We start from the raw sequence: 57671 nt of genomic DNA, 5'->3' as shown, positions 1-57671 counted from the left end.
ACGATCGGGAATGGGGCGTGCCGGAAACGGATGGCAAAAAACTCTTTGAGATGATCTGCCTGGAGGGCCAGCAGGCGGGGCTGTCGTGGATTACGGTACTGAAGAAACGCGAAAACTACCGCAACGCCTTCCACCAGTTCGATCCTGTTGCCGTCGCCGCCATGACCGATGAGGACGTGGAACGACTGGTGCAGGACGCGGGCATCATCCGCCATCGCGGTAAGATCCAGGCCATCATCGGTAACGCACGCGCTTATCTGGCAATGGAACAAAACGGTGAATCGTTCTCAGAGTTTGTCTGGACGTTTGTGAACAACGATCCGCAGGTCACCCAGGCCGCCACGCTTGCGGAAATCCCGGCCTCCACCCCGGCCTCGGATGCACTCTCGAAAGCCCTGAAAAAACGCGGCTTTAAGTTTGTCGGTTCCACCATCTGCTACGCCTTTATGCAGGCCTGTGGCCTGGTCAACGACCATGTTACCGGCTGCTTCTGTCATCCGGGAGGCCATCATGATCCGCAAATGGCAAAGTGAGAATACCGCGCCGCTTCTGAGCCTGTGGCTTGAAAGCACCACGGAAGCGCATCCGTTTATCGAGCCGGGTTACTGGAAAGAGAACGAGGCCATGGTGCGGGACGTTTACCTTCCGTCGGCGGAAACCTGGGTCTGGGAAGAGGATGGCGAACCTTGCGGATTTATCAGCGTGATGCAGTCTCAGTTTGTCGGCGCGCTGTTTGTCGCACCGTCATGCATAGGGAAAGGCATCGGGCGCGCGCTGCTGAACCATGTTCAACAGCGCTTCCCGCATTTAACGCTGGAGGTATATCAGAAAAATGTGCGGGCGGTGAATTTCTACCATGCTCAGGGCTTTCGCATTGAAGACAGCGCCTGGCAGGATGATACCCAGCACCCGACATGGATCATGAGCTGGCAGGCGGATCAAACGCCGTTAAGGTAAGCTCGGGTCCCTGATATTTCTCTACCCAGGCCAGCGCCGTGTTCCCTGCGCAGCCATTCCCCAGTTTCGAGCTGGGGAGATCTTTGGTCAGCACGTTAACCGCCCCGTTTTTACAGATCCCTCCCTCGTCGGGCTCAAGGTCGGGCCATGCGCCCTGATGAATGCAGATCACGCCCGGTTTAATCCCGTCGCTCACCACTGCCCCTGCCAGCACCTGCCCGCGCGAGTTCCAGACGCGCACCACGTCGCCGTCCGCGATCCCGCGGGCTTTCGCATCAAGGGTATTCAGCGTGATCGGCTCTCGCCCGGCGACCGCATACTGCTCGCGCAGGGAGGTATAGTTAAGCTGGCTGTGCAGACGGTGAGCGGGATGCGCAGACAACACCTGCAGCTGTTCCGGCTGGGCGTTGCCGTGCCACTCGTCCGGCTCGAGCCACATAGGGTGTGGCGGGCAGTCGGCATAGCCAAAGCTGGAGATACGCTCGCTATAGATCACGATCTTTCCACTCTCGGTTTTCAGCGGGTGGCTCTCCGGGTCGCGGCGGAAATCGGCAAAACGGACAAACTTCGCGTTCTGTTCGCTCTCCGGCATCTCGACGAGCTGGTTCGCCTCCCAGAATTCAGCAAATGGCGGAAGCGTCACGCCCTGCGCCGCGCCGCGCTGTCCGGCAATCTGGTAGAAGCTCTCCAGCCATTGCAGATCGCTTTTCCCCTCGGTAAAACGCTCGCGGCCGCCCGTTTCCCACAGTTCGCTCAGTTCAGCAAACACCTCAAAATCATCACGTGCTTCATATCGCGGGGCCACTACGCGCTTCATCGGAACCATATGCTGGTTGCTGTAGTCACCGGTCATGGTGAGATCGTTACGCTCAAACGAGGTGGTCGCCGGCAGCACGATATCTGCATGCTTAGCCGAACCGGTCCAGAAGCACTCGGAAATCACCACCAGCTCCGGCTTTTGCCAGGCGCGGATCAGGCGGTTGGTATCCTGATGGTGCGTGAAGTTCGACCCGCCTGCCCACCAGACAAATTTAATGTCCGGGAAATGGCGGTCCAGACCGTTGTGCTGATAAAAACCACCGGGGTTTTCAAGGGCTTCAACAATACGCGCCACCGGGATTTTATCCACGGCATCCACGCCGCCCTGCACCGAGCCCTGCAGAGACGCCAGCACCGCCGCTTTACGCGTGGGGTTGCCGCCGTTAGCAAAGTGATAGGAGAGACCAAAACCACCGCCCGGCGTGCCGATCTGCCCAAGCATCGCGGCAAGGGTCACCAGCATCCATTGTTTTTGCTCGCCAAACTGCTGGCGCTGCATTCCCCAGCCGGACATTAACATCGTGGTATTTTTATGGAACAACGCCACCAGTTCGCGGATTTTCTCCGCAGGAACGCCACAAATATTTGCCGCCCACTCTGCCGTTTTCGCAATCCCATCGGATTGACCCGTCAGGTAGTCGGCGAATTTATCGAAACCGGTGGTACAGCGCGTCAGGAATTCAACATCGTGCCAGCCGTTCTCCACCAGCGTATGGGCGATACCCAGCATCATTGCCACGTCGGTGCCCATATGCGGGGCAACCCACTCGGCGCTGTCGCCAAAGAAATCCATGGTTTCAGAACGCATCGGGTCAATGCAGATGATGCGCTTGCCGCTTTTGCGCAGCGCGTCGAAATACCCAATGCCCTGCTCGTCGCTGGCATTCCATGCAATTTTCAGCGTGTTAAGGGGGTTAGCGCTCCACAGCACGACCACATCGGTATGCTCCAGCACCAGCGGCCAGCTGGTCTGCTGCTGGTACACTTCGTTCCCGCCCACGACGTACGGCATGATCGCCTGCGCCGCGCCGGTGGAGTAATCCCCCAGATGACCGGTATAGCCTCCCGCCAGGCTCATGTAGCGCTGCAGCAGCGTCGAGGCTTTGTGCAGCACGCCGTTTGAACGCCAGCCGTAGGACCCGGCGAAAATGGACGACGGACCGTAGCTGTTGCGGATACGCTTGTGCTGGGCGTGGATCAGCGCCAGCGCGTCATCCCAGCTCACGCGAACAAACTCATCCTGACCGCGAATACCCTGCGGCTTGTCCGGCGAGGCCAGAAAACCTTTACGCACCATCGGCCAGCGCACGCGCGTTTTGCTGTGCACCTGATCGCGAACGACGGTCTGTAACGAGTTGGGATGTTGGGTTGGCAGTGCCCCGCGGGACGACAGAACATTTTCGCCATCGGTTTCGACCAGCATCGGCCCCCAGTGGGCGGCGGTCAGAATGGTTTTCGTTGAGGTGCTCAAGCGTGCGCTCCTGGTTGCGTGCAGGTTTACGGCCTTCTTTCTGAGGCAGTTTATGGTTTGTCACAAATTTCAGAGTTATACCCGGAATTTTCTCCGTATCTGGACGTCATAATCAACTGCCACGCTCGCCGTGGCAAAGAATAAAAAGGATTAAGGAAAGAAGATGAAAAAACGCGTACTCGTTATTGCCGCTCTGGTGAGCGGTGCCCTGGCTGTTTCTGGCTGCACAACTAACCCTTACACCGGTGAGCGTGAAGCGGGTAAATCCGGCATTGGCGCGGGTATCGGCTCGCTGGTCGGCGCAGGCGTGGGGGCGCTATCCTCCTCCAAGAAAGACCGCGGCAAAGGCGCGCTGATTGGCGCAGCGGCGGGTGCGGCGCTGGGTGGCGGCGTTGGCTATTACATGGACGTGCAGGAAGCGAAGCTGCGCGACAAAATGAAGGGAACCGGCGTGAGCGTGACGCGCAGCGGCGATAACATCATCCTGAATATGCCGAACAACGTGACCTTCGACAGCAGCAGCGCAACGCTGAAACCCGCGGGCGCAAACACCCTGACCGGCGTAGCGATGGTGCTGAAAGAGTACAATAAAACCGCCGTTAACGTGATTGGCTATACCGACAGCACCGGCAGCCAGGATCTGAACATGCGTCTGTCCCAGCAGCGCGCCGATTCCGTGGCCAGCTCGCTGATTACCCAGGGTGTTGAAGCGAACCGTATCCGCACCAGCGGCATGGGCCCTGCCAACCCTATCGCCAGCAACAGCACGGCGGAAGGCAAAGCGCAGAACCGCCGCGTTGAGATTACGTTAAGCCCAATTCAGTAGGTAAAAGCAAAACGGCAACGCTCGTTGCCGTTTTTAGTGGTTGCCCCCTCTCCCGTGGGAGAGGGTTGGGGTGAGGGCACCAGACCGCAACCTCCGGTAAGCGCAGCGCCACCGGGCAAATTACTTGATTCGTCTGATTTTCCCGCTAAGGTATTCTCACTAAATTCAGGGAAATCAGCGATGAGCAAACCAGCCCGGGCCACCATCAGCGACGTGGCGAAAGCCGCCAAAACCGGTAAAACCAGTATTTCACGCTACCTTAACGGCGAGAAACACCTGCTGTCCGACGCATTGCTGGCGCGTATTGAACAGGCCATTGCCGATCTCGACTACCGTCCCAGCCTCATGGCGCGCGGGCTCAAACGCGGCCGCACCCGCCTTATCGGGCTTATCATCGCCGATATCACCAACCCCTATTCCGTTAACGTGCTCAGCGGTATTGAAGCCGCCTGTCGCGAGAAGGGGTTCACGCCGCTGGTCTGTAATACCAACAACGAAGTTGACCAGGAGCTGCATTACCTCGATCTGCTGCGCAGCTATCAGGTCGAAGGGATTGTGGTGAACGCGGTGGGCATGCGGGAAGAGGGTTTAAACCGCCTGCAGCAGTCCTCTCTGCCTATGGTCCTCATCGACCGTAAAATCCCGGAATTTGCCTGCGATGTGGTCGGTCTGGATAACACCCAGGCAGCCACTACCGCCACCGAACATCTGATCGAACAGGGCTTCGAGGCCATTCTGTTTCTGAGTGAACCGTTAGGGATGGTCAATACCCGTCGCGAGCGCCTGAGCGCATTTCGCACCACGCTGGAGCGATATCCCGGCGTGATCGCCGAAAATGCCGAAACGCCGCTTCACGAAGCTGACCAGCTCGATAACACCCTGCGCCAGTTCCACACGCGCCATCGCGGCATGCGCAAAGCCGTTATCTCCGCAAACGGGGCGCTGACGCTTCAGGTCGCCCGCTCGCTCAAGCGCATTGGCCTGCACTGGGGCAGCGATATCGGTCTGCTGGGGTTTGATGAACTGGAGTGGGCGGAGCTGGCAGGCGTCGGCATTACGACCCTCAAACAGCCCACCTGGCAGATTGGCTATGCTGCTGTTGAACAAGTAGTTCGTCGCATTGAAGGCACCAGCGATGCCGTTCGCGAGCAGGTCTTCTCCGGCGAGCTGATCGTTCGCGGCTCCACGGCGCGTTAATTTTCCCTTGTGATACCGATCATAAATTCGACATCCTGACCTTTTCTTTGGAACCGGTTCCATCTAGCGTAATAGTATTGATATGTTGCGATGGAGTCCGAAGATGGGCAGGAAAATTATGGTGGTCACCGCCGCGTACGGTGCGGAACAGGTGCGACAGGCGGGCGGTCAGCGGGCAATGCTTCCCGTGATTGCAGGCGCGGGGGCAGACGGCGTGGAGATCCGCCGGGAATTGTTCAACAGCGAAGAGCTACTGGCGCTGCCTGCGCTGGGAGAATCCATTGAGCTGCTCGGCCTGCTGGCGTGCTACTCCGCCCCCGCCGCCCTGTTTGTGCCTGACGGCACCCTCAACCCGGACCTGACCCGCTATCTCTCTGAGGCCAGCACCCTGAACGCCCTGTGGCTGAAGGTTTCCCTGGGCCATTTCCGCGACGCGCAGCCTCTCGACGCCCTGCGTACCCTGCTGAACGCAAGCGGCATGGCGCTGGTCGTGGAGAACGATCAGACCGACTGCGGACAGCTCGCGCCCATGCAGCGCTTCCAGGCCGCCTGTCGGGAAATGGCCTTACCCGTCACGCTGACCTTCGATATGGGCAACTGGCTGTGGGTTGGCGATTCGCCTGAAGAGGCCGCGCGTCATCTGGCCCCTGCGGTGAGCTATATCCACGTGAAAGCGGCCGTGCCGCACAAAGATAACTTCCGCGCCGTGGCGCCAGACCACGCCGATGCGCGCTGGCTGGATCTTCTCGGCCAGCTGCCTGCCGATGCCCCGCGCGGTATCGAGTTCCCGCTGGAAGGGACGGATTTAACCGCCGTTACCCGCCATTACGTCAACCTGCTGCGCGAGGAGTAAAACATGCACAAGACGCTGGATGTCATCACGATCGGCGAAGCCATGGCGATGTTTGTCGCCACTGAAACGGGCGAATTGAGCGCGGTGGAGCACTTTATCAAACGCGTGGCGGGCGCAGAGCTGAACGTCGCAACCGGCCTGGCGCGTCTCGGCCTGAACGTCGGCTGGGTCAGCCGCGTGGGGGACGACAGCTTTGGCCATTTCGTTCTCGACTCGCTGAAAAAAGAGGGAATTGATGCCGCAGGCGTCACCCTTGATGCACGCTTCCCTACCGGCTTTCAGCTTAAATCTAAGGTCGAAAATGGAACCGATCCCATCGTGGAGTATTTCCGTAAGGGATCGGCCGCAAGCCACCTCTCAGTGGCGGATTACCACGCCGACTATTTCGCCTCCGCGCGCCATCTGCACCTGAGCGGCGTGGCGGCTGCGCTGTCTGCCACCTCGTATGAGCTGCTGGATCACGCGGCAGCCACGCTGAAAGCCAGGGGAAAAACGATCTCTTTCGATCCAAACCTGCGCCCGGTGCTGTGGAAAAGCGAAGCGGAAATGGTCGAGAAGCTCAACCGTCTGGCGTTCCAGGCGGACTGGGTTCTGCCGGGCCTGAAAGAAGGGATGACCCTGACCGCCAAAAGCACGCCGGAAGGGATTGCCGATTTCTACCTGAATAAAGGGGTAAAAGCGGTGGTGCTGAAGACCGGCGCCGATGGCGCATGGTTTAAGACGGCCGACGGCCAACAGGGCGCGGTCGCGGCGGTGAAGGTTGAGAACGTTGTCGACACCGTCGGCGCGGGCGACGGTTTTGCCGTGGGCGTGATTAGCGCCCTGCTGGAAGGCAAAACGCTGCCGCAGGCCGTGGCGCGGGGCAACAAGATTGGCTCGCTGGCCATTCAGGTGCAGGGCGACAGCGAAGGATTACCAACGCGAGCAGAGCTCGGCATTTAAATTCCCTCTCCCTGTGAGAGAGGGCCAGGGTGAGGGCAGCAAGCCACACCAAATAATTAAGCCACCGTGTACCCTACAGACAACGGCGGTAACAACCTCAACAACAGAGGCAAGCCTATGAACAGTTCGACCAATCCAGTAAAACGCTGGTGGTACATCATGCCAATCGTGTTTATCACGTACAGCCTGGCGTACCTTGACCGTGCCAACTTCAGCTTCGCGTCCGCAGCGGGGATCACAGAGGACCTTGGGATCACCAAAGGTATCTCCTCCCTGCTGGGTGCCCTTTTCTTCCTGGGCTACTTCTTCTTCCAGATCCCGGGCGCGATTTATGCAGAACGCCGCAGCGTGCGTAAGCTGATCTTCGTCTGTCTGATCCTGTGGGGCGCCTGCGCGTCACTGACCGGCGTGGTGAACAATATTCCTGCCCTGGCCGCCATTCGCTTTATCCTCGGCGTCGTTGAGGCGGCGGTCATGCCGGCGATGCTGATCTACATCAGCAACTGGTTTACCAAATCTGAACGCTCGCGCGCGAATACCTTCCTGATCCTCGGTAACCCGGTCACGGTGCTGTGGATGTCGGTGGTGTCTGGCTACCTGATCCAGTCCTTCGGCTGGCGCGAAATGTTTATCATTGAAGGGGTGCCGGCGATTATCTGGGCCTTCTGCTGGTGGGTGCTGGTGAAAGATAAACCAGCCCAGGCGAAATGGCTTTCTGAAGATGAGAAAGCGGCGCTGCAGGCGCAGCTGGATAAAGAACAGCAAGGTCTGAAGGCGGTACGCAACTACGGTGAAGCCTTCCGCTCGCGCAACGTGATCCTGCTCTGCGCGCAGTATTTTACCTGGAGCATTGGCGTATACGGTTTTGTGCTGTGGCTGCCGTCGATTATCCGCAGCGGCGGCGAGAACCTCGGCATGGTAGAAGTGGGCTGGCTCTCTTCCGTACCGTATCTGGCCGCGACCATCGCCATGATCGTCGTCTCCTGGGCGTCGGACAAGCTGCAGAACCGAAAATTGTTTGTCTGGCCGCTGCTGCTGATCGCTGCTTTTGCCTTTATCGGCTCGTGGGCCGTGGGTGCAAATCACTTCTGGGCCTCTTATACCCTGCTGGTGGTCGCCGGTGCCGCCATGTATGCCCCGTATGGTCCATTCTTTGCCATCATCCCGGAAATGCTGCCGCGTAACGTCGCGGGTGGCGCGATGGCGCTGATTAACAGCATGGGTGCGCTGGGGTCGTTCTGCGGCTCATGGTTCGTCGGCTACCTGAACGGTGCCACCGGCAGCCCGTCCGCATCGTACATCTTTATGGGGGTGGCGCTTTTCGCCTCCGTGTGGCTTACTCTGATTGTTAAGCCTGCTAATAATCAACAACACCCTGTCGGCGCACGCCACGCCTGAATCCTTAAAAATTAACGGAGATTAGCATGAAGCCGTCCGTCATTTTGTACAAAGCACTGCCGGAAGATCTGCAGAAACGCCTTGAAGAACACTTCACCGTCACGCAGGTGAAGAACCTGAGCCCGGAAACCGTGGCGCAGCACGCCGAAGCGTTCGCCAGCGCCGAAGGCCTGCTGGGTTCAAGCGAGAAAGTGGATATCGCCCTGCTGGAGAAAATGCCGAAGCTTCGTGCTACCTCTACCGTTTCCGTGGGTTACGACAATTTCGATGTGGATGCCCTTAACGCCCGCAAGATCCTGCTGATGCATACGCCACATGCCCTGACGGAAACCGTGGCCGATACGCTGATGGCGCTGGTACTCACCACGGCACGTCGTGTGGTGGAAGTAGCCGAGCGCGTCAAAGCGGGCGAATGGACAAAAAGCATTGGACCGGACTGGTTCGGCGTGGACGTTAACGGCAAAACGCTGGGCATTGTTGGCATGGGGCGTATCGGGCTGGCACTGGCGCAGCGCGCGCATTTTGGTTTTAACATGCCGATTCTGTATAACGCGCGTCGCCATCACGGTGAAGCCGAAGAACGCTTCAACGCCCGCTACTGCGAGCTGGATACCCTGCTGGAGGAAGCCGATTTTGTCTGCCTGGTTCTGCCGCTGACGGACGAAACCCGTCATCTGATAGGTAAAAAGGCGTTTGAAAAAATGAAGAAATCCGCCATTTTCATCAACGCGGGTCGCGGCCCGGTGGTGGATGAGAAGGCGCTGATTGAAGCTCTGCAGAACGGTGAGATCCATGCCGCAGGTCTGGACGTCTTTGAGCAGGAGCCGCTGCCGGTGGATTCCCCGCTGCTGGCAATGCCAAACGTCGTCGCCCTGCCCCACATCGGCTCAGCCACCCATGAGACGCGCTACAACATGGCGGCCACTGCGGTCGATAACCTTATCGCCGCCCTAAGCGGAAAGGTGGAGATAAACTGCGTGAACCCGCAGGTGCAACGATAGAAACGAAAAAACCCGCCAGAAGGCGGGTTTTTGAATTTTGTGCTACTGGGTTGGAAGCTTACAGGCTTACAACGTTACCAGCTGCTGGGCCTTTAGCGCCGCTTTCGATGGTGAAGGAAACTTTCTGACCTTCGTCCAGAGATTTGTAGCCATCGTTCTGGATAGCAGAGAAGTGTACGAACACGTCTTTAGAGCCATCGTCAGGAGTGATGAAGCCGAAACCTTTATCAGCGTTGAACCATTTTACCAGACCAGTCATTTTAGCAGACATAGAAATTACCTTATTAACAAATATATTGAGCCTTCCGGCTTGATGGATTGCGTTACAGATTTTTAAGCGATGAAGGAAGGGTCACAACGAAGGGTATCTATGGATAACAATCTGGACTGCTTTACTAAACTGCTTTAGGTCTGTGTAACAAACCGACGGGGATAGTTATACCGATGTGGTAGAAGAATGACAAGCGTTATTTTCCATAAGCATAAAAAAACCCCGCCGGGAGCGGGGGTTTTTCGGTTTATTCTGTGGCCGTGACGGCGGCACTCCAGGCCTGGCTAAAGGCCTGATGCTGGGAGGCCAGCGGCCCAATCAGCGTATTGTACTGGCTTGCCTGCTGCGAGGTCGGGAACTGAATGCCGTTGGCAACGAAGCTCACCTGAGTATCCTGCTGGGCAATAAAGTCGCCCACCTGAACCAGCTGCTGCGTGAAGATTTGCGCGGCCGGAATCAGCGGTTGCAGAGCTTCAGACGGTTTCGTCACCACTTTCTCATACACTTTGTCGAAGACAGGTTTGAGATCGTCACCCTGCTTCAGCGCAGAACGTGACGCGTCAGCCTGCATTTTCGCATTCTGCAACTGCTGGCTCAGTACGCCAAGCGCACCGTTGGACTGGCGAAGCGGTTCACGCTGCGTCATATAATCCTGCGGAACGCGAATGGCGTTCACGCTATCCACTACCGGGCGGATACCGGAATCCATCGCCTGGCTCACCTGCTGTGAATAACCATAAAGAATGGCATAATCGGACACGAAGGGGCCAAACTGTTTTTTCTGATCCGCAGTCAGCGTCGGCAACCGCTCGCCGCTGCGCATCACTGTATTCTGCAGAAAATCGATAAACGCTTTGCGCTGATCGCCTTCTTTATCAAAACACCCACTCAGGCTAACAACCATCAACAACGCCGCAATAGGCGCAAACCAGCGAGAGCAGGACTTTCCTGTCGCCATTTTATTACTCCTTTCACCCAAAAAAGCGCACACCGGCACACGCGTGCCCGACGCTGACAAGGATAGTCCAGGTCAGCCTTGCAAGATACTCTTTTCATGCAAAACGGCTATTGCCGATTTATTTCTTACCATTTACAAAAAAATACCTGCCGAAGCCGACATATGAGTAATCAGGTAATTAGCATAACTATCCATATCGCTGAATCGGGTAAAGCGATCGTTATCGCACGATTAATCACACCCGTGACGATCCTGGGTTCGTATTAGGGACTATTCTTAACTGGCTCTCTGATGTTCTTGATCACGATGTGAGATTTAAGAGGAGTCCTCAATGGAATATAAAGATCCTGAGTTTGAGCTGCTGAGCAGTCTGGAACAGATCATTTTTAAAGACGTACCGCAGACGATTAGCCTGCAACAAAAATCCAATCCCTTTACAGAATATGAGCAATTGCGCAAAGGGACAGGACTGAAAACCGAAGAATTCGCCAGAGCGATGGGTGTCAGCGTGGCTATGGTGCAGGAGTGGGAGTCAAAACGTGAGAAACCCACCCCAACCGAGTTAAGGCTGATGCGCCTGATTCAGGCCAACCCTGCACTCAGCAAACAGATAGCGTAGTGAAGATTGAATGCCCCCGCCTCTGCGGGGGCTTGTGTTTTAAAGGCTCTCGCAACGCCAGCCCGCCTCTTCCCATACCCACTCATGCGTTAACGTTAAGCCTCTTAAAAAAGCCTCGTCGTGTGATACCACCAGCAGAGCTCCGGGGAAACCGGCCAGCGCCGCTTCAATGGCCTGGACCGAGGCCAAATCCAGATGGTTGGTAGGTTCATCCAGCAGCAGAAGCTGGGTGGCCTCCGCGCGCCACAGCACGCAGGCCAGGGCGGCCTTAAGACGCTCGCCGCCGCTGAGCTCCGCCAGGGGGAGCGTAACTTTGTCGGCACCCAGTTGAAGCTGCGCCAGACGGGTTCGCAATACCCCCTCTTCCAGAGGCGTATGACTTAGGTTGAGATGCGTTATGACCGACTGCGAAAGATCGAGCCGGGACAGATGCTGGTCGAGATAAGCGCAGCTGACGGAAACCCTACAGGTACCCGAACGGGGAGCAATCTCGCCGAGGAGGGTTTTTAACAGCGTCGATTTGCCGCAGCCGTTCGGTCCCTTTAACGCCACGCGCATCGGTCCGTCCATTCGCAAGTTGAGCGGAGGAACAGGCACATGCGGCAGCACCAGATCCTCCAGCACCAGCACCTGCTTCCCCTCCGGAATCTGACTCCCCGGCAGGGTGAACATTACCGGGTTATCTTCCTCAACGCGTTCACGCGCCTTGTGTACCGCGGCGTTCAGGGCTTCATTTTGCTCGCTGTGCTGTTTTTTCCAGGAGCCGATCCGCTCCTTTGCCGCGCCTTTATATTTGACCCGCTCGAACGACGCGATATTCAGGGTATCGACGGTGCGCAATGTCTTTGCCGAACGCCGCTGGCTATCGTCATGCTCTTTTTGCATGCGTACCCGGGTGCGTTTGCGCTCGGTTGCCGCATGTTCCAGCGCCGCGCGGGCCGCCTGCTGTTCGGTATCGCGCTGGGTTTGATAATCCGCATAATTCCCGCCGTAGCTGCGCAGGCCCGAGGCGCTCAGCTCAAGGATACGCGGCACCTGCTCCAGAAGTTCGCGGTCATGGGAGGCTACCAGCACGCCGCCCTGAAAACGGTGGAGCTGGTCGTAGAACCACGCCCGGCCCTGTCGGTCCAGATGGTTAGTGGGCTCGTCCAGCAGCATGAAATCGGCTTCAGCCGTAAACGCCCCGCACAGCAGGGCGCGAATGCGCTCGCCGCCGCTGAGTTCGCCGGCGGGTTTATCCGGATCAAACGGTGGGAGCTGCGCATTGATAAACGCCTCGCTCAGGCGCTCGGCGACATCCCAGCGGCCGTCAAGCAGCTCCAGATCGTCAGGCTGGTAATCGCCGCTGTCGATGCGCTTACGCACCGCAAAAATAGCGTCATACCCGAGCAGTTCAGCAAGCGTCGTCTGCGACGAAATGACGTGCTGCTGCGCCACCCAGGCATGCGAGCCAAAGCGTTCAATATGACCGGAAGCCGGTTCGTCCAGCCCCGCAAGCAGACGCAGCAGACGCGTTTTCCCGCTGCCGTTGCGGCCAACCAGCGCGCACAGGGAGGGTTCCAGCGTGAGATTCAGCGGACCAAAAAGGGTATCGCCCGTCGGAAACTGACAGGTGACCTTATGCAAAATAAAAGAAGGGGACTGCGCAAAATGAGCCATAAGCACTCCTGAATGAAATCAAAACATCCCCTGCCGACGCGGTGGCGTTTAGCAAGGATCGAAATTCATCAGTCGTGTTTGTTCATTTTTGGGGGGCGCTCCAGCGCGAGAAAGTTAACACGTTAAGGATAGCGGTAATGCGTTGACGGTTTCAAGGTTAAATTTTGGTCGAATTGTACTCCCTCTCCCTTTGGGCTGAGGGATCCCCACCAAATATTGTCTGCACTGACGGCCCCCTCTCCCTTGAGGGAGAGGGCTGGGGTGAGGGGAAGCATACGGCTCTGGTGGTCATTCCGTTCACTTTATATTCCTTGCTACTCTGTAACGACAATACCCGTGAACGTGCCAGGGTGGCTCAGTCGCCACCGCCATGGCGTCGCTGTAAAACCTCTACCCGAAGTATGCTTCTCATTACGGTAATTTTGCGAGCCTCTTTCCAGAAATGGTAATATCCTCAGCGACATAGCTCAAAACTGTTGCCGCCTGTTTTGATGAGCAGTAAGTTCTCTTCGCACCTGCAAAATCAGGTGCCGGGATTGGAACCCTGAATCACTTCACTGGCGACACAGGCTCTGTGTCGTACGGCCTGTTGCATCTCAATGGCGGGCCGGACAGGGGCGCAGCAAAGCGCGCTGGTGTCAGTGAGGCCAGTCGTTCCAACCTTGTTCGGTTCCGCCACCAGCGAGCCTGGAACCTCCCGTGGCGGAAGATATACCACTCACTGAGGTTATTTTATGTCATTGACTGACTCTTTAATCACCCTGCACTTCAACCACGCCACCGACTTCACCGAACTGGCGGATAACTGCGAACGTTTTACCGACGCAATTGTAGATTGCGAACAACGTGCCCACAAAATGGCGCTTTACGGCAGACTCTATGCCTGTCTGAATCTTCTGCAACCCACGCTTCTGGAACCTGTTCCGGACGCTTTAAAAGCCAGCCTGACCGTGAAGGAACTCCCGTCACGCGTTCCGGCTTTCGAACCCGAATGCGATCAGCTGGGGCGCTACTGTCAGGAGCTTACGCAGATGCTGATGAACGGCTCACTGCCGCGACAATCTGAAATCGTTATGGAAGATTTGCTGTGCGAGCTGGTCAGCTACTTTGCCGATACGCTGAAGGCACCGCGCTGGCTGCAGACAGACGAAGGCACAATCGCGATCGGCTAAACCTGACGGATGGCGCTGCGCTCATCCGGCCTACAAAAGACCCATAAAAAAACCCGCCGAAGCGGGTTTTTAGCATTTGTAACAGCGGGCCCATTACTGCAGCAGCGAAATATCCGCCACGCGCAGGAACAGCTCGCGCAGTTTATCGAGCATAGAGAGACGGTTAATACGCAGCTCTTTATCTTCTACGTTCACCATCACTTTCTCGAAGAAGGCATCGATCACGTCACGCAGCTCGGCCAGCTCCACCAGCGCTTCCTGGTAGCGACCTTCCGCGAAGTACGGCTCGAGCTTATCGCGCAGCACCACAACCTGCATCGCCAGAGCGATCTCTTCCGGCTCTTTCAGGGTTGCGGCGTTCACGCGCTCGTTCAGCGTCTCGTCGGATTTCGCCAGAATGTTGGATACACGCTTGTTGGCCGCGGCCAGGGCAGATGCCGCTTCCAGGGTACGGAAGTGGGAAACCGCCTTCATACGCGCATCGAAATCAGCCGGACGGGTCGGACGACGCGCCAGCACCGCCTGAATGGTGTCAACGGTGTAACCTTCGTCCTGATACCACGCGCGGAAACGACCGAGCATAAAGTCGATCACATCATCCACAACGTTCGCGTTGGTCAGCTTGTCGCCGTACAGACGCACCGCTTCTTCGGTCAGGGTCTGCAGATCGAGGTTCAGGTTCTTCTCAACGATGATACGCAGCACGCCCAGCGCGGCACGACGCAGCGCAAACGGGTCTTTGTCGCCTTTCGGATGCTGACCGATACCGAAGATACCCGCCAGGGTGTCCATCTTATCGGCAATCGCCACGGCGCAGGCAACCGGGTTGGACGGCAGGTCGTCACCCGCAAAGCGCGGCTGATACTGCTCGTTCAGGGCCACGGCCACATCTTCCGCTTCGCCATCGTGACGCGCGTAGTGCATGCCCATCACGCCCTGGGTGTCGGTAAACTCGAACACCATGTTGGTCATCAGGTCGCACTTGGACAGCAGGCCTGCACGCGTCGCGTGGTTGACGTCGGCACCGATTTCACGGGCAATCCAGCCTGACAGCTCCGCAATGCGGTCGGTCTTGTCGCGCAGCGTGCCCAGCTGCTGCTGGAACAGTACGGTCTGCAGGCGCGGCAGGTTATCTTCCAGACGCTTTTTACGGTCGGTGTTGAAGAAGAACTCCGCATCCGCCAGACGCGGACGAACGACTTTCTCGTTACCGGAGATAATCTGGATCGGATCTTTCGATTCGATGTTTGCCACGAAGATGAAGTTTGGCAGCAGCTTGCCGTCGTTGGCGTAAACCGGGAAGTACTTCTGGTCACCCTTCATGGTGTACACCAGCGCTTCAGCCGGAACGGCCAGGAATTTCTCCTCGAACTTCGCGGTCAGCACAACCGGCCATTCAACCAGAGAGGTCACTTCTTCCAGCAGGCTTTCGCTCAGGTCGGCGTTACCGCCAATCTGGCGCGCCGCTTCTTCAGCGTCCGCTTTGATTTTGGCTTTACGCTGTTCGTAGTCGGCAATGACCTTACCGCGCTCCAGCAGGATCTGCGGATACTGGTCGGCATTGTCGATGGTGAACTCTGGCTCGCCCATAAAGCGGTGGCCGCGGATCACGCGATCGGACGCCACGCCCAGAATGGTCGCCGGGATAACGGTATCGCCCAGCAGCAGGGTCACGGTGTGAACCGGACGCACGAAATGCACGTCGGACGCGCCCCAGCGCATCAGCTTAGGAATCGGCAGCTTTGCCAGAGACGTGGCAATCATGTCCGGCAGCAGCGCTTCCGCGCTTTCGCCTTTCACGTGCGCACGGTACAGCAGCCACTCGCCTTTATCCGTGGTCAGACGCTCGGCCTGATCGACGGTGATGCCGCAACCGCGCGCCCAGCCTTCAGCCGCTTTGCTCGGCTTGCCTTCCGCGTCAAACGCCTGGGCAATCGCCGGGCCACGTTTTTCGACTTCGCGATCCGGCTGAGACGCCGCCAGATTTGCCACTTTCAGCGCCAGACGGCGAGGTGCGGCAAACCACTCAATTTTACCGTGTGCCAGGCCAGCGTTATCCAGCTCGGCGGTTACGTTCGCAGCGAAAGATTCAGCCAGGCTGCGCAGGGCTTTTGGTGGCAGCTCTTCGGTGCCGATTTCCACCAGGAAAGTTTTCTCAGACATGGCCGCCTCTTATTTGTTTCGGTTGCACATCGGGAAGCCAAGGGCTTCACGGGACGCGTAGTAAGCTTCTGCAACGGCTTTGGTCAGGGTACGAATACGCAGAATGTAGCGCTGACGTTCAGTCACGGAGATGGCTTTGCGGGCGTCCAGCAGGTTGAAGCTGTGGGCGGCCTTCAGAATACGCTCGTAGGCAGGCAGCGGCAGCGGAGTCTCCAGCGCCAGCAGCTGCTGCGCTTCTTTCTCGTACTGCTCGAAGCAGGTGAACAGGAAGTCCACGTCCGCGTATTCGAAGTTATAGGTGGATTGCTCCACTTCGTTCTGATGGAACACGTCGCCGTAGGTGGTTTTACCCAGCGGGCCGTCGCTCCAGACCAGGTCGTAAACGCTGTCTACGCCCTGAATGTACATGGCCAGACGTTCCAGACCGTAGGTGATTTCACCGGTGATTGGCTTACATTCCAGACCACCCACCTGCTGGAAGTAAGTGAACTGGGTCACTTCCATGCCGTTCAGCCACACTTCCCAACCCAGACCCCAGGCACCCAGCGTTGGGTTTTCCCAGTTATCTTCCACGAAACGGATGTCGTGGATGGTTGGATCCATACCCAGCTCTTTCAGCGACCCGAGGTACAGTTCCTGAATGTTGTCGGGTGATGGCTTAATCACCACCTGGAACTGATAGTAATGCTGCAGACGGTTCGGGTTCTCACCGTAACGACCATCGGTCGGACGACGGGAAGGTTGCACATACGCGGTCGCCATTGGCTCTGGCCCCAACGCGCGCAGGCTGGTCATCGGGTGTGAAGTGCCGGCGCCGACTTCCATGTCCAAAGGTTGAACAATGGTACAGCCCTGACGAGCCCAGTAATCCTGTAAGGTCAGGATCAGGCCCTGGAAGGTCTTGGTATCAAACTTTTGCATAGTATTTCGTGCTGGATACGTGTGGTTTTAAATGGAAGGGACCAGTATACCCGCTGGCTGCAAGATATACAGTACGAAACGGGGTTGTTTAGGGAAAATTGGGAAATAAGCCTTCCGGCCAGAACGCTGACGGCGTCTGGCTGCTGATTATACGAGCAGGCTAGCGCATGGAGAGATGTAAAAACTGACCATCCGCATCAAACGAGCAGACAAAGCCCTCTTTACGCGCCGTATATCCTCTTAGTTCATAGCTGCCCTGAAAGCGCTCGAATCCGATGATGTTAATTTTCTGAATGTCCGAGTTATAGCGGCGGGCGGCCTTGTCCTTGCAGAGAGACTCCATATTCAACGAACGTTCCGGACTCATTTTACCCTGCTGCGCTTTTTGCACAGGTGCTTCTTGCGGCGCGCTGCATCCCGCCAGGATCACCAGCAGAAAGAGTGACGCCGCACGCTTCATCATCATTTTTATTACCGCCCTGGTCAGTGGCTGTTATTTTTAATATCAACACTTTTATAGATTAAGGTCTGCCATTCTGCGAATCTCACGGTCTCCCGGCAAGCCTGCGCATAAAACTCAGAATTTTCCAAGCGAAGACTTTTGGACAATGGCAGTCACACTCAATTTACAGGGAATACGAGGAACTGATGCAGTCAAAAATTAACTGGATTGATAACCTGCGAGGAATAGCGTGTCTGATGGTGGTCATGATCCACACGACGACCTGGTACGTCACGAATGCCCACAGCATCAGCCCCGTTAACTGGGATATCGCCAATATTCTCAACTCTGCGTCACGCGTCAGCGTGCCGCTATTCTTTATGATTTCCGGCTTTCTCTTTTTTGGCGAACGTAGCGCGCAGCCGCGGCACTTCATCCGCATAGCGGCCTGCCTGGGGTTCTACAGCGCCGTTGCCCTGCTCTATATCACGCTGTTCACCTCCATTAACGCCGGGCTATCGCTGAAATACTTGCTGCAAAAACCGGTGTTCTACCACCTGTGGTTCTTCTTCGCCATTATCGTTATCTATCTGGTCTCCCCGCTCATCCAGGTAAAAAACGTCAGCGGTAAAATGCTTCTGGCCCTGATGGTGGTTATCGGTATTGTCGCCAACCCGAATACGCTCTCACAGAAAATCGACGGATTTGAGTGGTTGCCGGTGAACCTTTATATCAATGGCGATACTTTTTACTACGTGCTTTACGGCATGCTGGGGCGCGCCATCGGGATGATGGACACGCAAAAACGCGGTCTGAACTGGCTCTGCGGGGCGCTGTTTATCGCTGGGGTGGCGGTGATTTCACGCGGGACGCTGCACGAGCTGCAGTGGCGCGGCAATTTTGCCGATACGTGGTATCTCTATTGCGGGCCGATGGTCTTTATCTGTGCCGTTTCGCTGCTCACGCTCGCCAAAAATACCCTGAACGCGCGCGCCCTGCCCATGCTGAGTCTTATCTCGCGGCACTCTCTTGGGATTTACGGTTTTCATGCGCTGGTGATCCACGCGCTGCGCACGAGAGGCGTTGAGCTTAAAAGCTGGCCGGTGCTGGATATCGTCTGGATTTTTGCCGCCACGCTGGCGATCAGCCTGCTGCTGTCGATGCTGCTGCAAAAAATAGACGTTCGCCGCTTCGTCAGTTAACGCTGCGCTGCCGGGCACGATGATACTGGCGCGGGGAGGAAAACCCTGCCGCCAGTGAGGCCTGTTCCACGCCGCGCCCCTGCAATAGCCACTGTTCCGCCACCGCCAGACGCAGCTGCTCCAGATAATCGCGAACGCTAATCCCTAAATGTGACTGGAAAAGCCGGGTGAGATGACGCGGGCTGACGTGCGCCAGTGCGGCAATGTCAGGCAAGCTCCACGCTTTTTGCGGCTCGGCGGTGAGCGCATCCTGCGCCCGATGGATCGCCGGGTGAAGATGATTGCGGTAGCGCAGCCACGGGGATAGCTGGGGATCGTCACCGGAACGGCGGAACCAGACCACCATCTCACGCGCCACGGTCAGCGCCTTTTCGGGGCCGCACAGGCGGTTAATCATGTGCAGCGCCAGATCGATGCCTGACGTGATCCCCGCGCTGGTCCAGATGTTCTCATCCTGCACAAAGATGCGGTTTTCTTTAATCGTCGCCGTGGGGGCCGCGGTGCGTAAACGGCTAATAACGTCATGATGGGTCGTGCACTGCCGGTTGTTCAACAGGCCCGATTTCGCCGCCAGTAAGGCCCCTGAACAGACGCACATCACGGTGATTTCCTGGCGCAGGATCTGCGGCTGCAGGCACATCAGCCAGTGCTGGATCTGCTGCGCCTGTGGCGTTGAGAACTGACTGCGGGAGTCGCTCACACCCGGCAGCACCAGCAGGCTGCCTTCCGGGAGACGCTCCGGCAGCGGCTGAATGCCGCTCATCGTCAGGCCAATGGACGTCGGAACCTCAGATTGCGGGCCAATGTAATGCAGGCGAAACGCGTCGCCTGCCAGCACAAAGGTTTCTGCCGGGCCGGTCATGTCTAATGACAGCACCCCGGGCAACATCACGAACCAGACGTCGATGCTCATTACAGGGACTCCAGCGTCTCCGCTACCGTTTTAATCTCGGCAAAACGCCCGGACAGTACCGTCTCGGTACGATGGCGAATTTCCGCTGCGCTAAGGGTTATCCCCTTGTACGTCATGGGAAACGTCAGCGTTGCCTCACTAACAAAGGTCACAGCATAACCCAGATCGGAAGCCACCCGGGCGGTGGTTTCACAGCATTGCTCAGTACGAATTCCGCAGATAATCACACTGTTGATATCACGCTCGCGCAGCCAGCGGTCAAGCCCGGTATCCGTGAAGGCATTATGGACGTGTTTCTGGAAAACCACATCCGGCTGATGACGTAAAAAGGCCATCGGTTTGACATAGCCGCTTTCCAGAGTGAAAGGACCGTCTTCATCCACGTGAAAAATATCAATGACCGGAATGTTGCGCGCCTGGCAGCCTTCGATCAGCCCCAGCATCGCCTGCTGAAAGGCAGGAATTTCGTCCTCCTGCCAGTAATTGCGGTGATGGAATGACTGCTGAGTATCGATGTTGATTAATGCAATGCGTGACATGATAAATCTCCTCGCCAGTGGGTGTAACACCATACTGGCAAGGAAATGAAGGCACGCACAGACCAAAAAAGGACATCCTCGTGCCTCTCCAGGACAAGCGTATTTACGACATCAGAGGCAGCAGCTGCTGGTAGATTTTGCGGAACACGTCGCGCCTTTCCGCGTACCGCGCATGGCGCGTTGCATCAGGCAAATGCGCCTGTTCAAGCTTCAGCTGCGGCAACAGTTGCGAAAGCAGCTGTTCCGGATGAATGGCTATCTGCGCCAGACGCGCGGCACCGAGCGCGGGCCCGACATCCCCGCCGGTGCGGAAATCCAGCTGCAAACCGCTGATATCCGACAGCATCTGTCGCCAGTAAGGGCTTCGCGCACCGCCGCCAATCAGGGTGACGCTCGTCGGTTTCAGGCCGCAGTCGTGCACCACGTCCATCCCGTCGGCCAGCGCATAGCCCACGCCTTCCAGAACCGCACGCGCCAGTTCTGCCGGGCCATGTTGATGGGTTAAACCAAAGAACACCCCTTTCGCTTCCGGGTTGTTGTGCGGCGTACGCTCGCCGGAAAGATACGGTAAAAACCAGACGGTACCCGCAGCGTCATCCGCCTGCTGGGCTGCGGAAATGAGAGCCGGAACGTCGGCCATGCCGGTGAGTTTTGCCGCCCAGTCCAGGCAGGATGCCGCGCTGAGCATCACCGACATCAAATGCCATTTCCCGGGAAGGGCATGACAGAAACTGTGCACAGCGCTTTCAGGATTACTGCGATACCCGTCGCTGACGGCAAAATAGACGCCAGACGTTCCCAGTGACAGCATCGCCTGGCCCGCCTCAACCATCCCTACACCGACTGCGCCCGCCGCGTTATCGCCGCCCCCGGCTACCACCGGTACGGCAGGCATATTCCAGCGTTCAGCAACGGCTGGCAGCAGTGCGCCTGTCACCTCACAGCCTTCGTACAGCGCGGGCATATGTTCCCGGGTCAAATGGCAGGCATCCAGCATCGCCTCGCTCCAGTCGCGCTTCGCCACGTCGAGCCACATGGTGCCCGCGGCATCCGACATGTCGCTGGCGAAATCGCCCGTCATGCGAAAACGCAGATAGTCTTTCGGCAGCAGGACTTTCGCCACCTGACGGAAAATCTCCGGTTCATGGCGCTGCACCCACAGCAATTTGGGCGCAGTAAAGCCGGGCATCATCAGGTTACCGGTAATCTCGCGGGAATTGGGTACGCGTTCCTCAAGAAGCGCACACTCTTCCGCACAGCGGCCATCGTTCCAGAGGATCGCAGGACGCAACACACGATGCTGGCTATCGAGCAGCGTAGCGCCGTGCATTTGTCCGGCAATCCCCAGCGCTTTCACGTCGCGCAGGCTGTGCTGCTCACCTAAGGCTTTGATTGCGCGATCCGTCGCCTGCCACCACTGTTCCGGATCCTGTTCCGACCACAGCGAATGCGGACGTGAAACCTGCAGCGTTTCCGTCTGCGTTGCTAACACGTCGCCCTGCTCGCTCAACAGGATAGCTTTCACACCCGATGTGCCAAGATCGATCCCGATATACATTACGGTGACTCCTTTAACAGAAATGCCCGGTGGCGCTAACGCTTACCGGGCCTACGTGCATCTTCAGCTCAATCACTTATCAAACAGATAGTGGTTTACGAGATTTTCCAGCAGTTCCTGGTGCCCGCTCTGGTGCTGCGGCGCCAGCTGCTGTTGTTCAGCGTACTTCGCAATTTCCGCCAGCGATAACTGACCTTTCAAGATTTGCTGGCCCAGCTCACTGTTCCAGCCGCTGTAACGCTTCGCTACGCGCTTATCCAGCTCGCCGTCTTCAATCATGCGCGCGGCCACTTTCAGCGCCAGCGCCATGGTGTCCATCGCGCCAATGTGGCCGTAGAACAGATCGTATTTGTCGGTGCTCTGACGACGTACCTTGGCGTCAAAGTTCAGGCCGCCGGTGGTGAAACCGCCCGCTTTGACGATCTCGTACATCACCAGCGCATTCTCTTCCACGCTGTTCGGGAACTGATCGGTGTCCCAGCCCAGCTGTGCATCGCCACGGTTCGCATCGACAGAGCCGAAAATGCCCAGCGCAATGGCAGACGCGATCTCGTGATGGAAAGAGTGGCCCGCCAGCGTGGCGTGGTTGGCTTCAATGTTCACTTTGATCTCTTTTTCCAGACCGAACTGCTTCAGGAAGCCATACACTGTCGCCACGTCGTAGTCATACTGGTGCTTGGTCGGTTCCTGCGGTTTCGGCTCGATCAGCAGCGTGCCGCGGAAGCCGATTTTGTGCTTATGGTCGACAACCATCTGCATAAAGCGGCCAATCTGCTCGCGCTCCTGACGCAGGTCGGTGTTCAGCAGCGTTTCATAACCTTCACGGCCACCCCACAGGACATAGTTCTCGCCACCCAGCTGATGCGTAGCGTTCATTGCCGTCACCACCTGCGTGGCTGCCCAGCTAAACACTTCCGGATCCGGATTGGTTGCCGCGCCCGCGCCGTAGCGTGGGTTGGTGAAGCAGTTTGCCGTGCCCCAGAGCAGCTTCACGCCGCTTTGCTGCTGTTTCGCCGCCAGTACATCCACCATCTGCGCAAAATTGTTCAGATACTCTTTCAGCGACGCCCCTTCCGGCGACACGTCCACGTCATGGAAGCAGTAGTACGGCACGTTCAGCTTGTGGAAGAACTCAAACGCCACATCGGCTTTGCGCTTTGCCAGCTCAATGGCCTCACCCGGCTGCTGCCACGGGCGGTCAAAGGAACCCACGCCGAACATATCGGCGCCGTTCCAGCAGAAGGTATGCCAGTAACAGGCGGCAAAGCGCAGATGATCTTCCATGCGCTTACCCAGCACCAGCTCATCCGGGTTGTAGTGACGAAATGCTAAAGGATTGGTCGTTTTTGGGCCTTCGTAACGAACACGATCGAGTTGGTCGAAATAAGCTTGCATATTGAGCTCCATAATCAGGGTATGCGGCGAGTCGTTGATACAGGAGTAATAGTGAATAGACATTTTGGGTTGCTCAATTACGTTATTTCACACTGCTATTGAGAGAATGCACAACTGTGCGCTGGCTCGCAAAATAATGCGCAGACAAACTATTTTTCGGCGCGTATTCCAGAATCAAATGTAATTAAGACGTTACGTATTTTAAAATCCGATCGCGGTCATAAATTCAGAAATAAACCAAATATCATAATGAGAAGATAAAAATCTGTAATTGCCAGCCCGCCTTTCCGCGTTAAAAATTTGCTGCGTCTCAGCAGTGAATGTTTCTTTTATCTCAGCAACACATACCCCTACAAAAAGGCCTAATAATTATGAAGATAAAGAACCTGACTCTAACGCTCTGCACTACGCTCCTCCTTGCAAGCTTTGCAGGACATGCCAAAGAGGTCAAAATTGGTATGGCGATTGACGACCTCCGCCTGGAGCGCTGGCAAAAAGATCGCGATATTTTTGTGAAGAAAGCAGAATCCCTCGGCGCCAGCGTGTTTGTTCAGTCGGCTAATGGCAATGAAGAAACACAAATGTCGCAGATCGAGAATATGATCAACCGTGGCGTCGATGTTCTGGTCATTATCCCCTATAACGGCCAGGTATTAAGTAACGTGGTGAAAGAAGCCAAACAGGAAGGCATAAAAGTCCTGGCCTATGACCGCATGATTAATAATGCGGATATTGATTATTATATTTCGTTCGACAATGAAAAAGTCGGGGAATTACAGGCGCAAAGCCTGATCGACAAAGTGCCTCAGGGCAATTATTTTCTGATGGGCGGCTCTCCGGTAGATAACAACGCCAAACTGTTCCGCGAAGGGCAAATGAAAGTCCTTAAGCCGTACATCGATAACGGGAAAATTAAAGTGGTTGGCGATCAGTGGGCCGACGGCTGGCTGCCAGAAAACGCGCTGAAAATTATGGAAAACGCGCTGACGGCCAACAACAACAAAATTGACGCGGTTGTGGCCTCCAACGATGCCACCGCAGGCGGGGCTATCCAGGCCCTGAGCGCACAGGGGCTGGCCGGTAAAGTCGCCATTTCAGGACAGGATGCCGATCTCGCTGGCGTAAAACGCATTATCGCAGGCACCCAAACCATGACGGTCTACAAACCGATTACCCAGTTGGCCAATACGGCGGCAGAAATCGCCGTAGAGCTGGGCAATGGCAAACAACCTAAAGCAGACGCAACGCTGAATAACGGGCTGAAAGATGTTCCGGCTCGCCTGCTCACACCGATTGAAGTCAACAAAGAGAACATTGACGCCACCGTGGTTAAAGACGGTTTCCACAAGAAGAGCGAACTGTAATCCGGCGCAGCCCCTGCTCTGCGGGGGCGCATCACGTTGTACTGTTCTTCCCTCGGGTTATGTGGAGCGGTTATGCCCTATTTACTTGAAATGAAAAGCATCACCAAGCGCTTCGGCACGGTGAAAGCCGTCGACAACGTTAGCCTCCGGTTGAACCCCGGCGAAGTGGTTTCGCTGTGCGGCGAGAACGGCTCGGGCAAGTCGACGCTGATGAAAGTGTTGTGCGGGATTTACCCCCACGGCAGCTACGAAGGCGAAATCGTCTTTGCCGGCGAAGTGATTCAGGCAACACACATCCGCGATACCGAGCGCAAAGGCATCGCCATTATTCACCAGGAGCTGGCGCTGGTGAAGCATCTCACCGTGCTGGAGAACATTTTCCTCGGGACCGAAATTTCCCACCGCGGCGTGCTGGATTACGACACCATGACGCTCCGTTGCGAAAAGCTGCTGGCGCAGGTGAGCCTCAACATTTCACCGGATACCCGCGTGGGGGATCTGGGCCTCGGGCAACAGCAGCTGGTCGAAATCGCTAAAGCGCTCAATAAACAGGTCAGGCTGCTGATTCTTGATGAACCCACGGCGTCGCTCACCGAACAGGAAACCGCGGTTCTGCTCAATATCATCCGCGATCTGCAAAACCACGGCATCGCCTGCATCTACATTTCGCACAAGCTGAACGAGGTAAAAGCCATTTCGGACACCATCTGCGTGATCCGCGACGGGCAGCACATCGGCACGCGTGAAGCCGCCGGGATGAGCGAAGATGACATCATCACCATGATGGTGGGCCGCGAGCTAACGGCACTCTACCCGAATGAACCCCACGCAACGGGCGATGAAGTGCTGCGCGTGGAAAACCTGACCGCGTGGCACCCCGTTAACCGCCACATCAAGCGCGTGAATAACGTGTCGTTTTCCCTTCACAGCGGAGAAATTCTTGGGATTGCGGGCCTCGTCGGTGCCGGGCGCACCGAAGCCGTACAGTGTCTGTTTGGCGTGTGGCCGGGGCGCTGGGAGGGCTCGATTTATATCGACGGCCAGCCGGTGAAAATCGACAACTGCCAGCAGGCAATTGCCCGCGGCATTGCCATGGTGCCGGAAGATCGTAAGAAAGACGGCATCGTGCCGGTGATGGCGGTCGGTAAAAACATTACGCTTGCGGCCCTCGATCGGTTCTCCGGCGCGCTGAGCAGCCTGGACGATGCCGCCGAGCAGCAGTGTATCCTCCAGTCGCTTGCCCGGCTGAAGGTCAAAACCTCTTCGCCGGAGCTGGCGATTGGCCGCCTGAGCGGCGGCAACCAGCAAAAGGCGATTCTGGCGCGCTGCCTGCTTCTCAATCCACGCATTTTAATCCTTGATGAGCCCACGCGCGGGATTGATATCGGAGCCAAATACGAAATCTACAAACTGATTAATCAGCTTGTACAGCAAGGGATTGCCGTCATCGTCATCTCGTCTGAGTTACCCGAAGTGCTCGGCCTGAGCGACCGCGTGCTGGTCATGCACGAGGGAAAACTGAAAGCCAACCTGATTAACCAGAACCTGACGCAGGAGCAGGTGATGGAAGCCGCTTTAAGGAGCGAACGTCATGTCGAAAAGCAATCCGTCTGATATCAAAGTCGCTGTTCCGACGCCCGGTGCGTTCGCGGGGCTAAAAGCGCTGAACCTGCAGGTTTTCGTGATGATCGCAGCAATCATCGTCATCATGTTGTTCTTCACGTGGATGACGGATGGCTCTTACCTGAGCGCGCGTAACGTCTCCAACCTGCTCCGCCAGACTGCCATCACCGGCATTCTGGCCGTGGGCATGGTCTTCGTGATTATCTCTGCGGAAATCGACCTGTCGGTCGGTTCGATGATGGGTCTGCTTGGCGGCGTGGCGGCGATTTTCGACGTCTGGCTTGGATGGCCGCTGCCGCTGACCGTGGCGGTCACGCTGGTGCTGGGTCTGGTTCTGGGGGCCTGGAACGGCTGGTGGGTTGCCTACCGTAAGGTGCCGTCGTTCATCGTCACCCTGGCGGGGATGCTGGCCTTCCGCGGAATTTTAATCGGTATTACTAACGGTACCACGGTCTCCCCCACCAGCGCGGCCATGTCGCAAATTGGCCAGAGTTACCTCTTAGATAGCATAGGCTTTACGATCGGTGTGGTGGGACTGCTGGCGTTTGTCGCGTGGCAGTGGCGGGGACGTATGCGCCGTCAGGCGCTGGGTCTGGCATCGCCTGCATCAACGTCCGTGGTGGGGCGCCAGGCGCTCACGGCGGTCATTGTGCTCGGCGCCATCTGGCTTTTAAACGACTATCGCGGCGTTCCGACCCCCGTCCTGCTGCTGGCGCTTCTGCTGCTGGGCGGCATGTTTATGGCCACGCGCACCGCGTTTGGTCGCCGTATTTATGCCATTGGCGGCAACCTTGAAGCGGCCCGCCTCTCGGGTATCAATGTCGAGCGTACCAAGCTGGCGGTCTTCGCCATTAACGGCCTGATGGTCGCTATCGCCGGGTTGATCCTCAGCTCGCGTCTGGGTGCTGGCTCTCCCTCCGCCGGTAACATCGCCGAGCTGGATGCTATCGCCGCCTGCGTCATTGGCGGCACCAGCCTCGCAGGGGGTATCGGGAGCGTGGCGGGCGCGGTCATGGGGGCATTTATCATGGCGTCGTTGGATAACGGGATGAGTATGATGGACGTCCCGACGTTTTGGCAGTATATCGTCAAGGGGGCCATTCTTTTACTGGCAGTCTGGATGGACTCGGCCACCAAGCGACGGGCCTGATAACCGTATTGTGACTTAATTGGGAAGTGAGCCATGTTTGAAAAGCGTCACCGCATTACGTTGTTATTCAATGCCAATAAAGCCTACGACCGTCAGGTGGTGGAAGGTGTTGGTGAATATTTGCAGGCGTCGCAATCTGAATGGGACATTTTTATTGAAGAAGATTTTCGCACCCGTCTGGAGAACATTAAAGACTGGCTGGGCGATGGCGTCATTGCCGACTATGACGATCCCGTCATTGAGCAGCTGTTGACCGACGTCGACGTCCCGATTGTGGGCGTCGGCGGCTCCTATCATGCGCCCGAACACTATCCGCCGGTCCACTATATTGCCACCGATAACCATGCCCTGGTCGAGGCCGCCTTTCTCCATTTAAAAGAGAAAGGCGTCCATCGCTTCGCGTTTTATGGGTTACCGGCCACCAGCGGCAAGCGCTGGGCCGTTGAGCGAGAACACGCGTTTTGCCAGCTGGTCGCACAGGAGAAGTATCGCGGCGTGGTGTACCAGGGGCTGGAGACCGCGCCGGAAAACTGGCAGCACGCGCAAAACCGCCTGGCGGACTGGCTGCAAACGCTGCCGCCGCAAACCGGTATTATCGCCGTGACGGACGCTCGCGCGCGGCACGTGCTGCAGGTCTGCGAACACTTACACATTCCGGTGCCCGAAAAGCTGTGTGTGATTGGCATAGATAACGAAGAACTGACCCGCTATCTGTCTCGCGTGGCGCTCTCCTCCGTTGCTCAGGGCACGCGTCAGATGGGCTATCAGGCGGCGAAGCTGCTGCATCGTCTGCTGGATAAAGAATCTCTGCCGCTTCAGCGTTTGCTCGTGCCTCCTGTCCGCGTGGTGGAGCGTCGCTCAACCGATTATCGCTCCTTAAGCGACCCGGCCGTCATTCAGGCCATGCACTACATTCGCAACCACGCCTGCAAAGGGATTAAGGTCGATCAGGTGCTGGATTCGGTGGGCATTTCGCGTTCGAATCTGGAGAAGCGTTTTAAAGAAGAGGTGGGCGAAACCATTCATGCCGTCATCCATGCTGAAAAGCTGGAGAAAGCACGCAGCTTGCTCATTTCCACGTCACTGTCGATCAACGAAATCTCGCAGATGTGCGGTTACCCGTCTCTGCAATACTTCTATTCAGTGTTCCGCAAAGAGTATGACACCACGCCGAAGGAGTATCGGGATCGCCACAGCGAGGTGCTGATATAGAAAAGAAAACGCCTTCCAGTGGAAGGCGTTTTTTTTGAGATTACATATGGGCGGCGATTAAACGCTGGTTATCCTGGTACATGGCGAACAGATAGTTGTTATAGCTCTGTCCCTTTGTCGAATAACCTTTCAGCTTGTGGATCATCGTACTGGCCGTCACTTCCTGGTCCGCTTTACGCAGCTGAGCGCGTGATTTACGGAACGATGAGTAGGCCGGGTGCGTGTTCAGATTCACTACGTAAGCGCTGACGGAATCTTTCACAGATTCAAACTGCGAATAGCCTTTCACCTTGCCAGGGGCATTATTACAACGACCTTTCACACATTTCATGCCGAAAAGGTTGTTGTTGCTACGCGCAAGCTTTGAAGTACCCCAGCCGCTTTCGGCAGCAGCCATGGTCGCAACCATGCTGCCCGGGATGATATCTACACGTTCAAGGAGAGCATTCCACGGCACACGACGGGTGTTACCGTTCCAGCTCAGCTTGTAGCGCTTCGTGATATCTTTCAGACGCGCGCGCTCTGACGGCGACCAGCGGCTATCGTACTGTTTAGAAATCAGCCAGTTACGATCCGCAGTAATCGCGGCATTTTGACTCGTGATGTAAGGCATTACCGTCCGGAGAAACGCTTTTTTCCTTGGTGTTCCGGAAGGGTATTTTCGCAAATCAGGAAGTGAACTACTCTTTGCACTATTGCGAGAATACTCTTGTTTACTGCTAACCTTACTACTTGTCGTCTTTATTACGTGGGCTTTCTTACTCGTTGTATCCGTGTGCGTCTTCGCAAGCACCTCACCCGAAAAGGCCGTGGTGAGTAACATGAGTATCGCAGCCCCATATCGTCGAATGGGAGTCGATATCATTAGGTCTCCTGGTCGGATGTAATCATCCCAACACCTTATTTTTTCACAAATTTGAGAGCGGAATCTCAAATCATATCAAAAATAGACTTCAAGAGCACGTATAGAAATAGTCCAATTCCGAAACTATGTCACCTGAAACTTGCTCATAAAAACATCATTCCACAAAAACTGTGTGCGCTATCGCAGATAACTGCCTAATTTTGCGCGAGATCACTCATCCTCACGCATCCTCCTGGCAGAAAGCGACAGGGGATGAGTTTCATCCCCCCGCCTGATGGCACACTGGTCAAAAATGCCGCGACAGGAAAAAGGAATGAAACGTACCGCATTAGCCTTTCTGATGTTACCCGCACTGGCACATGCCGACTGGTCATCGCCGGGGTTTAACGCATTTACCGCCGAAGGCACCGGTGTCTTCACCAGCCAGGCAAAGCTTGCGAAGGGTACGCGTCCTCTGACGCTGAGTTTTGACAAGACGTGCTGGCAGCCTGCGGATGCGATAAAACTCAATGAGATGCTGTCGCTCAAGCCCTGTGACGGCACGCCGCCGCAGTGGCGCCTTTTCCGCGACGGTGACTACCAGATGCGGATTGATACCCGCTCCGGCACGCCCACCCTCATGCTGACGATTCAGAGTACCGCAGAACAGCCGGTTGCAAACGTTATCCGCCAGTGTCCGAAGTGGGACGGCAAACCGCTGACGCTGGACATCAGCAGTACCTTCCCGGAAGGCTCCGTGGTGCGCGACTACTACAGTAAACAGACGGCGACGGTGCAGAATGGAAAAATCACCCTGCAGCCAGCCGCTAACAGTAACGGCCTGCTGCTGCTTGAGCGCGCCGAAACCGACAGGCCGGCGCCGTTTAGCTGGCAAAACGCCACCGTCTATTTTGTGCTGACCGACCGTTATGTGAATGGTGACCCGGGCAACGACAACAGCTACGGTCGTCATAAAGACGGTATGCAAGAGATTGGCACCTTCCACGGCGGGGATCTCAAAGGACTTGCCGGCAAGCTCGATTATTTACAGCAGTTGGGGGTGAACGCGCTCTGGATAAGCTCCCCGCTTGAGCAGATCCACGGCTGGGTAGGCGGTGGCACCAAAGGAGATTTCCCCCACTACGCCTATCACGGCTACTACACCCAGGACTGGACCAGGCTCGACGCCAACATGGGCACCGAAGATGATTTACGCCATCTTGTCGACGAAGCGCACAAGCGCGGGATCCGCGTTCTGTTTGATATCGTTATGAACCACGTTGGCTATGCCACGCTGGCAGACATGCAGGAATTTCAGTTTGGTGCCCTGTACCTTCAGGGTGATGAGCTGAAAAAGACGCTGGGAGAACGCTGGACGGACTGGAAGCCGGGCGCGGGCCAAAGCTGGCACAGCTTTAACGACTACATCAACTTTAGCGACAAAGCCGCATGGGAGAAATGGTGGGGCAAGAAATGGATCCGCACGGACATCGGCGATTACGACAACCCTGGCTTCGACGATTTGACCATGTCGCTGGCATTTCTGCCGGATCTGAAAACGGAATCCACGACGCCTTCCGGATTGCCTAACTTTTACCAACACAAGCCCGACACCCGCGCGAAGGCCATCCCGGGATATACCCCGCGCGATTATCTGACCCACTGGCTGAGCCAGTGGGTACGCGACTACGGCATCGACGGTTTCCGGGTGGATACGGCGAAACACGTTGAGCTTGCGGCCTGGCAACAGCTGAAAGACCAGGCAAGCCAGGCGCTGGCCGCCTGGAAAGGGGCGAACCCGGACAAAAAGCTCGACAACGCACCCTTCTGGATGACCGGGGAATCCTGGGGCCACGGGGTGATGCAAAGCGATTATTACCGCCACGGTTTTGATGCGATGATTAACTTTGACTATCAGGAGCAGGCGGCAAAAGCGGTGGATTGTCTGGCAGATATGGATCTCACCTGGCAGCAGATGGCGGAAAAGCTGCAAAGCTTCAACGTGCTGAGCTATCTCTCATCACACGATACGCGTCTGTTCCGCGAAGGGGGCCAGCGAGCTGCGGAGCTGCTTCTGTTAGCACCGGGCAGCGTACAAATCTATTACGGGGATGAATCCGAGCGTCCGTTCGGGCCGACAGGTTCTGACCCATTACAGGGCACCCGATCAGATATGAACTGGCAGGACGTCACGGGCAAGCAGGCCCTAACCGTCGCCCACTGGCAAACGCTGGGTCAGTTCCGCGCCCGCCATCCGGCGATCGGTGAAGGCAAGCAAACCACATTGTCGCTGAAAGAGGGATATGGCTTCGTGCGAGAGCACAAGGGCGATAAGGTGATGGTGGTATGGGCAGGTAATCAATAATTCTCCCCCACCCTAACCCTCTCCCCGCAGGGGAGAGGGAACCGCACGGCGCCGTCTTTTCCCCTTCTCCCTCTTGGAAGAGGGTCGGGGTGAGGCAAAATCCACCAGAACTATTCACTGTATAAATCCAACTCCGCCATACAAAACAACAAATCCGACCACATCACCCGATTTGCACCAGCACGGTGCTAGCGTTATGGTTACCCACTTTCAAAATAAGCTCGACAGATCACCTGCTATGACGTTTTCACTTTTCGGCGACAAATTTACCCGCCATTCAGGCATTACTCGCCTGATGGAGGACCTCAACGACGGGCTGCGCACACCGGGCGCAATCATGCTCGGCGGCGGAAACCCGGCTCAAATTCCGGAGATGAATACCTATTTCCAGACGCTGCTCGCTCAGATGCTGGAAAGCGGCAAAGCAACCGATGCGCTTTGCAATTACGACGGCCCGCAGGGGAAAACTGAACTGCTGGCACTCCTCGCCGAAATGCTGCGTGACGAGCTGGGTTGGGATATCGAACCACAGAATATTGCACTAACAAACGGCAGCCAGAGCGCGTTTTTCTACTTGTTTAATCTGTTCGCAGGGCGTCGCGCCGACGGCACCACCAAAAAAGTGTTGTTCCCGCTGGCGCCGGAGTATATCGGCTACGCCGATTCCGGCCTGGAAGAGGATCTGTTCGTCTCCGCGCGCCCGAACATTGAGCTGCTGCCGGAAGGACAGTTCAAATATCACGTCGATTTTGAACACCTGCATATTGGTGAAGAGACGGGCATGATCTGCGTATCGCGCCCGACTAACCCAACGGGCAACGTGATCACCGACGACGAACTGATGAAGCTGGATGCTCTCGCGAATCAGCACGACATTCCGCTGGTGATCGATAACGCCTACGGCGTGCCGTTCCCGGGCATTATCTTCAGCGAAGCGCGTCCGCTGTGGAACCCGAACATTGTCCTGTGCATGAGCCTCTCTAAGCTGGGTCTGCCGGGCAGCCGCTGCGGCATCATCATCGCCAACGAGAAAATCATCACCGCCATTACCAATATGAACGGCATTATCAGCCTTTCACCAGGCGGCATTGGCCCGGCGATGATGTGCGAAATGATTAAGCGCAACGATCTGCTGCGTCTGTCTAATGACGTGATCAAGCCATTCTATTACCAGCGCGTTCAGGAGACGATTGCGATACTTCGCCGCTACCTGCCGGAAGAACGCTGCCTGATCCACAAGCCTGAAGGGGCGATTTTCCTGTGGCTGTGGTTTAAGGATTTGCCTATCACCACCGAACTGCTCTACCAGCGCCTGAAAAAGCGCGGCGTGCTGATGGTACCAGGCGATTATTTCTTCCCGGGGCTGGATAAGCCGTGGCCGCATACACACCAGTGCATGCGCATGAACTACGTGCCCGATCCGGAAAAAATCGAAGCGGGTGTTAAAATTCTCGCCGAAGAAATTGAAAAAGCCTGGCGCGAAGACGGTCAGTAAGTTCTTACGCCAGATTATGCAGCCGTTCGGCGCGTAGTCTGGCAGGATCAACGCATCGCAACGCGTGGGTTGGACAGGCCTCCACGCAGGCCGGTCCGCCTTCGCGATGCAGGCATAAATCACATTTCAGCGCCTGCGGCTTATTTCCCTCCATGCGCACCTGCATCGCCCCGAACGGACACGCCACCATACAGCTTTTGCACCCAATGCAGCGCGTCTGCTCAACGAGCCAGGCTCCCGCCGTACGGCTGATAGCATGGGTTGGACAGACGTTAGCACATGGCGCATCCTCGCACTGATGGCAACCCACTGCCGTTGTGTAGTCGTCCCCCTTAACCACCCGAAGGCGGGGCGTAAAGGCATGAGCGGAGACGGCGTCCTGATGCGACACCGCGCAGGCCACTTCGCAGGTGCGGCACCCAATGCATTTTTCCGCATCCGCCACGATAAATCGGTTCATCTGTTACGCCTCGCGCACGTTAAAATCCAGTTCTTTTGAGATAGCCGCTGGCGCTACCGTCGGAATCAGAATGAATGTAAGCCGGATAAAACATAACGACTCCTGATATCCGTGCTTAATTCCCACCCGTCGCCAAATACGGGCGAGAGTGCACGGTTTAATTTTCTTTAAGAATGATACACATGATGCACACCTTTATTGATGGCGCAGATCGCATTAGCGTATCAGGAATATTAATGAGGAAGTCATGACGGGAAGGGAAAACGGAAGATCGGTACTCTCAAATATGCCCGGCGGCGCTTCGCTTGCTCGGGCCTACGTAAAACTGCGACGGCAGTCCATGTAGGCCGGGTAAGGCGAAGCCGCCACCCGGCTTTAACGCATCAGAAACGCCAGGTCAGGCCGGTCATCAGCGCGAAGCTGTCGTCGCGGTCGATCATCGGGCTGTTCTTCACGTCGTCAGGCAATACGGTGTAGACCGCGCTGGCGTTGAGATACAGCTTCTGGGTTAACTGATATTTGGCCGCCAGGCCAACGTATGGCGTCCAGCTGTCACCGGCGGTGTATTCATCCAGACCTGAGCGGCGAGACTCGTTGCCGGATACGCCGTAGTAGTAGTCGTTATAGCTTTCGTCGCTATAGAAAATACCGACAGAGGGCGTCAGGGTCAGGCGTTCCATCCTGATTGGACGGAAGTAAGAAACCTCGCCGATCATACCGCCGCTTTCATCCGTGGCATCACCAGAGACCGCCACTTTCAGAGAACCCCAGCGTTCGTGGCGGTAGTACGCGCCGCCGAGGAAGGCAGAGGCTTTACGCTCATCAAGCTGTTTCATCTGATGGTCGTCGTTGTCATCTGGATCGAAATGCAGCGGCATCCACAATGCGGTCAGGCTGAGTTCATTTTTTGCATCTTTCCACAGGATCCATCCGCCCGTGGTCTGGCGAACATAAAAGTTGTCGCCTTCGTAACTAATTAACGGTACTGCGGTCGTATTTTCGTTATAGCCTTTGTAAGGAGACTCATTAAATACAGCCCCCGCTCCTAGTGAAAAGTCACCGGCCATTGCTGAGGATGTTGCAAATAACGTGGCCGCGATGAGTAAATTGTATTTAATAGTCATTACATGTAATCCATTAAAATGCCAAACAAGCGAGGCGCATAATAATGGTTACAAATTTGCCAATGCAACGCTGTGGTTTATATAATATTATATATAAAATCATATAGATGGGTGTGCAGGATGAGTAATTTACAGCTGAAGCCACGCGAATTAAAAATCATATCCGTCATCGCCGCAACTCGCAGCATTGGTGATGCCGCCGCCCTGCTGGGCATGGCGCAGGCCAACGTCAGCAAATATCTGTCTGATTTTGAAACACGGGTTGGACTCAAGGTTTTTGAACGCACCACGCGTCAACTGGCGCTTACTCAGTTCGGTGAAGCGTTACTTCCCTATGTTAACGCCACGCTGGATAAAAATACTCAACTTGTTAATTTCATTGCGGATTACAAGCATGAAAAACGCGGAAAAGTCACGATTTACGCCCCTACGGGTATCGTGACCTATCTCGCGCGTCACGTGATCCATCAGATAGAAGATATCGGTGACATCCGCATCTCCCTGAAAACCTACAACCTCGACCGGAATGAATTTTCAGAAGGCGTTTCCTTTCCGGATGACTGCGACATTTTAATTACCTATGCGCAGCCGAAAGACGAAAGTCTGGTTGCCAGCGTGTTAACAAAATATTCCGTTACAGCATTTGCAACCGTTGATTATTTAAATAAGCATCCCTTAAAGGGACCTGAAGATTTAATTAATCATTCCTGTATTCTCATTGACTCCATGCTGGTCGATGATGCAAATATCTGGCGTTTTCGCGTGCACGGCAGCGATAACGTGCATGACTACCGGGTGACCGGTAATTATATTTGCGACAATACGCAGACGGCCCTGGAGCTGGCAAGAAATAATCTTGGGATTGTTTTTGCGCCAAAAGAGAGTCTGAAAAAAGAATTAACGCAAGGGATGCTGGTTCCCTGCTTCCCGCATCAGGAAGAGTGGTGGCTCGATCTGACGGCCATCTTCCGCAAACGCGAATACCAGCCCTGGCGCGTGCAATACGTTCTGGATGGCGTTCTGAACTGCCTGCGCCAGCAAATTGCTCAGGCCGCCCATGGACGGCCTGAGCTGGGCGATTAGAACAGCCCCAGCGGTTTATCGGAGTAGCTGACCAGCAAACATTTCGTTTGCTGATAATGCTCCAGCATCATCTTGTGGGTTTCACGCCCGATGCCCGATTGCTTATAACCGCCAAATGCCGCGTGCGCAGGATAGGCGTGGTAGCAGTTGGTCCATACGCGCCCGGCCTGAATGCCTCTGCCCATTTTATAGGCCAGATTACCGTTGCGGCTCCAGACGCCTGCCCCCAGGCCATACGGCGTGTCGTTGGCAATCTCCAGCGCCTCCTCCATCGTTTTGAAGGTGGTCACGGCCAGCACCGGTCCGAAAATTTCCTCCTGGAAGACGCGCATGTTGTTCTGACCGAACAGGATCGTTGGCTCCAGGTAATACCCTTCCTGCAGATCCCCACCGAGCACCTTACGGCGACCGCCGGTCAGAATATCCGCCCCCTCTTTCTTGCCGATGTCGATGTAGTTGAGGATGGTTTCCAGCTGTCCATGCGAGACCTGCGCCCCCATCTGCGTCACGTTATCGAGCGGGTTACCGCTGCGGATAGACTCGACGCGGCGAATGGCCCGCTCCATAAAGCGCTCATAGATGGACTCCTGCACCAGCGCGCGGCTTGGGCAGGTGCAGACTTCGCCCTGGTTAAACGCAAACAGCGCAAACCCTTCCAGGGCTTTATCAAAGAAGGCATCCTCTTCCTCCATCACGTCCGCGAAGAAGATGTTCGGGGATTTCCCGCCCAGCTCCAGGGTCACCGGAATGATGTTCTGCGTGGCGTACTGCATAATCTGCTGGCCCACTTCCGTCGACCCGGTAAACGCCACTTTAGCGATCCGTTTCGAGGTAGCCAGATATTCCCCTATCTCACCGCCCGCACCGTTGACCACGTTAATCACGCCCGGCGGCAGAAGGTCGCCAACGATTTCCATCAGCAGCAGTACCGAGAGCGGGGTCAGACGCGCCGGTTTCAGCACAATGCAGTTGCCGGCCGCCAGCGCGGGCGCCATTTTCCAGCTCGCCATCAGCAGCGGGAAGTTCCACGGAATGATTTGCCCGACGACGCCCAGCGGTTCGTGGAAATGATACGCCACGGTGTCGCTGTCTACCTCGCTTATTCCGCCCTCCTGAGCGCGAATGCAGGAGGCAAAATAGCGGAAGTGGTCGATGGCCAGCGGCACGTCTGCCGCCATCGTTTCCCGGATCGGCTTGCCGTTATCCCAAGTTTCCGCCGTCGCCAGCAGCTCCAGATTCTGCTCCATCCGGTCAGCGATTTTGAACAAAATAGCCGCGCGGTCCTGAACTGAGGTATGGCCCCATTTATCTTTCGCTTTGTGCGCCGCATCCAGCGCCAGATCGATATCGCGCTTGCCGGAGCTGGCTATTTCGCACAGCGGCTGGCCGGTTACGGGGGTCAGGTTGGAATAGTATTCGCCGTCGACGGGAGCTACCCAGTCGCCGCCAATAAAGTTGTCATAACGAGGCTTCAGCTTGAGGGGAAAACCATACTCGCCGGGCTGGATACGCGATGAGGGAGGATTGTTTGTCATGACCGTCTCCTTGCTGTTGGTGTACAACAAGGGTAGTTCCGGCTGGCGTTTTTCTCGCCAGTGGGTGACGGGTTTACGAGCCGTATCACGGATTACCGTACTTTACGTTTCGTTTCTGCCACTGAGCCATACTTAACAAGTCAAGAGCTCATAAGGAACGATGCGATGCAGCTATTTATCGGTTTTGACGTAGGCGGAACCCATATCAAGCACGGCGTGATTGATGAAAATGGCAAGGAGCTGACGACAGACGAGTACGATACCCCTGAGGATAAAAACACCTTCAAAAAGAAGTGGAAAGCGGTAGTTGAAGCGTATCAGGACGAATACGATATCGTCGGTATCGGCGTGAGCTTTCCCGGCCATATTAACCACCATAGCGGCGAAGCGGCTAAAGCGGGCGCGCTCGACTATCTCGACAGCGAAAACCTGTGCGAACTCTTCTCCGATCTGACCGATCTTCCCGTCACCGTGGAAAACGACGCCAACTGTGCAGCGCTGGGCGAGCGCTGGCAGGGCGCGGGTAAGGATTACGAGCATTTCGTCTGTATCACCATTGGCACGGGCATCGGTGGCGGGATTGTGATGGAAGGCGATCTCTATCGCGGGTCGCATTACCGCGCCGGCGAATTTGGCGTGCTGCCCGTGGGGGACCAGGGCGAACCGATGCACGAGGTTGCGTCTGCCAGCGGCCTGATGAAAGCCTGCCGCCGCGCGCTGGCCGTTTCAGAAGAAGAAATGCCTGACGGCAAGGAGCTGTTTAAACGTATGGAGAGCGACGTGCATCTGCGCGAAGCTATTGAAGCCTGGGCGCATTTTCTCTCGCGCGGCATTTATAGCGTGATCTCGATGTTCGATCCACAGGCAGTGCTGATTGGCGGAGGGGTAAGCGAGCAGGAGAAAATCTATCTCCTGCTCGATAAGTACCTGGAGCGATTCGAGGAATGGGAAGCACTCAAAGTGCCCATTCTGCCCTGCGAGCTGGGTAACCAGGCAGGAAGACTGGGCGCGGTATGGCTGGCAAAGCAAAAACTCTCCCGCCACACGTAGCGCTCAGGGAAATAGCTGCGCGTCACGAAGCAGATGGTCATTACCCCGACGGCGGGTAAAGCCGATACGGTTGAAATATTCCAGGATCTGTATCGCCAGCTTGCGGCCCACGTTCAGCCGATCGCGGAAATCGGCTGCGCAGGTAGAGCCCCGCTCTTGATCCAGCTCGCGGATCAGGTTCGCAAACGCCACAATGCGATCGTTACGGTAATAACGATCTTTCACGATCGCGACTATCAGCCCCTGCTGCGCCGCATGGCGCAATACCTGACGCATTACCTGCTCGTCGGTATTCGTTTCGCGGGCCAGATCGCGAACCCACCACGGCTCATCGCCAAACAGCGAGGCCACTTTTTGCCATACCGCTTCTTGCTCTGCGGTAAACCCGGCCTTGTGATCCGGCAGATGCAGCCAGCCGTGATGGCTTTTGATCGCCCCGCTTTCGCGCATGTTTTCAATCAGCAGCAGCACCAGCGCATCGTCTTCCATCGGCAGCGCCATGCGCCGCAGACGCTCACGGCCCGGGCCAGGCTCATCCTGATGCTGTTCATGGTACGTTGCGAGCGTGCTCAGTATCTTACGCTGCCAGTTCGCAGCAACCGGGGCGTTTAGCAGACTGTTTCCAGCCTGAATAAAGCCCGGCTGCTGGGCCAGCAGGCGTAACCCTTCCTCGCTCAGCTGGCGTGCCCATGCAAAATCACGCAGGCTCACCGCACCGCGCTCAAGATGCACCCGCAGCGCGGTGTTATCATCGCTGGCCTGCGCCAGAGCAGCCAGCCACTGCAGATATTCAGGTTTACGCTTGCCGCGTCGCGGTGGATTCAGCGCGACCACCCGTGCCCCGGCAAGCGTTTCCCGCGCGGAAATATCACGCAGAACCAGACGATCGTTGTCTGCAAGCCAGAGCGGTGAATCGAATACCAGTTCGGCAAGGTCGTTTTCCAGCAGCGACACGCGTCCGGTGATATGGCTGGCCGCGTGGTGAATATGCAGCGGCTGCCATTGGGTCAGGGGCACGTTTGTCTGCAGGCAAACAATGACGCGTTCAGACGGCTCAGGTGGGGCATCGGCCAGCAGCCAGTCGCCGCGGTTAAGCTGCTCTTTTTCCGCATCCCCGGCAATGTTCAGCGCGATCCGCTGCCCGGCATGAGCACGCTCCGCGGGCTGGTTTTGCGCATGTAAGCCTCGCACGCGCATCGCCTTGTTAACGCCCGTCAGCCAGAGCGTATCACCTACGTTCACTTCACCGCTCAGCGCCGTACCGGTCACCACCAGCCCCGCGCCTTTCACGGTAAACGCCCGGTCAATTGCCAGACGGAAGCGGTGATGGCTGGCGTGGTCACGCGACGAAAGCTGCCGTAAGTGGTGGCGAAGTTCATCGATACCGCGCCCTTCTGTCGCCACGGTGACAAAAAGCGGAGCATCGGCAAAACCATACTCCTGCAAGGTCGACTGTACCGTTTCGCGCACTTCGCTGACGCGTGCGTCATCCACGCGATCGGCTTTGGTCAGCGCCACGGTCAGCTGCGGGTTGCCGGTCAGCTGCAGGATCGCCAGGTGCTCGCGGGTTTGCGCCATCACGCCGTCATCACAGGCCACCACCAGCAGGGCATGATCGATGCCGCCCACGCCCGCCAGCATGTTAGACAGAAACTTTTCATGCCCCGGTACATCTATAAAACCCAGTACGCGACCGTCAGGCTGGGGCCAGTAGGCATAGCCCAGATCGATGGTCATACCGCGCTTTTTCTCTTCCGGCAGGCGGTCGGCGTTTATGCCGGTAATCGCCTGCAGTAGCGTGGTTTTTCCGTGGTCGACATGACCGGCGGTGGCAATAATCATTTCAACAACATCTCCAGAAATCGCTCTTCATCTTCAAGGCAGCGCAGATCCAGCCACATTCGGCCATCGTAAATCCGCCCGATAACCGGCGCGGGCAGGCCACGCCAGCGCGACGACAGGGCTTCAAGGTGGCTGCCACGCCCGTCACGCGGGGTGAACGTGAGCGCTTCACTCGGCAGCCTGTCCACCGGCAGCGAACCGCTGCCAATCTGCGACTGGCAGGGTTCAATGCGAACGTCAAAATCGGGGTAGCACGGGGCAATGCGCGGCAGCAGTAATACGGCCTGGGCGCGAATCGAAGCGGCATCGCGGGTTAACAGACGCAGCGTGGGCAGGCGGTCGGCCAGTTTCTCCGGATGGAGATAGAGCCGCAGCGTCGCCTCCAGCGCGGCAAGCGTCATTTTATCGGCTCGCAGGGCGCGCTTGAGCGGATGCTGCTGGAGCTGCGCAATCAGCTCGCGCTTGCCGACGATAATCCCGGCCTGCGGCCCGCCAAGCAGCTTGTCGCCGGAAAAGCTGACCAGGCTGACGCCTGCGGCAATCATCTCTTGCGGCATCGGCTCTTTGGGCAGCCCATAAAGGCTCAGATCCACCAGCGAGCCGCTGCCGAGGTCGGCAATCACCGGAATATTCAGTTCGCGGCCAATCGCCGCCAGCTCGCCCTCTTCAACCGTTTTGGTGAAGCCTTCAATATGATAATTGCTGGTGTGAACCTTCATCAGCAGGGCGGTATTTTCATTCACCGCCGCGCGATAATCTTTCGCATGGGTGCGGTTGGTAGTGCCCACCTCATGCAGCGTGCAGCCCGCCTGGCGCATCACGTCCGGAATACGAAACGCCCCGCCAATCTCCACCAGCTCGCCGCGGGAAACCACCACCTCTTTGCCGCTGGCGGTGGCCGCCAGCATCAGCAGCACCGCTGCGGCGTTGTTATTCACAATGCAGGCATCTTCCGCGCCGGTCAGCTGGCACAGCAGGTCCGCCAGCGCCCGGTCACGATGCCCGCGTCCGGCGCCGTCCAGATCGTACTCCAGCGTCACGGGCGCCCGCATGGCCTGTACAACCGCAGCCACCGCTTCTTCCGCCTGCTGCGCGCGTCCCAGGTTGGTATGCAGGACGGTACCGGTCAGGTTAATCACCGGGCGTAACGCGCTTTGCGCTTTCTCATCCAGCCGGTGCTCAACTTCCTGCTCCCACGCCGCGCACCAGTCGGGCAAGGCGTTTTCTGCCTGAATAGCGCATCGGGCTTCGTCCTGAAGCAGGCGTAACATTTCCACCGTCGCGGTATGGCCGAAACGCTCAACTGCAGCATGAATGCGGGGCTCGCGAAGGAGACGGTCGGTAGCGGGGATCTGGCTGTACAGCGAACGATGAGTAGTCATGAAAGCGCCTGGCGAGTAAATATCTTCCCCCCTCCCGACGGGAGAGGGAGTTAACATGTGGAGGGATTGTACCGCCTCCGACGCCGAAGTGTTATAACCCGCATCAAGCCTTTGGCGGTTCGGTACGGGCAAAGCTCTCGCGGCTAAAAAGCGTGTCTGCAAGTTTCACCAGCAGCGGACGGTCGACGCACCAGCCAGGGGAAACCCGGCGGAAGTTGAGATAGCCGATGGCGCAGGCGATAGCGATAGTTGCCAGGTTCAGGCTGTCTGTTTGAATCTTTCCTTCCCGGATGAGCTGTTCGCACCTGTCCAGGCTGCGGCTGATTTTTTCCCGCTGGCGTAACAGTTCCGCTTCCGACTGCTGGGCGACGGGCCTTGCCTGTTCACGCACGGAGGTTAACGCCGCATCCATAATGCCATCGGCCAGGGCTTCAATTTGCTTCACTGCCAGCGCCGCTTTTGGGTCAGCCGGCAGCATTGCCGGGGCAACGCCCAGCAGCTCGATATACTCCGCAATAATCGGGGAATCGAACCAGTATTCGCCCTCGTCCGTCACCAGCGCCGGGACTTTCCCCAGCGGGTTGTACTGCGCGACGCCGTTTTCAGCGTTGTAGGGCTGTTCATTGATGAATTCAAATTCAATCCCTTTCTCCAGCAGGAGAATCGAGATCTTTCGCACGAAGGGACTGGTGTAGCTACCGATGAGTTTCATTGCCTGATCCTTGATGCCGGAAAAAAGTCAGTATGGATCAAGCGATGAAAAAAGGGCAGGTTTGCGTGTCGCATTCCTGCCCCGGAAGGATTAGTGATCGAGATAGAGGTAGTGCATCCAGCTGGTCATGCGCAGCAATACTTTACGCATCACCGAGACGTGGGCGAAATGGTCCGAGTAGACCGCCACCTGGGCATAGATACCGTCTGGCAGGGCATCGACATCGGCGTTAGGCTCCAGCTCAATCAACGCCTGTACGCCATCCGTACCCGGCACGACTGTCAGTGCCTGCAGCGCACCCTGTGCCTGATAAGACCCGCCTGGCACTACTGGCAGAACGCTGGTGAGCTTACCGGTAAACACCTGACCCGGGAGTGCGTTAAACACCACTTCCGCTTCATCGCCCGGCTTCAGACGCAGCAGCGAGTTCTGACGGAACTGGGCCACAATCTGACGCTTCTGTTCAGGAATAAAGACCATCACCGGACGCAGCGGCAGCGCGGCGGCGTACGTCCCCGGACGGATCAGCACCTGGGTGATGTAACCATCGCTCGGCGCACGCACCACGGTCTGATCCAGGTTGTATTTCGCTTCAGCAAGCTGCGCGCGTAAGGAGGCAATCTGCGACTGCTCGCCGTTCACCATGCTGTCCAGCTGGCTTTGAATTTGCGTCTGTTCAGCAACGGAGCCTTTCACCAGCGCATCCTGCGCCAGATAGTTCTGCCGCGCGTTGTCGATATCGCTTTCAGAGAACGGATTCACCTTCGCCTGGCTGCCTTTCAGGTAGCGCTGATAATCTTTATACAGGCGGTCACGCTCTGCGGAAACGCGCGTCGTATTGGCGACGGCTTCCGCCAGCTGCGCTTTAAGATTGTCGATATTATGCGTCGCGGTCACCAGGTCGGCCTGGAGTCTGTCGACGCGCGCCTGATAGCGGCCCGGATCCAGTTTAAATAACACTTCGCCTTTTTTAATGAGCTGGTTATTTTTATCGGTCACTTCACTAACCACCCCGGTAACCTGCGGCGTAATCGGAATAGAAATAACCGCTTTTTGCGCCGTAAAGGTGTACGGATGGTTATAGTTCATTAACAGAATAAGTCCGGCAACAATAAACACCCCGCCTAATGTTGCGGTGGCAAGCGTCCACTGGTTTACCGGAATGCGGAATATTTTAAAGATGGCCCAGGCAAATGCCACGTAGGTCAAAATAATCAACAGATCCATGATTAGCGCTCCAGCGTGTTATTATCAGCAGCAGGCTTTACCGCGGCCAGCTTTTGTTCTAATTCTGCCACGCGTTTGGCCAGCGCATCCATGCCCGGAACCTCATCAGGCTTGGTGATGTGGTTTTGCATCCCCCAGCCGCGATCTTCACGGTACAGCGTGGCCCATATCCACAGGAACGGCCAGATGGCATGGAGCGTAAACAGGCTAATCCAGCCTGCCGTATGAATCGCATCGGCATGCGGATGGTTACGCTTTTTGGCCATATTATAAGGAATGTCATGGATGGCGATGATTCCATAAAACAGAACCAGAAATACAAAAATCAATACGCCCAGCGCAAAATAGTTGAGAAACATATTCTCCTCACTTAAACAGCGTCAACTCATTGAATTAATAAAACAGTACGCAACCTAATTAATTTATTTTGAAATACATAAGGTATGCTGGTTATTTCAGAGCCGGGGAGTATCGGTTTTTATAATATCTCCGTGCAAGTTTATAAGCGTGTCAAAATATATCCTGAATAATAATATACTTAACCTTACAATATGAGCGTAATCCACGTTTTAACTTTTCGCCATACCACACATCAAAAGTGGTTTTTTAGCTTAACGTGTTGCGCTATGCCATCCTGACGCCGAATCGCTAAACAGAGTTTGCCGCCGATCACAGCCGGAGAAATCTGCATAAAAATATTTTGTGAAATCGGTCACAATACAGAAACAAACACACAAAACCAAAGCGTGACAACCATCACAGAAAAGGGTGGTTTTTGCCGTATTTCTCGCCGTCGTATTTTTTTTGCCCACCTTTTTTGTGACCAGGATCACCTCATTGACATCCACACCCCCTATCTTTACGTGACATGTGTCACACAAATTTTCGCTGTCTGGACAGTTGAACGATTCAGTGCCAGATTTCACAGCATCAGAACAGGGCCCGGCTACCTCTGCCGCCTCATTAACAATAAACCTCGGGCCGCAAGCCTAAGCGTAAACAGAAGAAGGGGTGTTTTATGTCATCCGATTTCAAGATCAAAGTTCAAAGCTTTGGTCGTTTCCTCAGCAACATGGTGATGCCAAATATCGGCGCGTTTATCGCGTGGGGTATCATCACTGCATTGTTCATTCCGACAGGGTGGTTGCCTAACGAAACGCTGGCGAAACTTGTTGGCCCAATGATTACCTATCTCCTTCCGCTGCTCATCGGTTTCACCGGTGGTCGTCTGGTGGGCGGTGACCGTGGTGGCGTAGTGGGCGCTATCACGACCATGGGTGTTATCGTCGGTGCGGATATGCCGATGTTCCTCGGAGCAATGATTGCCGGTCCTCTGGGCGGCTGGGCGATTAAGAAATTCGACGTCTGGGTTGATGGTAAGATCAAATCCGGCTTCGAAATGCTGGTGAACAACTTCTCTGCGGGCATCATCGGGATGATCCTCGCGATTCTGGCGTTCCTCGGCATTGGCCCTGCGGTTGAAGTACTGTCCAAAATTTTGGCGGCAGGCGTTAACTTCATGGTTGCGCACGACATGCTGCCGCTGGCGTCTATCTTCGTTGAACCGGCGAAAATCCTGTTCCTGAACAACGCCATCAACCACGGCATCTTCTCGCCGCTGGGTATTCAGCAGTCTCACGATCTCGGCAAGTCTATCTTCTTCCTGATTGAAGCTAACCCGGGTCCGGGTATGGGCGTTCTGCTGGCGTACATGTTCTTTGGTCGCGGCAGCGCTAAGCAGTCTGCTGGCGGTGCGGCAATCATTCACTTCCTGGGCGGTATTCACGAAATTTACTTCCCGTACGTGCTGATGAACCCACGTCTGATCCTGGCCGTTATCCTTGGCGGTATGACCGGCGTGTTCACCCTGAGCGTGCTGGGCGGCGGTCTGGTGTCTCCAGCTTCTCCGGGTTCTATCCTGGCGGTGCTGGCGATGACGCCAAAAGGGGCGTACTTCGCGAACATCGCGGCCATCTGTGCAGCCATGGCCGTCTCCTTCGTGGTCTCTTCTATCCTGCTGAAAACCAGCAAAGTGAAAGAAGACGACGATATTGAAGCGGCGACCCGTCGTATGCACGACATGAAAGCTGAATCCAAAGGCGCGACCCCGCTGGCGGCTGGCGACGTGTCTAACGACCTGAGCCACGTGCGTAAAATCATCGTTGCCTGCGACGCCGGTATGGGTTCCAGCGCAATGGGTGCAGGCGTGCTGCGTAAGAAAGTGCAGGATGCGGGCCTGACCAACATCTCCGTCACCAACAGCGCCATTAACAGCCTGCCGCCGGACGTTGACCTGGTTATCACGCACCGCGACCTGACCGAACGCGCCATGCGCCAGGTGCCGCAGGCGCAGCACATCTCGCTGACCAACTTCCTCGACAGCGGCCTGTACACCAGCCTGACCGAACGTCTGGTTGCGGCGCAGCGTCACGAAGACAACGAAGTGAAAGTGCGCTCAAGCCTGCAGGACAGCTTTGACGAGAGCAACGCCCACCTGTTCAAACTGGGTGCGGAAAACATCTTCCTCGGTCGTACCGCGGCAACTAAAGAAGAAGCGATTCGCTTTGCCGGCGAGCAGCTGGTGAAAGGCGGCTACGTTCAGCCTGAATATGTTGACGCGATGCTGGAACGCGAAAAACTGACGCCAACCTACCTGGGCGAATCCATCGCGGTGCCGCACGGTACGGTTGAAGCGAAAGATCGCGTCCTGAAAACCGGCGTCGTATTCTGTCAGTATCCGCAGGGCGTGCGCTTCGGTGAAGAAGAAGACGACATCGCCCGTCTGGTGATTGGTATCGCCGCTCGTAACAACGAGCACATTCAGGTGATTACCAGCCTGACCAACGCGCTGGACGATGAGTCTGTCATTGCGCGTCTGGCGAGCACCACCAGCGTGGAAGAAGTCCTGGCACTTCTTAACAAATAAGTCCTCTTCCCTCTCCCCTCTGGGGAGAGGGCTAGGGTGAGGGGAAACGTTCCTCACCCCAGCCCTCTCGGGTAAAAACATTGATGAAGGTTAACACTATGAAAGCATTACATTTTGGCGCAGGTAACATCGGTCGTGGTTTTATCGGTAAACTGCTGGCAGACGCGGGCATTACGCTGACATTCGCCGATGTGAATCAGGTGGTCCTGGATGCCCTGAATGCGCGTCATAGCTATCAGGTCCATGTAGTCGGTGAAAACGAGCAGGTTGAGACGGTATCCGGCGTCAACGCGGTCAGCAGCATCGGGGAAGACGTTATCGACCTGATCGCCAGCGTCGATCTGGTCACCACGGCCGTGGGTCCGGTCGTTCTTGAGCGCATCGCCCCTGCGGTTGCGAAAGGCCTGGCAAAACGTAAAGCGCAGGGCATCGACACCCCGCTGAACATCATCGCCTGTGAAAACATGGTGCGCGGCACCACGCAGCTGAAAGGCCACGTGCTCAACGCTGTAGCAGATGAAGACAAAGCCTGGGTTGAAGCGCACGTCGGGTTTGTGGATTCCGCCGTAGATCGCATCGTTCCGCCGTCTGAATCCGCCAACAACGACCCGCTGGAAGTGACCGTAGAAACCTTCAGCGAGTGGATCGTTGATAAAACCCAGTTTAAAGGCGCCCTGCCGACCATTCCGGGAATGGAATTAACCGATAACCTGATGGCATTTGTCGAACGCAAACTCTTCACGCTGAACACCGGGCATGCTATAACCGCGTACCTCGGAAAATTGGCCGGTCATCAGACCATTCGTGATGCGATCCTCGATGAGAAGATCCGCGCGGTGGTAAAAGGGGCAATGGAAGAGAGCGGCGCGGTGCTGATCAAACGCTACGGTTTTGATGCTGATAAACACGCAGCATACATCCAGAAAATCCTCGGTCGCTTTGAAAACCCGTATCTGAAAGATGACGTTGAGCGCGTGGGCCGTCAGCCTCTGCGCAAACTGAGCGCGGGCGACCGTCTGATTAAGCCGCTGCTGGGCACGCTTGAATACGGCCTGCCGCACGCCAACCTGGTGAAAGGGATTGCCGCCGCGATGCACTACCGCAGCGAGCAGGACCCGCAGGCGCAGGAACTGGCTCAGCTGATTAATGACAAAGGCGCGCAGGCTGCGCTGGCGCAGATTTCCGGTCTGGACGCCAACAGCGACGTGGTTGTGGAGGCGGTTAACGCATACAACGCAACCAAATGATGCACAGTGCGGCGCAGGTTAACCTGCGCCCAAATAATAGATTGTCAGATATGCAGGCAATAATGGAACAAACCCAGGCCTTTGAAAATCGTGTGCTTGAGCGTCTGAATGCTGGCAAAACCGTACGAAGCTTCCTGATTGCCGCCGTCGAGCTGTTAAACGAGGCGGTGAATATCCTGGTGCTTCAGGTGTTTCGCAAAGACGACTACGCGGTAAAGTATGCTGTAGAACCGTTACTGGACGGAGACGGACCGCTGGGCGATCTATCCGTGCGTCTGAAGCTAATTTATGGTCTTGGCGTTCTGAACCGGCAGGAGTATGAAGATGCGGAGCTGTTAATGGCGCTGCGCGAAGAACTCAATCATGACGGTAACGAGTACACCTTTACCGATGATGAGATCCTGGGGCCCTTCGGCGAGCTGCACTGCGTCACCGCGCTGCCCCCTGCTCCCCATTTTGATAACAGCGACCCTGAGCTCTACGCGATGCAAAAGCTGCGTTATCAGCAGGTTGTCCGTTCCACGATGGTTCTCTCCCTGACTGAGCTGATTTCCCGAATCAGCTTAAAAAAAGCGTTTCAGAAGTAAGCCTGCTCACATTGGTGTATCCTTCCCTGTAAATTCCCCGTTTTCAGAGTTATTTGTCATGAAAGAAGTCGAAAAGAACGAAATTAAACGCCTGAGCGACCGCCTGGATCTGATCCGCCATCAGATGGCTGGCCTGTCACTGGTCGATTCCGCCGAGAAGTACGCCGAGCTGGAAAAAGAAGCCGCCACGCTGGAAACAGAAATCGAGCGCCTGCGCGAAGTGAAAGGCCAGAAGCTGAGCAAAGAAGCGCAGAAGCTGATGAACATGCCGCACCGCCGCGCGATCACCAAAAAAGAACAGGCCGACATGGGTAAGCTTAAGAAAAGCGTCCGCGGTCTGGTGGTGGTACACCCGATGACCGAGCTTGGCCGCGAAATGGGCCTGAAAGAGATGACGGGTTTTTGTAAGACCGCGTTCTGATACTTCCCCCTCACCCAAACCCTCTCCCCAAAGGGGCGAGGGGACTGTACGGTGCGGTTTTCTCCCTCTCCCCATGGGAGAGGGCCGGGGTGAGGGCATCAGGCCCCACCCCGCTTCAAATTGGCCCAACCAATCCCCCTTTTCTTTCTTCCCTGGTTCACAATTCCATTATTTCCGCTCACAAACTCATTGCTTGACCATAACATTTGGTTAACCATTCATTGTCATTAACCCTACAACACAACATTGGCAGGACCACTTTTACACAACCTGTGACGCAGAGTTGAGCGGAGACTCACCCGCAGCGCAGGCTGTCTGGTCCCCAGGAGACCTGCATGAGCCTCTGGCAACAAAACTACGACCCGGCCGGTAATATCTGGCTGTCGAGCCTGATCGCATCGCTTCCGATCCTGTTCTTCTTCTTTGCGCTGATTAAGCTCAAGCTGAAGGGCTACCTCGCCGCGACGTATACCGTTGCTATCGCCCTGATGGTGGCGCTGTTCTTCTATAAAATGCCGGTCGATCGCGCGCTGGCCTCCGTCGTCTACGGTTTCTTCTACGGCCTGTGGCCGATTGCGTGGATCATCATCGCGGCGGTGTTTGTCTATAAAATCTCGGTGAAAACCGGGCAGTTCGACATTATCCGCTCGTCGATTCTTTCCATCACGCCGGACCAGCGCCTGCAGATGCTGATTGTCGGCTTCTCCTTCGGGGCATTTCTGGAGGGCGCGGCAGGCTTTGGCGCACCGGTGGCGATCACCGCCGCGCTGCTGGTCGGTCTGGGCTTTAACCCGCTGTATGCCGCGGGCCTGTGCCTGATTGTGAACACCGCGCCGGTTGCGTTTGGCGCGATGGGTATTCCGATTCTGGTGGCCGGACAGGTTACCGGGCTGGACAGCTTCGAGATCGGCCAGATGGTCGGCCGCCAGCTGCCCTTCCTGACCATTATCGTCCTGTTCTGGATCATGGCGATTATGGATGGCTGGCGCGGCGTGAAGGAAACCTGGCCTGCGGTGATGGTGGCGGGCGGTTCGTTCGCTATCGCTCAATACCTCAGCTCGAACTTCCTCGGCCCGGAGCTGCCGGACATCATCTCTTCGCTGGTGTCGCTGGTCTGTCTGACGCTGTTCCTGAAACGCTGGCAGCCGGTGCGTATTTTCCGCTTCGCCGACATGGGCGCTTCGCAGGTTGATCAAACCCTGGCCCGTACGGGCTATACGGCAGGACAGGTGATCCGCGCCTGGTCGCCGTTCCTGTTCCTGACCGCAACGGTCACCCTGTGGAGCATCCCGCCGTTTAAAGCCCTGTTCGCGCCGGGTGGGGCGCTGTACGACATGGTGATTAATATTTCCGTACCGTTCCTCGACAAGATGGTCGCCCGTATGCCGCCGGTGGTGCACGCTGCCACGCCGTATGCCGCGGTCTATAAATTCGACTGGTTCTCCGCCACCGGTACCGCCATCCTGTTTGCCGCTATTCTTTCCGTAGTATGGCTGCGCATGAAGCCTGCGGCCGCGGTGCAGACCTTTGCCGCGACCGTTAAAGAGCTGATGCTGCCGATTTACTCCATCGGCATGGTGCTGGCGTTCGCGTTTATCTCGAACTACTCCGGCCTGTCATCGACGCTGGCGCTGGCGCTGGCCCATACCAGCCACGCCTTCACCTTCTTCTCGCCGTTCCTCGGCTGGCTGGGGGTGTTCCTGACCGGTTCCGATACCTCGTCTAACGCCCTGTTCGCCGCGCTGCAGGCAACGGCGGCCCAGCAGATTGGCGTGTCGGACGTCCTGCTGGTGGCCGCGAATACCACCGGCGGCGTGACCGGGAAAATGATCTCTCCACAATCCATCGCCATTGCCTGTGCGGCGGTGGGACTGGTCGGTAAAGAGTCGGATCTGTTCCGCTTTACCGTGAAACACAGCCTGATATTCACCTGCATGGTGGGGGTGATCACCACCCTGCAGGCCTATGTCTTAACCTGGATGATCCCATGATAGTAATGCCCAGACGCCTGTCCGACGAGATTGCCTCTCGCGTGCGGGCGCTGATTGAAGAACAACAGCTGGAAGCGGGCATGAAGTTGCCCGCCGAACGCCAGCTCGCCGCCCAGCTTGGCGTGTCGCGCAATTCTCTGCGTGAGGCGCTGGCGACGCTGGTTAGCGAAGGGGTGCTGGTGAGCCGTCGCGGCGGCGGCACCTTTGTACGCTGGCAGCATGACGACTGGTCCGAGCAAAACATCGTGCAGCCGCTGAAGACGCTGATGGAGAACGACCCGGACTACAGCTTCGACATCCTTGAAGCGCGTCACGCCATCGAAACCAGTACCGCCTGGCACGCGGCCATGCGGGCAACCGACGCCGACAAAGAGAAACTCATCGCCTGCTTTGAGGCCACGCAAAGCAGCGACCCGGATATCGCCTCCCAGGCGGACGTCCGTTTTCACCTGGCGATTGCCGAGGCGTCGCACAACGTGGTGCTGCTCCAGACCATGCGCGGGTTCTTCGACCTGCTGCAATCCTCCGTGAAGCAGAGCCGCCAGCGCATGTATCTGGTTCCGCCAGTGTTTGCCCGACTAACCGAACAGCACGAGGCGGTGCTCAACGCCATTCTGGCCGGTGATGCCGAGGCCGCGCGCAAAGCGATGATGGCGCATCTCGGTTTCGTGCACACCACCATTAAACGATTCGATGAAGACCAGGCCCGACAGGCGCGTATTACCCGTCTGCCTGGCGACAGTGATATTTCCAGGGAGAACAAAGCATGATTATTTCAGCAGCCAGTGACTATCGCGCCGCGGCGCAGCGCATTTTGCCCCCGTTCCTGTTCCACTACATCGACGGCGGGGCGTATGCCGAATACACCCTGCGCCGCAACGTGGAAGACTTGTCGGAGGTGGCTCTGCGCCAGCGCGTGCTGAAGAATATGTCTGACCTGAGCCTTGAGACAAAGCTGTTTAACGAAACGCTTTCCATGCCCGTCGCGCTCGCGCCTGTGGGCCTGTGCGGCATGTATGCCCGCCGTGGCGAAGTGCAGGCGGCCGCGGCGGCGGATGCCAAAGGCATTCCGTTTACCCTTTCCACCGTGTCCGTCTGCCCGATTGAAGAGGTCGCCCCGACCATCAAGCGCCCGATGTGGTTCCAGCTGTACGTCCTGCGCGATCGCGGCTTTATGCGCAACGCGCTCGAGCGCGCCAAAGCGGCGGGCTGCTCCACGCTGGTCTTTACCGTCGATATGCCAACGCCCGGGGCACGCTATCGTGATGCCCACTCAGGCATGAGCGGCCCGAATGCTGCGTTACGCCGCTACTGGCAGGCCATGACCCATCCGCAGTGGGCGTGGGATGTCGGCCTGAACGGTCGTCCGCACGATCTCGGGAATATCTCGGCATACCTCGGTAAACCGACCGGGCTGGAGGATTACATTGGCTGGCTGGCGAACAACTTCGATCCGTCGATCTCGTGGAAAGACCTGGAGTGGATCCGCGAATTCTGGGACGGCCCGATGGTGATCAAAGGGATCCTCGATCCGGAAGATGCCCGCGACGCGGTACGCTTTGGCGCAGACGGGATTGTGGTCTCTAACCACGGCGGACGCCAGCTTGACGGGGTGCTCTCTTCCGCACGCGCCCTGCCGGCCATCGCCGATGCGGTGAAAGGCGATATTGCGATCCTGGCCGACAGCGGCATCCGCAACGGGCTGGACGTGGTGCGCATGATTGCGCTGGGCGCCGACAGCGTGCTGCTGGGACGCGCGTATCTGTATGCGCTGGCGACGGCGGGCCAGGCAGGGGTGGCGAATCTGCTCAACCTGATCGAAAAAGAGATGAAGGTGGCGATGACGCTGACAGGAGCGAAAACGATCGGTGAAATCAGCAGAGATTCTCTGGTGCAGGAGTTAAGCAAATTACCGGCGGCGCTGGCGCCACTTGCTCAGGGAAACGCGGCCTGACCTTCGCCGGTTAATCCCCCTTTCTCACGCGCCCGATTTCCCCCTCGGGCGCTTTTTTACGCCAAAAATAACATCCAGATAACATATTGGATAAGAAAATTTGACATCCACCCGCCGTCCGCAATTGTATAGACAAGCAAATACAAGAACACAAAAACAACATCAGATCGGAGTGGAGCGTATGGCGTATTCAGGTAAGGTGGATATTCAGCAGGTGATCGATGAGAGTCCCTTTTCAGGGTTTCACTGGCTGCTCATTGTACTAGGCTTTCTGGTTCTGGCGATCGATGGTTTTGATACGGCAGCGATGGGTTACATCGCGCCTACGCTGTCGGCAGAATGGGGAATACACAAACAGGATCTGGGGCCGGTGCTGAGTGCGGCGCTGCTGGGGCTGTCGCTGGGCGCGCTGGTTGCCGGTCCGGTATCGGACCGGATGGGGCGCAAGCGCGTGCTGGTCTTTTCGTGCCTGTTCTTCGGCCTTGCGAGCCTGGGGACGGCCTGGGCGCAAAGTCTGAATACCCTGACGCTGTGGCGCTTTCTGACGGGCCTGGGCCTCGGCGCCGCAATGCCTAACGCCATCACGCTGATCTCCGAGTTTGCCCCCCAGCGCTGTCGCGCCATGGCGATCAATGCCATGTACTGCGGCTTCCCTCTGGGCGCGGCGGGCGGCGGCGCGATCTCTTCCTGGCTTATCCCCCACCACGGCTGGCGAAGCGTGCTGCTGACCGGGGCGATTGCGCCGCTGGTTTTAACGCTGCTGCTGGCGCTGTTTTTACCGGAGTCCGTGAAGTTTCTGGTGCAGCGCGGGAAAGACGTCATGCAGGTCCGCCGCATCGCCAGCCGGTTTGCCCGCAGCACGCTGGATAGCGTCACGGGCTTTTTCCTGGCGGAGGAGAAAGTCGCCTCTAAAAAAGGGAGCGTGTCGCAGCTGTTTTCCATGCCCTGGCTGCCCGGCACCCTGATGCTGTGGGTGACCTATTTTATGGGGCTGGTCATTTACTACGTTCTGCTAAGCTGGATGCCAACGCTGATGCAGGGGATGGGCTATGCCCTGGCGGAATCTGCCTGGCTCACCTCGTTGTTCACCTTCGGCGGCACCGCAGGCATTCTGCTCGCGGGCTGGATGATGGACCGCTGGGAAGCGCACAGGGTGGTCGCGTGTGGTTTCGTGCTGACAATGGGCCTCATCCTTTTGCTTGGCATTGAGCATAACCATATCGCCCTGTTTGGCGGGCTGATTTTCCTGATGGGGATCGCGATGAACGGCGCGCAATCGGGCATGCAAACCCTGGCCGCCACCTTTTACCCTACCGAGTGCCGCGCGACGGGCATCGCCTGGATGCAGGGGATCGGCCGCTTTGGCGGCGTGGCGGGAACCATGACCAGCGCCCAGCTTCTCTCTATGCAGTGGCAGGCAGACATTATTTTAATGATCCTCAGCGTGCCCGCTCTGGTAGCCGCTGCGGCAACCGTCTACAAAATGCTGTACGGCCGCTCGCAGGAACCCGGCGTCGCGTAGTTCCTCTCTTTTCTGCTATTCTGCCCCCGCAATTAAGGGGGCAGCATGCTTAACATCGTTTTATTCGAACCAGAAATTCCGCCGAATACCGGCAATATTATCCGCCTGTGTGCCAACACCGGTTTTCGTCTGCATATCATTGAGCCGATGGGCTTTACGTGGGACGACAAACGTCTGCGTCGCGCAGGGCTGGATTATCATGAATTTACCGCCGTCGTTCGCCATCACGATTACGCCGCGTTTCTGGAAGCAGAGAAGCCGCAGCGCATGTTCGCCCTGACTACCAAAGGCACGCCAGCGCATAGCGCCGTGAGCTATCAGGCAGGTGACTATCTGATGTTTGGCCCGGAAACCCGCGGCCTGCCGGCCACGATCCTGGATGCCCTGCCCGCCGAGCAGAAAATCCGTATTCCGATGATGCCGGACAGCCGCAGCATGAACCTGTCGAACGCGGTGTCGGTGGTGGTGTATGAAGCCTGGCGCCAGCTGGGGTATCCGGGCGCCATTCTCAGAAGTTAAATGCCGTCACCATACTCGAACGTATGGTGAATGCCGTTGAAGTGCTGATCCATGTCCATGGAAGGCTTATCGCTGTCTGGTTTACCGACGATGCGCGCCGGTACGCCAGCGGCGGTGGTATGCGGCGGCACGGGCTGGAGCACTACGGAGCCTGCGCCGATCTTCGCACCGCGCCCGACTTCGATATTGCCAAGGATTTTGGCACCCGCGCCAATCATCACCCCTTCACGGATTTTCGGGTGGCGATCGCCGCTGGTTTTACCGGTACCGCCCAGGGTAACCGACTGCAGGATCGAGACGTCATCTTCAATGACCGCCGTTTCCCCGACGACAATCCCGGTGGCGTGGTCGAGCATGATCCCGCGGCCAATTTTCGCAGCCGGGTGAATATCGACCTGGAACGTCACGGAAACCTGGTTTTGCAGGAAGATCGCCAGCGCGCGGCGGCCTTCATTCCACAGCCAGTGGCCGATGCGGTAAGCCTGCAGGGCGTGGAAGCCTTTCAGGTACAGCAGCGGCGTAGAATATTTATCGACCGCCGGATCACGCGTGCGCACGGCCTGAATATCGCAGGCGGCAGAGGCGATCATTTCCGGGTCTGCAGCGTAAGCCTCTTCCACCACTTCCCGAATGGCGATAGCTGGCATGATCGAGGAAGCCAGCTTGTTGGCGAGCATATAGCTCAGCGCGCTGCCGAGGTTTTCGTGCTTAAGTAGCGTCGCGTGGTAGAAACTGGCCAGCATAGGCTCGCAGTCGGCCAGCGCCCGGGCTTCGGCTTTAATATTGTTCCAGACGATATCCAGTTCTTCACACGGCATTGCTTACTCCAGACGATAGTTAATGACCAGCCAGTTCTGCGCTGGCTGGGTCATTCAGGTGACAACGGTTCCGACTAGTTACTGCTGCGCTCGTCCTTGCGCGCACGACCTAATAAGGTCAATGCTGCCTCGCGCGCATTTTTTCCGCAATACAATACCTGATAAATTTCCTCGGTTATTGGCATTTCGACACCGAAACGGTGCGCCAACTCGCGGACTTCCTTGGTATTGCGGTAGCCTTCAACCACCTGACCAATCTTCTCCTGCGCGCCTTTAACATCGCTGCCCTGTCCGAGCATCATGCCAAAACGGCGGTTACGAGACTGGTTATCGGTACAGGTCAGCACCAGGTCGCCCAGGCCAGCCATTCCCATAAAGGTGGCCGGATCGGCACCCAGCGCTTCGCCCAGGCGGGACATTTCGGTCAGTCCTCGGGTGATCAGCGCCGTACGCGCATTGGCACCAAAACCAATGCCGTCTGACATCCCGGCACCAATCGCAATCACGTTCTTCACCGCACCGCCCAGCTGCACGCCGATAAAATCGGGGTTGCTGTAGACGCGGAAGCTCTTGCCGCAGTGCAGCAGCTGTTGAAGATCGTCGGAGAAGGCCTGATCGGTGGAGGCCAGCGAAATCGCCGTCGGCAGGCCAGCGGCCAGCTCTTTGGCAAAGGTCGGGCCGGAGATGACCGCCAGCGGGATCTCATCACCCAGCGCTTCGCGGGCAACGTCCTGCAGCAGGCGTCCGGTTTCGGCTTCCAGTCCTTTTGTCGCCCAGACAATGCGCGCATCCGGGCGCATCAGCGGCTTAATCTGGCGGAGCACGTCGCCAAATACATGGCTCGGGACCACAATCAGAATGTTGCGGCTGGCCGCCAGCGCGGTCGCAAGGTCGCTTTCAAGGTGCAGGGAGTCGGGGAACGGAACGTCCGGAAGAAACGCCACGTTACAACGGTCGCGTTGCAGCGTTGCGATATGTTTTGGATCGTGGCCCCAGAGAACCACTTCGTGACCATTTCTTGCCAGCGTGATGGCAAGAGCGGTGCCGTATGAGCCGGCACCGATCACAGTCATTGACGCATTAACAGTGCTCATCAGGCATCCTGATGTTGTTCAGCACCTTCGCCAGCTTGCTGCTGCAGATAGTTCATGAACAGCGCATCAAAGTTAACTGGCGCAAGGTTCAGTTGCGGGAATGTACCGCGAGAAACCAGGCTGGTGATGCATTCACGCGCATACGGGAACAGAATGTTCGGGCAGTACGCACCCAGGCAATGCGCCATCTGGTTGCCTTCGATACCGCCGATAGAGAAGATGCCGCCCTGCTGTACTTCACACAGGAATGCAGTTTCTTCGCCCAGGGACGCGGTAACGGTCACACGCAGCACGACTTCATACACGTCATCTGCCAGCTGGGTAGATGCGGTATCCAGATCAAGTTTAACCTCTGGCTGCCAGTCTTTCTGGAAAACATGTGGCGCATTTGGCGCTTCGAAAGAGACGTCCTTGGTGTAGATACGCTGGATCTGGAAAGTCATTTCGGTGTTGTTTTGTTCTGACATGGAAATACCCTTTTTAATTGTCCTAAAGTCTCTTAGCTCAGCAGCGGATCGAGTCCACCACGGGCGTCGAGCGCATACAAGTCATCACAGCCGCCAATGTGCTGCGCATCAATAAAAATCTGCGGAACCGTCGTGCGACCACTACGTTTGATCATCTCTTCGCGTTTAATCGCGTCACCGTCGATCGGCAGTTCCTGGAACGTGACGCCTTTGCTGTTCAGCAGCGCTTTCGCACGATGACAGAACGGGCACGTCGCTTTGGTATAGATCTCAATATTGGCCATGACTGAACTCCTTATTTACCGCGTACCAAAGGAAGATTTTCCCCGCTCCAGCCGGAAATACCTTCTTTCAGCACCGTTACGTTTTCGAAGCCTGCTT

General features: G+C 56.7%; 53 protein-coding genes (2 of these 53 cut by a window edge). 28 read left to right on the top strand and 25 right to left on the bottom strand.

What is annotated here, in order from left to right; all coding sequences use genetic code 11:
- Together tag and SPG90_RS18690 are read left to right on the top strand one after the other, a co-directional pair.
- Positions 1-533 carry the 3' portion of a DNA-3-methyladenine glycosylase I gene (gene tag, locus SPG90_RS18695; RefSeq protein WP_023309957.1) on the top strand. 49 nt of this gene lie to the left of the window's left edge, so only the last 533 of its 582 coding nucleotides appear in the window; its start codon lies beyond the left edge, outside the window; the stop codon is at positions 531-533.
- Positions 511-957 carry an N-acetyltransferase gene (locus SPG90_RS18690; RefSeq protein ID WP_023309956.1) on the top strand — a complete coding sequence of 149 codons (447 nt, stop codon included), beginning with the start codon at positions 511-513 and terminating at the stop codon, positions 955-957. Before tag ends, SPG90_RS18690 begins: the two co-directional genes overlap by 23 nt.
- On the opposite strand, the gene SPG90_RS18685 is transcribed toward SPG90_RS18690, so the two are convergent.
- A complete protein-coding gene (locus SPG90_RS18685) occupies positions 920-3199 on the bottom strand; it encodes a molybdopterin guanine dinucleotide-containing S/N-oxide reductase (protein WP_241238617.1) in 2280 nt (759 codons plus the stop codon). The two genes, SPG90_RS18690 and SPG90_RS18685, sit on opposite strands and share 38 nt — an antisense overlap.
- 211 nt (positions 3200-3410) lie before the next feature.
- Here SPG90_RS18685 and SPG90_RS18680 point away from each other — a divergent pair, with 211 nt between their 5' ends.
- From SPG90_RS18680 to ghrB, 6 genes are all read left to right on the top strand, one after another.
- Positions 3411-4073 (top strand): OmpA family lipoprotein, encoded by a 663-nt coding sequence (locus SPG90_RS18680; protein WP_008502762.1) that lies wholly within the window; start codon positions 3411-3413, stop codon positions 4071-4073.
- A 180-nt stretch (positions 4074-4253) separates the two neighbouring features.
- Positions 4254-5270, top strand: coding sequence for a LacI family DNA-binding transcriptional regulator (locus SPG90_RS18675; protein WP_023309954.1), 1017 nt, complete (start codon positions 4254-4256; stop codon positions 5268-5270).
- A gap of 103 nt (positions 5271-5373) precedes the next feature.
- Positions 5374-6123, top strand: coding sequence for a sugar phosphate isomerase/epimerase family protein (locus tag SPG90_RS18670; RefSeq protein ID WP_063409265.1), 750 nt, complete (start codon positions 5374-5376; stop codon positions 6121-6123).
- Between the two features lie 3 nt (positions 6124-6126).
- Positions 6127-7065, top strand: coding sequence for a sugar kinase (locus SPG90_RS18665; protein WP_126303874.1), 939 nt, complete (start codon positions 6127-6129; stop codon positions 7063-7065).
- A gap of 117 nt (positions 7066-7182) precedes the next feature.
- Positions 7183-8463: an MFS transporter gene (locus SPG90_RS18660; protein ID WP_047173772.1), complete on the top strand. Its 1281-nt coding sequence runs from the start codon at positions 7183-7185 to the stop codon at positions 8461-8463.
- Positions 8464-8489: 26 nt separating this feature from the next.
- Positions 8490-9464 (top strand): glyoxylate/hydroxypyruvate reductase GhrB, encoded by a 975-nt coding sequence (gene ghrB, locus SPG90_RS18655; RefSeq protein WP_047173771.1) that lies wholly within the window; start codon positions 8490-8492, stop codon positions 9462-9464.
- 58 nt (positions 9465-9522) lie between these two features.
- On the opposite strand, the gene cspA is transcribed toward ghrB, so the two are convergent.
- Both cspA and SPG90_RS18645 read right to left on the bottom strand, forming a co-directional pair.
- On the bottom strand, positions 9523-9735 hold the full coding sequence (gene cspA, locus SPG90_RS18650; protein ID WP_003860775.1) for an RNA chaperone/antiterminator CspA: 213 nt from the start codon (positions 9733-9735) through the stop codon (positions 9523-9525).
- Positions 9736-9982: 247 nt separating this feature from the next.
- Positions 9983-10693 (bottom strand): DUF3053 domain-containing protein, encoded by a 711-nt coding sequence (locus tag SPG90_RS18645; RefSeq protein ID WP_023309949.1) that lies wholly within the window; start codon positions 10691-10693, stop codon positions 9983-9985.
- A gap of 331 nt (positions 10694-11024) precedes the next feature.
- Here SPG90_RS18645 and SPG90_RS18640 point away from each other — a divergent pair, with 331 nt between their 5' ends.
- Positions 11025-11312, top strand: coding sequence for an HTH-type transcriptional regulator (locus tag SPG90_RS18640; protein WP_023309948.1), 288 nt, complete (start codon positions 11025-11027; stop codon positions 11310-11312).
- 39 nt (positions 11313-11351) lie between these two features.
- Here SPG90_RS18640 and SPG90_RS18635 read toward each other — a convergent pair whose 3' ends face one another.
- The gene (locus tag SPG90_RS18635) at positions 11352-12971 is read right to left on the bottom strand and encodes an ABC-F family ATP-binding cassette domain-containing protein (protein WP_322408268.1); all 1620 of its coding nucleotides are present in this window, start codon (positions 12969-12971) and stop codon (positions 11352-11354) included.
- 734 nt (positions 12972-13705) lie between these two features.
- Between SPG90_RS18635 and SPG90_RS18630 the strand changes: the two genes are divergently transcribed.
- Positions 13706-14143 carry a hypothetical protein gene (locus SPG90_RS18630; protein WP_047173769.1) on the top strand — a complete coding sequence of 146 codons (438 nt, stop codon included), beginning with the start codon at positions 13706-13708 and terminating at the stop codon, positions 14141-14143.
- A gap of 93 nt (positions 14144-14236) precedes the next feature.
- Here SPG90_RS18630 and glyS read toward each other — a convergent pair whose 3' ends face one another.
- The 3 genes from glyS to SPG90_RS18615 all read right to left on the bottom strand — a co-directional run bounded on the left by glyS (position 14237) and on the right by SPG90_RS18615 (position 17693).
- The gene (glyS, locus tag SPG90_RS18625; RefSeq protein ID WP_047173768.1) at positions 14237-16306 is read right to left on the bottom strand and encodes a glycine--tRNA ligase subunit beta; all 2070 of its coding nucleotides are present in this window, start codon (positions 16304-16306) and stop codon (positions 14237-14239) included.
- Between the two features lie 9 nt (positions 16307-16315).
- Positions 16316-17227, bottom strand: a complete 912-nt coding sequence (gene glyQ / locus SPG90_RS18620; protein ID WP_003860141.1) for a glycine--tRNA ligase subunit alpha — start codon at positions 17225-17227, stop codon at positions 16316-16318.
- Positions 17228-17387: 160 nt separating this feature from the next.
- Positions 17388-17693, bottom strand: a complete 306-nt coding sequence (locus SPG90_RS18615; RefSeq protein ID WP_047173767.1) for a YsaB family lipoprotein — start codon at positions 17691-17693, stop codon at positions 17388-17390.
- Positions 17694-17875: 182 nt separating this feature from the next.
- On the opposite strand from SPG90_RS18615, the gene SPG90_RS18610 reads away from it, so the two are divergent.
- On the top strand, positions 17876-18871 hold the full coding sequence (locus tag SPG90_RS18610) for an acyltransferase (protein WP_045400242.1): 996 nt from the start codon (positions 17876-17878) through the stop codon (positions 18869-18871).
- Here the strand turns inward: SPG90_RS18610 and SPG90_RS18605 are convergent.
- The 4 genes from SPG90_RS18605 to xylA form a co-directional block, all read right to left on the bottom strand.
- Entirely contained in the window at positions 18864-19784 is a 921-nt protein-coding gene (locus tag SPG90_RS18605; protein WP_047173766.1) for a GlxA family transcriptional regulator, read from the bottom strand. The genes SPG90_RS18610 and SPG90_RS18605 overlap by 8 nt on opposite strands.
- Positions 19784-20323 (bottom strand): isochorismatase family protein, encoded by a 540-nt coding sequence (locus SPG90_RS18600; RefSeq protein ID WP_047173765.1) that lies wholly within the window; start codon positions 20321-20323, stop codon positions 19784-19786. Before SPG90_RS18600 ends, SPG90_RS18605 begins: the two co-directional genes overlap by 1 nt.
- Before the next feature lie 103 nt (positions 20324-20426).
- Positions 20427-21881: a xylulokinase gene (gene xylB / locus SPG90_RS18595; RefSeq protein ID WP_045400248.1), complete on the bottom strand. Its 1455-nt coding sequence runs from the start codon at positions 21879-21881 to the stop codon at positions 20427-20429.
- A 72-nt stretch (positions 21882-21953) separates the two neighbouring features.
- Positions 21954-23276, bottom strand: coding sequence for a xylose isomerase (xylA, locus tag SPG90_RS18590; protein WP_087823749.1), 1323 nt, complete (start codon positions 23274-23276; stop codon positions 21954-21956).
- A gap of 371 nt (positions 23277-23647) precedes the next feature.
- Between xylA and xylF the strand changes: the two genes are divergently transcribed.
- The 4 genes from xylF (at position 23648) to xylR (ending at position 28625) form a co-directional block, all read left to right on the top strand.
- Positions 23648-24640 carry a D-xylose ABC transporter substrate-binding protein gene (gene xylF / locus SPG90_RS18585; RefSeq protein WP_032650791.1) on the top strand — a complete coding sequence of 331 codons (993 nt, stop codon included), beginning with the start codon at positions 23648-23650 and terminating at the stop codon, positions 24638-24640.
- Between the two features lie 72 nt (positions 24641-24712).
- The gene (locus tag SPG90_RS18580) at positions 24713-26254 is read left to right on the top strand and encodes a xylose ABC transporter ATP-binding protein (protein WP_047173764.1); all 1542 of its coding nucleotides are present in this window, start codon (positions 24713-24715) and stop codon (positions 26252-26254) included.
- On the top strand, positions 26232-27413 hold the full coding sequence (gene xylH / locus SPG90_RS18575) for a xylose ABC transporter permease XylH (protein ID WP_322408267.1): 1182 nt from the start codon (positions 26232-26234) through the stop codon (positions 27411-27413). The genes SPG90_RS18580 and xylH overlap by 23 nt, the downstream gene beginning before the upstream one ends.
- 33 nt (positions 27414-27446) lie before the next feature.
- Positions 27447-28625 (top strand): D-xylose utilization transcriptional activator XylR, encoded by a 1179-nt coding sequence (gene xylR, locus SPG90_RS18570; RefSeq protein WP_023309935.1) that lies wholly within the window; start codon positions 27447-27449, stop codon positions 28623-28625.
- Between the two features lie 40 nt (positions 28626-28665).
- Here xylR and SPG90_RS18565 read toward each other — a convergent pair whose 3' ends face one another.
- Positions 28666-29490: a protein bax gene (locus tag SPG90_RS18565; protein WP_032661838.1), complete on the bottom strand. Its 825-nt coding sequence runs from the start codon at positions 29488-29490 to the stop codon at positions 28666-28668.
- Positions 29491-29803: 313 nt separating this feature from the next.
- On the opposite strand from SPG90_RS18565, the gene SPG90_RS18560 reads away from it, so the two are divergent.
- On the top strand, positions 29804-31834 hold the full coding sequence (locus tag SPG90_RS18560) for an alpha-amylase (protein WP_045400259.1): 2031 nt from the start codon (positions 29804-29806) through the stop codon (positions 31832-31834).
- A gap of 238 nt (positions 31835-32072) precedes the next feature.
- A complete protein-coding gene (gene avtA, locus SPG90_RS18555) occupies positions 32073-33329 on the top strand; it encodes a valine--pyruvate transaminase (RefSeq protein WP_126303880.1) in 1257 nt (418 codons plus the stop codon).
- 4 nt (positions 33330-33333) lie between these two features.
- Here the strand turns inward: avtA and SPG90_RS18550 are convergent, their stop codons facing one another.
- Together SPG90_RS18550 and SPG90_RS18545 are read right to left on the bottom strand one after the other, a co-directional pair.
- Positions 33334-33789, bottom strand: a complete 456-nt coding sequence (locus tag SPG90_RS18550) for a 4Fe-4S dicluster domain-containing protein (protein WP_045357253.1) — start codon at positions 33787-33789, stop codon at positions 33334-33336.
- A gap of 383 nt (positions 33790-34172) precedes the next feature.
- Entirely contained in the window at positions 34173-34913 is a 741-nt protein-coding gene (locus tag SPG90_RS18545; protein ID WP_126303882.1) for a MipA/OmpV family protein, read from the bottom strand.
- A gap of 120 nt (positions 34914-35033) precedes the next feature.
- Between SPG90_RS18545 and SPG90_RS18540 the strand changes: the two genes are divergently transcribed.
- Positions 35034-35996 (top strand): LysR family transcriptional regulator, encoded by a 963-nt coding sequence (locus SPG90_RS18540; protein ID WP_045357250.1) that lies wholly within the window; start codon positions 35034-35036, stop codon positions 35994-35996.
- Here the strand turns inward: SPG90_RS18540 and aldB are convergent.
- Positions 35993-37531: an aldehyde dehydrogenase AldB gene (gene aldB / locus SPG90_RS18535; protein ID WP_023309928.1), complete on the bottom strand. Its 1539-nt coding sequence runs from the start codon at positions 37529-37531 to the stop codon at positions 35993-35995. The two genes, SPG90_RS18540 and aldB, sit on opposite strands and share 4 nt — an antisense overlap.
- Positions 37532-37696: 165 nt before the next feature.
- On the opposite strand from aldB, the gene SPG90_RS18530 reads away from it, so the two are divergent.
- On the top strand, positions 37697-38581 hold the full coding sequence (locus SPG90_RS18530; RefSeq protein ID WP_045400261.1) for an ROK family protein: 885 nt from the start codon (positions 37697-37699) through the stop codon (positions 38579-38581).
- A gap of 3 nt (positions 38582-38584) precedes the next feature.
- Here SPG90_RS18530 and selB read toward each other — a convergent pair whose 3' ends face one another.
- The 5 genes from selB to SPG90_RS18505 all read right to left on the bottom strand — a co-directional run bounded on the left by selB (position 38585) and on the right by SPG90_RS18505 (position 44103).
- Positions 38585-40423, bottom strand: a complete 1839-nt coding sequence (gene selB / locus SPG90_RS18525) for a selenocysteine-specific translation elongation factor (RefSeq protein WP_126303884.1) — start codon at positions 40421-40423, stop codon at positions 38585-38587.
- Positions 40420-41805, bottom strand: a complete 1386-nt coding sequence (selA, locus tag SPG90_RS18520) for an L-seryl-tRNA(Sec) selenium transferase (protein WP_045400269.1) — start codon at positions 41803-41805, stop codon at positions 40420-40422. The genes selB and selA overlap by 4 nt, the downstream gene beginning before the upstream one ends.
- Positions 41806-41908: 103 nt before the next feature.
- A complete protein-coding gene (locus SPG90_RS18515) occupies positions 41909-42517 on the bottom strand; it encodes a glutathione S-transferase (RefSeq protein WP_047173758.1) in 609 nt (202 codons plus the stop codon).
- A gap of 90 nt (positions 42518-42607) precedes the next feature.
- Positions 42608-43744 (bottom strand): HlyD family secretion protein, encoded by a 1137-nt coding sequence (locus SPG90_RS18510; protein WP_047173757.1) that lies wholly within the window; start codon positions 43742-43744, stop codon positions 42608-42610.
- Between the two features lie 2 nt (positions 43745-43746).
- Positions 43747-44103, bottom strand: coding sequence for a DUF3302 domain-containing protein (locus tag SPG90_RS18505; RefSeq protein WP_045400278.1), 357 nt, complete (start codon positions 44101-44103; stop codon positions 43747-43749).
- A gap of 659 nt (positions 44104-44762) precedes the next feature.
- Here SPG90_RS18505 and SPG90_RS18500 point away from each other — a divergent pair.
- The 9 genes from SPG90_RS18500 to trmL all read left to right on the top strand — a co-directional run bounded on the left by SPG90_RS18500 (position 44763) and on the right by trmL (position 54911).
- On the top strand, positions 44763-46670 hold the full coding sequence (locus tag SPG90_RS18500) for a PTS mannitol transporter subunit IICBA (protein ID WP_023309922.1): 1908 nt from the start codon (positions 44763-44765) through the stop codon (positions 46668-46670).
- Between the two features lie 98 nt (positions 46671-46768).
- Positions 46769-47917, top strand: a complete 1149-nt coding sequence (gene mtlD / locus SPG90_RS18495; RefSeq protein ID WP_047173756.1) for a mannitol-1-phosphate 5-dehydrogenase — start codon at positions 46769-46771, stop codon at positions 47915-47917.
- Entirely contained in the window at positions 47914-48504 is a 591-nt protein-coding gene (mtlR, locus tag SPG90_RS18490; RefSeq protein WP_047173755.1) for a mannitol operon repressor MtlR, read from the top strand. Before mtlD ends, mtlR begins: the two co-directional genes overlap by 4 nt.
- Positions 48505-48562: 58 nt before the next feature.
- On the top strand, positions 48563-48925 hold the full coding sequence (locus SPG90_RS18485; RefSeq protein WP_010436679.1) for a YibL family ribosome-associated protein: 363 nt from the start codon (positions 48563-48565) through the stop codon (positions 48923-48925).
- A 335-nt stretch (positions 48926-49260) separates the two neighbouring features.
- Entirely contained in the window at positions 49261-50916 is a 1656-nt protein-coding gene (gene lldP / locus SPG90_RS18480; protein WP_023309919.1) for an L-lactate permease, read from the top strand.
- Positions 50913-51686 (top strand): transcriptional regulator LldR, encoded by a 774-nt coding sequence (lldR, locus tag SPG90_RS18475; RefSeq protein WP_045400284.1) that lies wholly within the window; start codon positions 50913-50915, stop codon positions 51684-51686. Before lldP ends, lldR begins: the two co-directional genes overlap by 4 nt.
- The gene (lldD, locus tag SPG90_RS18470; protein WP_045400286.1) at positions 51683-52870 is read left to right on the top strand and encodes an FMN-dependent L-lactate dehydrogenase LldD; all 1188 of its coding nucleotides are present in this window, start codon (positions 51683-51685) and stop codon (positions 52868-52870) included. The genes lldR and lldD overlap by 4 nt, the downstream gene beginning before the upstream one ends.
- Positions 52871-53051: 181 nt before the next feature.
- Positions 53052-54392 carry an MFS transporter gene (locus tag SPG90_RS18465; RefSeq protein WP_047173754.1) on the top strand — a complete coding sequence of 447 codons (1341 nt, stop codon included), beginning with the start codon at positions 53052-53054 and terminating at the stop codon, positions 54390-54392.
- Between the two features lie 45 nt (positions 54393-54437).
- Positions 54438-54911, top strand: a complete 474-nt coding sequence (gene trmL, locus SPG90_RS18460; protein ID WP_033147028.1) for a tRNA (uridine(34)/cytosine(34)/5-carboxymethylaminomethyluridine(34)-2'-O)-methyltransferase TrmL — start codon at positions 54438-54440, stop codon at positions 54909-54911.
- Here trmL and cysE read toward each other — a convergent pair.
- From cysE to SPG90_RS18435, 5 genes are all read right to left on the bottom strand, one after another.
- On the bottom strand, positions 54908-55729 hold the full coding sequence (gene cysE, locus SPG90_RS18455) for a serine O-acetyltransferase (protein ID WP_008502718.1): 822 nt from the start codon (positions 55727-55729) through the stop codon (positions 54908-54910). The two genes, trmL and cysE, sit on opposite strands and share 4 nt — an antisense overlap.
- Before the next feature lie 74 nt (positions 55730-55803).
- Positions 55804-56823, bottom strand: coding sequence for an NAD(P)H-dependent glycerol-3-phosphate dehydrogenase (gene gpsA / locus SPG90_RS18450; RefSeq protein WP_023309915.1), 1020 nt, complete (start codon positions 56821-56823; stop codon positions 55804-55806).
- Positions 56823-57290, bottom strand: a complete 468-nt coding sequence (gene secB, locus SPG90_RS18445; RefSeq protein ID WP_003860835.1) for a protein-export chaperone SecB — start codon at positions 57288-57290, stop codon at positions 56823-56825. The genes gpsA and secB overlap by 1 nt, the downstream gene beginning before the upstream one ends.
- A 32-nt stretch (positions 57291-57322) precedes the next feature.
- Positions 57323-57574: a glutaredoxin 3 gene (gene grxC, locus SPG90_RS18440; protein ID WP_023309914.1), complete on the bottom strand. Its 252-nt coding sequence runs from the start codon at positions 57572-57574 to the stop codon at positions 57323-57325.
- Between the two features lie 11 nt (positions 57575-57585).
- Positions 57586-57671 carry the 3' end of a rhodanese-like domain-containing protein gene (locus SPG90_RS18435; RefSeq protein WP_023309913.1) on the bottom strand. It continues 346 nt past the right edge of the window, so only the last 86 of its 432 coding nucleotides appear in the window; its start codon lies beyond the right edge, outside the window — the gene reads right to left on this strand; its stop codon occupies positions 57586-57588.

The sequence above is a fragment of the Enterobacter sp. D2 genome (genome assembly GCF_034427575.1).
GTDB classification, from domain to species: Bacteria; Pseudomonadota; Gammaproteobacteria; order Enterobacterales; family Enterobacteriaceae; genus Enterobacter; species Enterobacter cloacae_M.
Note: the sequence above shows the minus strand (reverse complement) of the source record. Positions and strands in the feature narration are given on the sequence as shown.

Coding starts and splice junctions, on each gene's coding strand:
- SPG90_RS18675 (WP_023309954.1), top strand. CDS start 4,254: ATGAGCAAACCAGCCCGGGCCACCATCAGCGACGTGGCGAAAGCCGCC.
- lldR (WP_045400284.1), top strand. CDS start 50,913: ATGATAGTAATGCCCAGACGCCTGTCCGACGAGATTGCCTCTCGCGTG.
- xylA (WP_087823749.1), bottom strand. CDS start 23,276: ATGCAAGCTTATTTCGACCAACTCGATCGTGTTCGTTACGAAGGCCCA.
- mtlD (WP_047173756.1), top strand. CDS start 46,769: ATGAAAGCATTACATTTTGGCGCAGGTAACATCGGTCGTGGTTTTATC.
- xylB (WP_045400248.1), bottom strand. CDS start 21,881: ATGTATATCGGGATCGATCTTGGCACATCGGGTGTGAAAGCTATCCTG.
- SPG90_RS18500 (WP_023309922.1), top strand. CDS start 44,763: ATGTCATCCGATTTCAAGATCAAAGTTCAAAGCTTTGGTCGTTTCCTC.
- SPG90_RS18690 (WP_023309956.1), top strand. CDS start 511: ATGATCCGCAAATGGCAAAGTGAGAATACCGCGCCGCTTCTGAGCCTG.
- SPG90_RS18580 (WP_047173764.1), top strand. CDS start 24,713: ATGCCCTATTTACTTGAAATGAAAAGCATCACCAAGCGCTTCGGCACG.
- gpsA (WP_023309915.1), bottom strand. CDS start 56,823: ATGAGCACTGTTAATGCGTCAATGACTGTGATCGGTGCCGGCTCATAC.
- cspA (WP_003860775.1), bottom strand. CDS start 9,735: ATGTCTGCTAAAATGACTGGTCTGGTAAAATGGTTCAACGCTGATAAA.
- SPG90_RS18685 (WP_241238617.1), bottom strand. CDS start 3,199: ATGCTGGTCGAAACCGATGGCGAAAATGTTCTGTCGTCCCGCGGGGCA.
- SPG90_RS18545 (WP_126303882.1), bottom strand. CDS start 34,913: ATGACTATTAAATACAATTTACTCATCGCGGCCACGTTATTTGCAACA.
- SPG90_RS18530 (WP_045400261.1), top strand. CDS start 37,697: ATGCAGCTATTTATCGGTTTTGACGTAGGCGGAACCCATATCAAGCAC.
- SPG90_RS18635 (WP_322408268.1), bottom strand. CDS start 12,971: ATGGCTCATTTTGCGCAGTCCCCTTCTTTTATTTTGCATAAGGTCACC.
- SPG90_RS18505 (WP_045400278.1), bottom strand. CDS start 44,103: ATGTTTCTCAACTATTTTGCGCTGGGCGTATTGATTTTTGTATTTCTG.
- aldB (WP_023309928.1), bottom strand. CDS start 37,531: ATGACAAACAATCCTCCCTCATCGCGTATCCAGCCCGGCGAGTATGGT.
- SPG90_RS18630 (WP_047173769.1), top strand. CDS start 13,706: ATGTCATTGACTGACTCTTTAATCACCCTGCACTTCAACCACGCCACC.
- lldD (WP_045400286.1), top strand. CDS start 51,683: ATGATTATTTCAGCAGCCAGTGACTATCGCGCCGCGGCGCAGCGCATT.
- SPG90_RS18660 (WP_047173772.1), top strand. CDS start 7,183: ATGAACAGTTCGACCAATCCAGTAAAACGCTGGTGGTACATCATGCCA.
- trmL (WP_033147028.1), top strand. CDS start 54,438: ATGCTTAACATCGTTTTATTCGAACCAGAAATTCCGCCGAATACCGGC.
- lldP (WP_023309919.1), top strand. CDS start 49,261: ATGAGCCTCTGGCAACAAAACTACGACCCGGCCGGTAATATCTGGCTG.
- SPG90_RS18510 (WP_047173757.1), bottom strand. CDS start 43,744: ATGGATCTGTTGATTATTTTGACCTACGTGGCATTTGCCTGGGCCATC.
- selB (WP_126303884.1), bottom strand. CDS start 40,423: ATGATTATTGCCACCGCCGGTCATGTCGACCACGGAAAAACCACGCTA.
- glyQ (WP_003860141.1), bottom strand. CDS start 17,227: ATGCAAAAGTTTGATACCAAGACCTTCCAGGGCCTGATCCTGACCTTA.
- xylF (WP_032650791.1), top strand. CDS start 23,648: ATGAAGATAAAGAACCTGACTCTAACGCTCTGCACTACGCTCCTCCTT.
- SPG90_RS18605 (WP_047173766.1), bottom strand. CDS start 19,784: ATGAGCATCGACGTCTGGTTCGTGATGTTGCCCGGGGTGCTGTCATTA.
- SPG90_RS18665 (WP_126303874.1), top strand. CDS start 6,127: ATGCACAAGACGCTGGATGTCATCACGATCGGCGAAGCCATGGCGATG.
- cysE (WP_008502718.1), bottom strand. CDS start 55,729: ATGCCGTGTGAAGAACTGGATATCGTCTGGAACAATATTAAAGCCGAA.
- SPG90_RS18565 (WP_032661838.1), bottom strand. CDS start 29,490: ATGATATCGACTCCCATTCGACGATATGGGGCTGCGATACTCATGTTA.
- SPG90_RS18465 (WP_047173754.1), top strand. CDS start 53,052: ATGGCGTATTCAGGTAAGGTGGATATTCAGCAGGTGATCGATGAGAGT.
- selA (WP_045400269.1), bottom strand. CDS start 41,805: ATGACTACTCATCGTTCGCTGTACAGCCAGATCCCCGCTACCGACCGT.
- SPG90_RS18485 (WP_010436679.1), top strand. CDS start 48,563: ATGAAAGAAGTCGAAAAGAACGAAATTAAACGCCTGAGCGACCGCCTG.
- grxC (WP_023309914.1), bottom strand. CDS start 57,574: ATGGCCAATATTGAGATCTATACCAAAGCGACGTGCCCGTTCTGTCAT.
- mtlR (WP_047173755.1), top strand. CDS start 47,914: ATGATGCACAGTGCGGCGCAGGTTAACCTGCGCCCAAATAATAGATTG.
- SPG90_RS18640 (WP_023309948.1), top strand. CDS start 11,025: ATGGAATATAAAGATCCTGAGTTTGAGCTGCTGAGCAGTCTGGAACAG.
- xylH (WP_322408267.1), top strand. CDS start 26,232: ATGTCGAAAAGCAATCCGTCTGATATCAAAGTCGCTGTTCCGACGCCC.
- SPG90_RS18615 (WP_047173767.1), bottom strand. CDS start 17,693: ATGATGATGAAGCGTGCGGCGTCACTCTTTCTGCTGGTGATCCTGGCG.
- SPG90_RS18610 (WP_045400242.1), top strand. CDS start 17,876: ATGCAGTCAAAAATTAACTGGATTGATAACCTGCGAGGAATAGCGTGT.
- SPG90_RS18680 (WP_008502762.1), top strand. CDS start 3,411: ATGAAAAAACGCGTACTCGTTATTGCCGCTCTGGTGAGCGGTGCCCTG.
- SPG90_RS18600 (WP_047173765.1), bottom strand. CDS start 20,323: ATGTCACGCATTGCATTAATCAACATCGATACTCAGCAGTCATTCCAT.
- secB (WP_003860835.1), bottom strand. CDS start 57,290: ATGTCAGAACAAAACAACACCGAAATGACTTTCCAGATCCAGCGTATC.
- SPG90_RS18645 (WP_023309949.1), bottom strand. CDS start 10,693: ATGGCGACAGGAAAGTCCTGCTCTCGCTGGTTTGCGCCTATTGCGGCG.
- SPG90_RS18540 (WP_045357250.1), top strand. CDS start 35,034: ATGAGTAATTTACAGCTGAAGCCACGCGAATTAAAAATCATATCCGTC.
- SPG90_RS18550 (WP_045357253.1), bottom strand. CDS start 33,789: ATGAACCGATTTATCGTGGCGGATGCGGAAAAATGCATTGGGTGCCGC.
- SPG90_RS18515 (WP_047173758.1), bottom strand. CDS start 42,517: ATGAAACTCATCGGTAGCTACACCAGTCCCTTCGTGCGAAAGATCTCG.
- avtA (WP_126303880.1), top strand. CDS start 32,073: ATGACGTTTTCACTTTTCGGCGACAAATTTACCCGCCATTCAGGCATT.
- SPG90_RS18670 (WP_063409265.1), top strand. CDS start 5,374: ATGGGCAGGAAAATTATGGTGGTCACCGCCGCGTACGGTGCGGAACAG.
- glyS (WP_047173768.1), bottom strand. CDS start 16,306: ATGTCTGAGAAAACTTTCCTGGTGGAAATCGGCACCGAAGAGCTGCCA.
- SPG90_RS18560 (WP_045400259.1), top strand. CDS start 29,804: ATGAAACGTACCGCATTAGCCTTTCTGATGTTACCCGCACTGGCACAT.
- ghrB (WP_047173771.1), top strand. CDS start 8,490: ATGAAGCCGTCCGTCATTTTGTACAAAGCACTGCCGGAAGATCTGCAG.
- xylR (WP_023309935.1), top strand. CDS start 27,447: ATGTTTGAAAAGCGTCACCGCATTACGTTGTTATTCAATGCCAATAAA.